Raw genomic sequence first — 57,671 nt, 5'->3', positions numbered from 1 at the left:
CGGTGATTCAGAACTTGGGACTGACCATGGCGTGCGTGCTGCCGCTCGTGGTCGCGGTGTTCGTGATCCGGCAAATGCAATCGCAGGAACCTGATCATGCGGCGGTCGCGGAGATGCTGGTTTTCGAACTGACCTCAGATGAACCACGGTTGTTGCCGGGGCCTATGACTCGGCGTCCAGCTTCGGATCACGACGACGAGGAAACCAATCACGCACTGTTCAGTGGTGACTCGACGGATGACGTCGAGCCACCCCGCTAACCATTTAACTCAACACAAGGAGAACCAATCCATGAGCCACATCGTGGAAATCAAAACAGAAGTCCGAGACGAGGTCGCAATTGGCTCCGCCTGCCAGCGTCTCAAACTGGATCCGCCCACGCGGGGCACGGTCAAGCTGTTTAACAGCGAGGCCACCGGCGTGATTGTCAGCCTTCCCGGCTGGCGATACGCGACGGTGTTCGACACGCGATCCGGCGAGGCTCGCTTCGACACCTACAACGGCCACTGGGGCAAACAGGCTCAACTCGATCGCTTCTTGCAGGCATACGCCGTCGAGAAGGCAAAACGGGAAGCTCACCTGAAGGGCCACACCGTCACGGAGGTGTCGCTCGCTGACGGCTCCATCAAGTTAACCGTCACGGTAGGAGGTGCCACATGAGCCCAACCATCGAAATCGTCGTCTCGCCCACGGGCCAAACGCAGGTTCAGACCAAAGGTTTTACCGGCAGCAAATGCCGTCAGGCCAGTCAGTTCATCGAACAGGCACTTGGTCAACGCACCAGCGAGCAGCTGACTGCTGAATTTCATCAATCGGCAAGTCAGCAGCAATCCAATCAACAACATCACTAAGAAAGGAGATCAACCTTGAAACTCAATACTCGCCTCACGGAGTACGTGAGAGCATGTTTTACGGGCATCTGGATCGAGTCCCACGAACACCAGGATGCCCTCACCGAAATCGCTCAGCTCTGCCGCGACCAACAATGGCAACTGGCGACCTGGGACATTGAATCTGGTTTGAACGTTCCCGATCAACCGCAACAGGACACGATCGGCAACGATCCGTTGACCGCGATCCGGTCGATCAACGCTCTCGCCTCGCCTGACGGCACAGCGATCCTCGTGCTGCAGAACTTTCATCGGTTCTTGCAGTCCGCTGAAGTCGTCCAGGCACTGGCACGTCAGATCGTGGCTGGCAAACAGAACCGCACGATCGTGGTCGTGCTTTCGCCGGTGGTGCAGATCCCGACGGAACTGGAAAAGATGTTCGTGGTGATGGAGCATGACCTGCCCAACCGCCAGGAACTCGATGAGATCGCTCGAGGAATCGCCACCGAAGAGGGAGAATTGCCGAAAGACTCCGAACTTCAAACGGTGATCGACGCGGCGGCTGGCTTGACTCGCATGGAAGCTGAGAACGCTTTCAGCTTGTCACTGGTCCGTCAGGAACGGATCACTGCCGATGCGGTTTGGGAGATGAAGACCCAAACGCTAAAAAAAAGTGGTTTGCTTTCGCTATACCGCGGCGGCGAGGACTTCAGCAGCCTGGGAGGCCTGTCGGCACTGAAGGCTTTCTGTAAACGGGCCATGCTGCAGTCGCACCGAGGCAACTCACGCTATCGCCCGCGGGGCGTTTTACTTCTCTCCCCACCAGGATGCGGCAAGTCGCAATTCTGCAAAGCCCTCGGCAAGGAAGTCGGTCGCCCGGTGTTGAATATCGATGTCGGCAGCCTGATGGGTTCACTCGTCGGGCAGTCGGAGGAACGCACTCGCCAGGCACTGAAAATCATCGACGCAATGGCTCCGTGTGTGGCGATGATCGATGAAGTCGAAAAAGCGTTTGCGGGAATGAACGGCAGTGGCGACTCCGGAGTCGCATCACGGATGTTCGGCACGTTCTTATCGTGGCTCAATGATCACGAGTCGGATGTGTTCGTGGTCTGTACAGCGAACGACGTCTCCAAGCTGCCACCCGAGTTCAGTCGCAGCGAACGTTTCGACGGTGTGTTCTTTCTCGATCTGCCCAGTCGTGAAGAGAAGGATGCGATTTGGAAGCTTTATCGGGATCTCTATGAAATCGACTCCGCACAGGGTGCTCCCGATGACACCAACTGGACTGGGGCGGAAATCAAGTCGTGCTGTCGTCTGGCAGCGTTGCTTGATCTGCCACTGAATCAGGCGGCACAGAACGTGGTGCCGGTGGCGGTGACCGCGGCAGAGTCCGTAGGTCAACTGCGTTCCTGGGCCAGCGGTCGATGTCTGTCGGCCAGTCGCTCTGGCATCTATCAGCAGACTAACGGTTCGCCAAAGGCTCGCCGCCGAGTCAATCGAGAACCGTCGAACAACTGAAGTCCCTTTCTAAAATCCGGCTTTTAAAATCCGGATTTTACCACCTAGCCGGTCGGTGTCCCCACGTGGGATGCCGTCCGGCTGATCTTCAACTGGCTGGGCGTTCGTAAGTCACTGAGCTCGTCCCAGAAGGAGGCTATCAACGCCGCATCGAGAAGTAGATTCGCCCCAAGATTGCGACAGCAATCCTCGAACAACTAGCGACCGCTAGCTGTTCTTTCAACTCGTTTTTTGCCACCCCTGCCGGGAGTCGATCATCGTGATCAGCTTCCGGCTTTTCTTTTGGAGAGTTTTGACATGTCCACTGTCCTCGAAGAGCCGACGTCCCAAAGCGTCACCACCTCCAGTGATCGGCTGCGGTCAACGATGGCTGCGGCCCGACTCAGTTTCAACTGGCTCGGTGTTCGCAAGACCCTGACGTCGGAACAGAAGACTCAGGCTGCCGATTCCTTCGACGCTGAGTCGAAATATCTGTCGGCGTCAAAGAAGCTGATCGATACGACCCACCCCGCGTACAAAGCGGTGACTTCGGTGCGATCGCGAGCGGTGTCGTACTGGAAGACGGTGTCGCTGCCCTATCCCGAACCAGGATTGCGGCTCATCAAACGTGAAACCATCGGTGACTTTGACTCACAGATGGAGGCGTTTCGCAATGAGTTGGCTGTTGCCGTTTCCGAGCTCGATCTGCATTTCGCTGAAATGCGTGAAGCCGCTCGTGACCGACTCGGCGACCTGTTCGATGTGAGTGATTACCCAGTCACGCTGGTCGATGAATTTGCGATCACGCATGACTTTCCGGCTGTCGAGCCGCCCAACTACCTACGGCAGCTCAATCCGGAAGTTTATGAATCGGAATGTCGTCGCGTGCAGTCTCGTTTCGTCGAGGCCGTCGAACTTGCCGAGCAAGCGTTCTTGGAAGAGCTCGCGAAGCTCGTCGAGCACTTGACCGAGCGGATCGCCGGTCAAGAGGACGGCAAACCGAAAGTGTTCCGCGACTCGGCGGTGACGAACTTGAACGAATTCTTCGATCGATTCCGATCACTCAACATCGGTTCGAACGAACAACTCGATCACTTGGTCAGTCAGGCACGAGCGGCAGTCAATGGCGTCGGCCCGCAGGAACTGCGAACGAGCGAGCAACTACGCCAGAGTGTTTCCACTCGAATGGCGTCGGTGCAAGCTGGTCTCGATCAACTGCTGGTTGATCGCCCACGCCGCAATATCCAGCGACGACCCCGATGAGCGGTGACATGGAAATTGTCATCACGCCGCATGGAATGATGCGAACCGTGTATTGCGAAGCGATCGAGCTTCAAAAACTCGGGAGCATCGAGATTCGCCGTGGATCGCACGTCGAACCCACCGACGACGGCCAATGGATGGTCGATCTTTCACCCGTTGACGGTCCGGCGCTCGGTCCGTTCGACATCCGTAGTGAGGCACTCGATGCCGAACTTCAATGGCTCAACGAGCACTGGCTTTTGCCAGCGTCCCGCTAAGCCTTCACCAATCGACTTGATTCTTTCCCAGCCCTCGCGAATTGGCACCATGCCGATCGACGAGGGCTTTTTCGTTGACACCTTCCAACTCAGGAACCATCCACATGTTTCAAGCAGAAATGTACCGCAACATCGCTCGTACCACCGGCGACTCTGTCTCCACCATCAAGCGTCTCGGCTTTCTGATCGCCAATCCCTCGCAGCCGATCAGCGATCCGGAAGCCGAACACCTCGGCCCCCACGTCATCGACTGGGACGAGTTCGAGGCCCACCAAGAGGACTTCGATGCGACCACATCATTCGATTTTGCAGCGTTGTAAACCGGACACCGGTTTCACCACTGCGACCCATGACCGGCGGCACTCTGAACGTGTCGCCGGCCGCTCATTTGTCCCACGCGGAACCCGACGGCGACGACGCCAACACACGCCAGTGACGACCGCACATCCCCATCACAACAAACCCAGGAACCACAAACCATGAAGATTTTGTTCATCAACAACGACGGCGCCGGATTCGCCAACCACATCGACATCGAAGCCGATACGACGGTGCAATCTCTGTTCAATCAACGCATCGGTGAAGGCAGGGAATCGAACTACTTGATTCGCGTCAACCGTCAGCCTGTCTCCAGTGACCAAATTCTGGTCGAAGGAGATCGTGTCTCGATCACACCAACCAAGATCGAAGGTGCCGGATCGTGAATCGCCTTACACCACAAGCCCGCCGCACCGTCAAGCGTGCGTGGCGGATGGCGAGACTCGTCAAGGCGGCCGTTGACCGTCATTGCTCGCAGCAGGAAAAGACGCTTCGAGTCCCATCGGCGGATAAGGTGAAGCGATGGCAACGCTTGATATCAGTCGCTAGATCACGTCAATATCCCGGTGCTGAGCGGTCGCTTGGCAAGCGTTTGCTTGACGCTCTGAGCGATCTTCAACGCGAAGTCGATGACGCCATTTATGTGGCAGCCGCGTCGATGGCTCCACGACGTAGCATTTCGCTAGCTGATGTCACAGCCGACTTGTTGGCGATCGAAGCTGAATTTCCAGCCTGCGATTTTGACTTTACGAAGCAAACCATCGCGGTCACCACTGAACCCATCGAGATCGAGTACACCGACCTCGGTGCGTTCCGAATCGAACTGGAGCTGAAGTATCTGGGACAGTCTTGTCCCTATCGCGTGGTCGCAGTTGATCCCAACCCAGCGACCTGCTGTGATTCGACGACTCATCCGCACGTGCAGTCGGAAACGCTGTGCGAAGGCGAGGGCCACGGGCCGATCAAGTTGGCTCTGACCGAAGGGCGGCTGCATGACTTCTTCACCATCGTGAATCAGATCCTGCACACCTACAACCCACACAGTGCCTACACAACGCTGGGTGACTGGTCGGGCACCGAGTGTCGGGACTGCGGCAGCACCGTTGATGAAGACGACATTTGCTCGTGTGATCAATGTGACGCCCAGATCTGCAGCGGCTGTACGTGCTCATGCGACGGTTGCAGCGAAACTCACTGCAACGACTGCATGACGAAGTGCGAAGGCTGCCAAGACTCATTTTGCGGAAGCTGCATTTCAAGCTGCGACCGATGTAACAAACCCTTTTGCCAAGACTGTCTGACGGAGGACAAATGCGATGATTGTGTTAACGAAGAAGAAGGGGAGTCGACGTCGGATCCCAGCGAGGAATCGTCAGAGCCTGCGGTTCACGCCCTACGCGTGGGCGAAGCTGCTATTCCTGCGTGACCTGGGAAACACCGAGGTCGGAATGTTCGGTATCACCAGTCCCGACGATCTCCTGTTGATCGAGTCGGTCGCGATGGTCCAACAGATCTGCACGCCCGTTACGGTGTCGTTCGATGATTCCGCAGTTGCGGACTATTTCGACGATCAGATCGACGAGGGGCACACGCCGGAAACGTGTGGACGAATTTGGCTGCACACGCATCCCGGCTCGTCACCGCTACCCAGTGGCACGGACGAAGAGACGTTTCAGCGTGCCTTTGGCACTCCGGATTGGGCCGTGATGTTCATCGTCGCACGCGGTGGTGCCACTTACGCTCGGCTGCGAATGAACGTCGGGCCGGGATGCAATAAGCGGCTTGCCGTCGAAATCGACTATAAAACCGAATTCCCCGAGACCGATCAAGATCTTTGGGAATCTGAGTACGAAGCCGCTGTCACGGTTCATGATCCGTTCACTCGGCGTCCGAGGACACAGGCAAGTGATCCCTTTGAGTGGCGGGACGACACCGGCTGGTCGGAAAGCGAATGGGTGGCATCTTGAATACCAACCCAGATCGTTTCGACCGTCAAGCGAGTCTCGTTCCGCGAGATCGTATTCAGGAAGCGAGCGTCACGGTGATCGGCGTCGGAGCGATCGGTCGCCAAGTCGCTCTGCAACTCGCCTCGATCGGCGTCACGAAGTTGCAATTGATTGACTTCGACACCGTCGAGCGGACCAACGTGACCACGCAAGGCTACCGGGCCGATGAGGTCGGGCAAGCCAAGGTGACGGCAACGATGCTGGAGGTCGAACGCATCGATCCATCGATCGAAATCGACTACATCATCGACCGCTTCCGCTCAACGCACCGCGTCGGTGACGTCGTGTTCTGCTGCGTCGACAGCATCGCGACGCGGGCGACGGTGTGGCGATGCCTTCAAAGGCGGATCCAACTGCTGATCGATACCCGGATGAACGGCGAGACGATTCGTTTACTGACGGCTGAGCCCAGCAAATCACGTCACGCCTACGAATCGACGTTGTTCGCCCAGGGTGACGCTCACGCAGGAACCTGCACGGCAAAATCGACAATCTACGCAGCATCCATTGCCGCGGGCTTGTCCGTGCATCAATTAACACGCTGGCTCCGTGATATGCCACTGGACAGCGATTTCACCTTTAACTTACTCGCCAGCGAACTGAACGTCGCTGGCGAATTCACATCTTCCATTCAGGAGAACACGTTTGCATAATGCGATCACACTCGGCATTACGGCCGAAAGCTCAGATGGACAGTCAGGACCAGCAGTCCGAGTGTCCGTGCCCCTGGACGCTCAGGCGAGCAATGACGCAATTCTTGCTGCCGTCCGGCGTTGCCGGATGCTGGCAGAACAATCACTTCCGAACGAGCCGCCGCAGCGGGATCCCTCGCAAACAGCACCGACCGGTCACCAACCATCGGTGAAACGCTTTGCGACAGAAAAACAAATCAACGCGATCGCGGTCATGTCAAAGCGACAAGGCATTACGCTCGACCGCACGCTTCACGATCGGTTTGGTGCATCGGCACTCTCAGCACTGACCATCAGCGAGGCGTCCACGTTGATTGATGAGCTGAAGGGCAAACAACCCGCTTCGAATTAGCATTCAGTCCATCCCGACTCACGAACCCAGCCGGATCGTATCCGGTTGGGCATCGTGAGCTTTTTTTTAGCTATCAGCCAAACGTGTTTGAGCGAAATCGATTGTGTTTTTGAATTGTAAATTCGGTATCCGCTTGCCTACAATGGCAACGGTCCCCGGCGTCTCTCGATGACGCCCAGCGCACGATGTCGAAAACTCGGCGGACTGGTCAGTCAATGTCTCGACATTCTCGCGCAGAACGTATTCGCGATCGGAACACCAGACGTGTACCAATCTCATTTTTATCCATTCAAGTTTTGCTGACTGGTAGATTCCGCAACTCACAACTTTGGCCCAGGAGTTGCTCGCTTGCGTCTGATAGCGGCGACAAATACGGACTCATGCTGGATGCATTCGCTTCTAACGATGTACGGCGTTGCGTCCTTACCCCTCATCAGTTTGCGAACCTGAGATCGAGACGTCGTCGCCCCTGGCCTGGACGTTGACGATCCGTGTCTGAAAATCACATATTCGTCTCCGTCTTCATATGCTCGAAGTAGTGCCTTTTGCGAGACCTCTGTGACATTATCCATACGTTCCCAGTAGGATAATCCATCGAGTGTGCCGTCGTCGGGTGGGTGAAAGTCGACCTCGAAGTGCGAACCCAACTTGCGGTACTCTTTCCAATCCCCCGATCCCTTCTTGAACATCACGTTCATATCTCCCGGCATTATTCAGCGTAGCCCTTGAACTCGGAATCAGAACGGCTGATTCGTGAGAATGATTCTAGCAGATAGGGTTACTGGCTGGCATGCTGACCAGAATCCCAGGCCGGGGAGGTTCAGTGGCGGTGCCAATTGCCGGTCGAGGAAGTGAGCTTGTTTCGAAGCGACGGACCACGAGAACAGCGGTCCCGTATGTTGAGGTGGGGGCAGATCGCGGCTAATGGAAAACTGAAGCGGACGCCAATACTCTGACCACGAGCTTGCTTGGCTTAGATAGGAAAGGCGAAGTATTTTGACAAACCGCTGCGGTACACTTCCGCAGGCGTTTGCCGCTATCAGTCATATCTGAGATACTTCCCGATCCAATCGCCATCATGGGACCGTGAGTCCCAGCAGGTGTCACCACTGTTGGTGAGTAAGGCTGCTGCTGGCTTTGCTGTAGTCTCGTACCAGTGTTCAAGAGGGAAATGGTCTTGCGGTATTAAAGCCCTCCACGCCCCATGTGAATGTAGGTGACTCGCGATCCGGTAGCAAAGTCATTACTTTCGACCATCAAGTACGTGGCTGCCTCTTGATCTCGGCCACCTTGCCGACCAAATAACCGATCTCGTCACCGTCGAGTTCGGCGACAGGGGCAACGCCGTGGATGTTCTTGATGAGACCTTCGGACGCACCCAGAAATGCCTTGAAGGACGAGTCGCCATCGCAACGATCGAGTATGTGTCGGCGGCGAAGTGTGACGGAAGGCCAACTTTCAAACGCGGCCGCGACGAACTACACTTTTGCTACCCCCCTTCCGTCGACCTGCTGGGAAACGAGTAATGCTCCGGATTTCGAACCTTATATTGTCGTCAGCAATCAAGTTTCTGCTCACTAGCACGGTGGCGGCCCAAGTCACCACGGTGCCGATCGAGGTTCAATCCGTCGACGCAAGCGAACGCAAGATCTCAGTCCGCTACAACGGAAAAATTTCCACATTGGCGTTAAGCGGTGACGCAGCGATCATTGTTGAAGGCAAAGCCAGCGTTCTGACCACGGTAATCCCTGGCGACATCGGCACGGTCGAATTCGACAAGAAAATCGCTGCTGTCACACGATTGGACGTTAAACGCAGTGAGATGGCCCCCGCGGAAAGCCTGAATGCGGGCTGGGAAGAGGTGGACCAGCGGCTAATTTTCTTGATGGTCCGCTTGGTCGATGTGGAGGCAAACCTCGACGCAATCGACAAGGAGATCGGGACTAGCAAATCTCGTGCAGGTGTCGCAAAAGGGCAGGCCGGCAGAGCTCAGTCCGGAAACGACCGAATGGATCAAAGAGGTGGCGGACCGGTTCGCTGGGACAAGTTCTACGGAACGACCGCAGAGAAGTTCTTCTATCATCCCACGGAAAACCACACTTACCACACTCAAACCGTGTTGAGTCATCAGTCACCCGCTCAAAGCAACCAAGGCGAGGGAGGAGTTCCCTCCTACCAAGGTCTCCCTGTTCATCAACGACCACCGCAATTTGACTACATGTATCGAGCCAATCAGAATGCACAGCGGAGAGCCCAAGCAGAGGCAGCCAGTTTCAAGGGCAATGCGGTGGCGCTGGCCGGTCGCCGGCACGAATTGGAATTGGAGCAAAGCAAATTGTGGTGTGAGATTGCGTTTCGAGCGGTCGCCAGGAATGACTTGGATCGAAAGGCTCTCTACCGATTCGCTCCGTCAGGTTCGGGAAAAGAAGACCTGCTCGCTGCCACTAACTTTGTTGTCACTGCTTTGTCTGTCGTCGAAAACGGACAGAAAGATCAGTCCAAGACGTTTAGGCAAATCAAGACACTAATTTCCGACGCTCGATATGAACTCGGTGATCGTTGGCTGAAACTTGGTATCAAAAGCCGGGACGAGTCGACCGACGAGTGGCGATTCGTTGCATTGGCCAGAAAGCTGGAAGACGTATCGGCAAATCTCGGTGACAGTTACACGGTGTCGGTCGAAAGAGAAAATGCGGGTGATTGGGAACGACGGGACTTATACCGTGGCCTATTGCAGAAGGCGCTTTTACAGTATGCCGAGACGGTTTTGGCACTCGACGAAATGGCATCGGCGATGGCAGAATCGAGGGGATTTGAGCCAAACATGGAGCTTCCTCTGGTAATAGTCAGAGCAGAACCAAGGGGGGCCGCATCAGCAATGCCCGCATCAATGGACGATACGGCCATTAAGGCGATTCATATGACAAACGAGAATTCGTTCGATGGCTGGGTTGACGCTATCGAAAACATCGACGTCAATGCAGACAGTATGTTCGGTAATTGGGTCAAGCAAGGCAAGTCGCTAACTGTGGCTGCACCTAATTGGACGAAGACGGAACATAAAAGAAGGACTAGGATTCTACTTCCAGTCATCGTTGACGGAGACTACAACCTGGAAGTTGAATTCACTCGCCATGTCGGTGCCGATTCCGTCAACATTATCTTTCCTGTTGGCCACAAACACTGCATGCTTTTGTTTAGTGCGTACAGCGGTAAGTATAGCGGAGTCAACCGCTTAGACGGCCATGATGTGAACGAGAGCCCACTGACGCACGAACCTGGAACACTGGTCAACGGCAGGCGATATCGTACGACCGTGAGCGTTCGTCTTAAAGAGGACAATGCGGAAATCGAAATTTTCGTTCAGGGTCAACTTTTTTTGCGATGGTCAGGCAGGCAGTCGGCGATTGATCTTGAGCAACCTTGGAGCTTTCCTGACAAACGACACCCGGCCCTTGGAGCAAATGGTGCGACAGTGACGTTCCACCAAGTCCGTTTTCAGGCTTTGACAGATGATGCTAGCTGGGTCCGATCGAAAGCATCCAAGTAATTTCGATATCGAAGACACACTTGTCACGGGTCGCTGAAAAGGGACCACTGATGGGCGTTTGAAGGTCCTCCACCTTTTCAGAGGGATGGCCGAACTATCGTATCTCGTTTTGCACCTTGCGAATCAGAGAGCGGGAGACCGTGGGCATTGTTCTAATCACTCACCTTTTCTCTTTATTCCACCCCCAGCGCCTTGAAGGCAGCATCCCTTGGGTCGGAGTAGAAGCTGGTTTGGAACTTGGCGAATAGTTCGCCGGGGATGGTGGGGATGTCGCTGACGCTGGCCATGGGGAGCAGGACTCGCTTGGCTCCGGCGTCGTGGGCTACTTGGAGGGACTCGGCTAGGCTCTCGACCGGGATGATGTTTCCGCCGAGACTCATGCTACCTAAGATTACCATCTGGCTCTGGATCGGTTTGCCCAATACTGCTGAGCAGAGGGCGATGAATGTGGTCAGGGTCATTGCCGTGGTGGGGCCGGTGTTTTGCAGTTCGATGATATGCAGGTGGTAGTCGTGGTCGCTGACTTTTACCGAGGCACTGACGCTGCTGGCGTTGGCCTTGAAGTAATCGAAGCCGACCTTGATCGCCTCTTTGGCTTTCATGTTGGAGCCGAGCCCCGACATCTTCAGCGAACCGTTGCCTGCGGTGACCTGGGTTTCGAGACGGTACAGACCGAGGTGCGAATCGTTCCCGCCCGTGGCAACAGTGTGCATCACGCCGGGGTTGAGTGGTCCGTCGGGGATCAGTGATCCGCCGCCTTGCTCACGCACCGAGATGAATTTCTCTTCGGCGGTCTCCATGTCGATGTAGCTGAAGTGAACGTCGTAGAACTCCATGCCACCGATCTTTTTGAGTTGCTCTTTGACTCGGCGGCGAGCCTCAAGGGCGTATTCCAGGCAACGGCGGACGGCTTCCTTGTCGTATTCCTCGTTGGGATACAGGAGCTTTAGCAACCCGGAAACCGTGTGCTTGACCGCGATCGAGTCTCGCTGGTTCAGGTCTCGCCCGAGCTTGAAGTATTTGTTGATCGCATCACCGAAGTTGCGTTTGCGCATCTCACGCACCCACTCGGCGAAGTAGTCCACGATCATGCCGTACTGGTTCGTGAAGAACTCAGGCCGCATCTTGGGGATCTCCCAACCGGGGATGTACGCATGGAAGCGGTCAAAGAACGCTGAGTCGATCATCGCGTCTGGAAACGGTGCCAGCAGATGGCTGGTTTTCACGAGCGTATCGACGGGCTGGTTGATGTTGCCGACGAAGACCATCGAGGCGTAGGCATTGATGGAATCACGACCACGGGCGAATGAGCCGCTGGCCATGTAGTCCTTCATGATCTGGACGCCGTCCTTGTCCTTGAACGAGATCCCTGCCACCTCGTCGAAGGCGACCACATCCCACAATCCAACCAGACCGACCTGCCGTCGTGCCAAGTTGTAAAACAGGTTGGCGACCGTTGTTTGACCACCCGAGACCAAGATGCTGTTGGGGCTGATCTCTTTGTAGATGTGGCTCTTGCCTGTTCCTCGTGGCCCGAGTTCGCAGACGTTGAAGTTGTTCTCGACCAGCGGCACCATCCGGCAGAGCAGGTGCATCTTGACCCGTGGCTCGAAGTGCGTCGGCTCGTAGCCGCAAGATCGCAGCAGTGCATCGATCCATTGTTCCTCCGTGAAGTACTTTCTTCCAGCGAACAACTCATCCATGTCCATGTTGGGCATCTGGATGGGCTTCAGTTCTTGGATTAGGAACGGCGATCCCTTTTGGCCCTCCTCGAAAAAATATTGCATCGTGATGATGCACCAGATGCCGCCAGCCAGCAGTTTCTCGTACTTCTTGACCGTACCGGTGGGGATTTCGACACCCTTGGTGCCGAGGTTCGACAGCAGGGCCTCGTACACGTCACGCTTCTCGTTCAGCGTCACGGTCACTTTGTCGATGATCTTCAAGCTGCCACGCTCACGGATCGTGGATTTCACCTTCTCCGCTTCGTCAGGGCGGACGTAGTTGTCGGCCAGCACCTTTTTGACCGTGTTCAGGCCATCTTCGATGACTTCAGGATCGTTCGAGGCGCAGTAATTCCCCAGCAAGTATTCCAGCACATAGACCGGGACGTTTGCCCCTTCCTTGACCAGTTTGGTCAGGTCTTTGCGAACAACCTTACCCGAGAAATGCCGGTTGAGCAGCTCGTCGAGGTCCGTATCGGTCTCGTTGATCTCGTTCATGCCAATTCGTGTCACGGTGCGTTAGTGTCAGATTGCGATACCGACTCTTCACGAACGTGATAGTCAACGATCGCCTCTGGGGCGATTCGCTCAATCTGTCCATTGCGAAAGACGATCACTGGTGTGTTTGTTCGGCTCGCCAAATCAACAACCGACTGCATCGCAGCTATTGCAGCGGCGTTTGCCTTGTCGAAGAGGGTGTCCTCTTTGGGCTCTCCACGGATCATTACATCAACCTCAATAAATTTCGCATTTGTTCTTCAATGTGTTGCCACAGCGTTGGGTCACTGATGGATCTCGAACGATCTTCCTGCCGAGCGACTTCGCGTGGCGGGAATTGAGAACCGTCGAGCAGCAGCCAGTCGTCAACGATGGGGCTGTAAAGGCTCCGGAAATTGGCGAGCCCCCGATTGTATCGCTGCCGAATCGTCGGAACTGGAATGTCGTGCCCGCCCTGTTGAACTCGGTTAGCAACTCGCTCGATTGCCAAATCTTCAGATGGCAGCCAGAGAAAGAACAAGGATACTCGGTAGCCGCTCGCCCGCCACTCCGGGATGCGTCTCGCATAGCTTCTTGCCGCCAGTGTCGTTTCAAACGAAAACGTCTGGCGATTGGCCAGCAGTTCTCCCATTCGCTCAAGCATCAATTCTGACGCTCGCATATTTTGTGTTGCTGGCGAAAACGGTGACAGGCCAACAGCAATCAAGTCGGCATTCAAAAACTCTTGACAATCGGCATAGTGCGGTAAAAACCGAGTAGCAAACGTCGTCTTCCCCGCACCATTAGGTCCGGCGATGATGTAGATATTTTGGTCCGTTTGATGGGCCATGCGTTAGCGTCCTTAGCTTGGTATCGACAGGCTCGAAGCCTATCCCACGTTTCTTTCAGAAGTCGAAGTCATCTGCGATCGCTCTGTCGATGGTCACGTCTTGGCTGTGGATTTCAAATTCGGTGTTCGCGTCCTTCAGAACCAACCGATAACGTCGAGTCTTGTCGAATTGCTGGTCCTGGAGCGTCAGCATGACCGACTGCTGGCGATCATCAAGGCTAGTGGACTCACTCGTGAAGCTCACCGTCTCGATGCTGGAGACCGGATCGTCGCCGTCGTAGATGGCGATCTTAACCGTCAGGGGCTTGGCACGTTCGCTCACTGGTTCCATCTGAACCAGTTTGAAACGGTGGGCGTGCGTCGTGATCTTGTGGTTGTTCCCCAGGACCGACACTGCCACCTGCTTCGTCTTGGTCTTCTCCAGGGCATTCTTGCTCTTGGCCTGACGAACCGTGATCACCGGCACGATCACCTCTTGTGGCATCGCCCCGCCGTGGATGAAACGAGCCCCTCCCACGAAATGGAAGCGGTTGGAGCCCTTGGGGATCCAGAACTCCATCCCGCCGTCACATTTGGCCGTGATCTCGGTTTTACCGTGCCAAGCATCTTCATGGTCAGGCAAGTCATGCCCGATCAGGTAGCGTTTCTTCGCTTTCACCGTTCCAGAGGGTTTCTCGGTCAGCTTGCTCTTGTCCGTTTCCTCTGGGGCCGATTCCGAGAACAGGAAACCGTGGTCGGCGGTCACGACCACGTAGTTTCCGTTCAGGCTGTTGATAATATAGCGGACCACATCGGCAAGCTCACGGATTGCATCGCCCGTCGCGTGGAAGGTATCGCCCTCGGTCGCCGGATTTTCCCCGCGAGTATCGATCTCGTTGTGATAGACATAGACGACCTTTTTGCCGTCGATCAGCTCTCGCCCCTCCTCTTTGCTCAGCTTCAGCAGATCGTCCGCCTGAACTGCCATGCCTTCCCTCTTGGCCAGGATCTTGTTGCGGTTGTCGCTGCCCGAGGTAGAGATCCCATCGGCTAGCACATCGCCCTTGTTCGTGTACTCCAGCTGAGTGTGAGGCAGCAGGCTGGCCATCCCCAGTGCCGTGTAGGACGGCAAGACCGAAAGTTGCGTCGACAACTCCGCCTGGAAGCGATACTCACCGTTGAGCACCTTGGTCAGCTCTTTGCCCGCCTCGTAACGAAAGGCGTCACTGATCACGACAAACGACCGCCTGTTCTCCGCTTCCCGTTGGCGCGGTGCCACGTACGTTTCATAGAAACGGTACTGATTGGGGACATCTGCGATCTGCCACTTGTCGAGCAATCCCGTGGCATTCCCACCGGGATCCACGAACTTGGCCCACTTCAATCCCAGCTGCACCAGGTACCAATTGTTGTAGGCCGCCTCCACTTCCTTCCGAAGCATTTTCAGGATGTCCCAACCATGGGACTCGGCAACATCGGCGTTGCGGCAGAAATGCCGGTAAAGCTGATCGAACTTGTAGAGCTCGTTCGTGTACAGGCTGTACATCTCCTCGGCGGTGTTGCCCGTGAACCCATTGGCATGCTGATTGCGAAGTCCAAAGAACTCAGCGGCCACAGCCACGGCTTCATACGCAGCGAAACGGGACTTGCGTTGCTGCTCGGGCACCGAGAGTGAAGCGATCCAGTGCTCATCCTGTCGCCGGCTCACCAGCCTACGAATGTCATCCGCTTTCAAATGATCTTTTGTTGCCGACAGTCGATCTAGCAATCCGAGCAAGATAGCCCGGTCGACATTGCGAAACGTCACCGCTCCAGCCAGCGTCTCCGGCTCGATACCACTCAACTGATCATCGATATGCGTCGTCGCGGCGATCGCATCCGACAGGGTGTTGAAGCTGGTTGCCTGCTTGCTGCTGTCACGCCACTGCCCCAAGCAAACGACCGCGTTGTGTGTCCCACTACGGCCTAGCTGTTGCTTCTGGATCGCTGGTGGAGCGTCGATCCCAAGTTGGTGGCCGAAGTCGGACAGCATCAAGCGCATCAGCAGCTTCTGTTGCGACGGTGCCTCATCGTCGTAACCAAAGGATGCCGCGACCAACTTCCAAAAGGAACCGTCCAAGTCAAACTTTTCGATTTGGGTCCATGCCGGCGGCGGGACTTCCAAGTCCAGCTCGTCCTGTTCAGTCATGGAGTGGAACAGCGTCCGGACGATATTGAACAGTTCGGGTTGGTCCGCCTTGGTGACCACCGCCAACATTTTGCGATCGAGGTCCAACTCGTTGTCGTCAGCATTGACCAGTTGCCTGAGTTTGCTGAGCCGCCCCTTGCTGTCAAAGAACTTCCGTCGCAGAGCAAGGTGTCCACGCAGGCTTTGCCGAGCGAGACCGAGCTCATCCAGGATGATCGAAGAGCGGTCAGCTCGAAAGCTACGGCTGTACAGCCGGATGTCCAGCAAGATGTCATCCTCAAACTCCGGTTCTTCCTCCGGCGCGTATAGCAGGAATTTTGAGTCGGGTTCTTCCCGTTCGACGCGTAGCTTGGTCTCGAGGCCGCCAACCTGATCCAGTTGCACGAGCTGAACGCCGTCGAGCTCAAGGTTGTCGACGACGCGAGCAAACTCCTGCTGCGGATCATTCCAGAACACGATCCGAGTGTGTTCCTCGTCGTAGATCTTGCTCAGGGCTTCGTTGAGTTGTTTGGTGTCCACTAAATGATTTTTCCCTTCTGCCAAACCGTGTGTAGCTGTTTTGTTGTTTGGTCTAGCTCAACGCTTCCGTATTCAAGGGATGGCAGCAGTGCGGGAGCAAATGGATAATGAGCGTTCGGGTTCAGTAAGATAGCAGGCTCAGACATGGGTGAGCCGAAGGCGGTCAACATAGCGCCGGAGATGGGTTCCCTAGCTGGGATAATGTCCGAATCACCATTCGGCTTCAAAAAAACAGCAGCCCTCAACTCGGTGGTGAGGTAGGTGTCTCCCGCCTCGCCTGATTGGGTATTCATGTCCCAAGCGATCATCGTCTCGCCAGTCAGAAGCATGTCGCGAAACGGCTTGTGTCCTAGCTGTGTTGCTGCGTGTCCATGCCAAGTCCCGATGGCTACGAGCAAGGGAGCATCGACAGTCGCGGCCTGACGAACCTTCGCGATACACTTCTGATAGACACCGAGGTTGATTGGTCGGTAGTTACCAGAAAAGCGTCCCGTTTTCGGGACGCCTGTTAGCTTCTCGGCTGTGCTAATCCGGATACAGGTTACTTCCACGTAGAACTTGTGACCGCCAGCAAAGCATCGGAAATCCGGGGCTGAAGTGCCATGGTCGAGATCCTCGTTCGGTTCGACTACTACGCCAAGTGATTCGAGTCGTCGGCGAACTGATGCTTCTGCCATCGCCGCCTCGTTATCCGCAGCGTATAGCCTTTCCCAGTTCGATAGATAGCGTCCATCAGATCGAGACAGCCACTGGCGGTGCTCGTCTGCCAACGCTTTCATTTCAGCACTCGGCGGTTGCGTTAATCCGGTCACGTCTTGATCCCTACTTTGGGTTTCTCGCCGGTGATCGCCTTCACCTCGGCCAGCAGGTCGCCGAATTTGCCGTAGTTGACCTTGACGCCGTCATCGAGGTCGAGTTCGATACGTTGGTCGGCGTGGTGGCGGAGTTTGTCGTCGAAGGTTCTTAGTTCGTCGCGTTGTTTGATCAGCTTGTCGCGTTCTCGTTCGAGGGTCTTGCGGTGGCTGGTGCTGGAGGCGGCGGGGATGTCGGATTCGAGTTGTTCGATGCGGGAGTTGATCTTCCCCTGGAGCGGGACGACGTACTCGGTTCGCATGCGGGCGAGCGTGCCGCCGTTGTAGCGGTGCAGGTAGACCAGGCACTGGAAGGCTTTTTGCTTGCCGCTGCTGAACAGCCAGTAGATGGGACGCTTCTTGTAGGTTTGCAGGTGGTCCTTGAAGAACTTGTCGCACAGGTAGCGGCGGATCGTGTCGCGGCTCGACTCGTTCTTTTTCGGGCCGAGGTTGTCGGCAAGGAAAGTGAGGTTGGCTTCGAGGTGGGAGGCGTCCCAGGCTTTCGAAATGAACTCGACGAGCCGGTTGCAGGCGTCGTCTTCGAACCAGTCCACATCGGTCAATGGGACGATGCCGTCGTCGTCGGCCGGGAAGGTGGTGTACTTCGAAGCGTCGAAGCCCTCGTTGCGGCTGTGGGCGTAGATGAGGCCCATCGCGTCCAGGCTGTAGCGGCCCATCATGCAGCCGATGGCGTAGGAGACCAGCTCCTCCATGGTGTCCTGGCGGAAGCGCGCCTCCAGTTCGTCGCCAAAGCCATCCTCAATCGACCACCCATCACTGCTCACCTTCACGCCGTTACTGCCCACTGCCCACTGCCCACCGCCCACTTTCAAACCGTAGCGGTAGGCAGGGTTCACTGTAAGTGTGATCTGCTCAATGGGGACGTCGGAGGTGAGCTCTTCATTCAAGCCGTACGCGTGAATGAAGAGTCGGTTGTTCTCCTCCTCGAGGCGTTTCATCTCGGCGATCGTGTTGCGGTTCTGGGTGATCCAGGCGGTGTAGCTGGATTCGAGGGTGGGCGTGGAATCGGTTGAGGCCGTCAGGATGGGAAGGGATTGGAAGTCCCAAGAGCGTTCGTAGGCGTCCCAGTCTTCCATGCAAATCTCTTGAAGATCTTTGCTGATGTCTCCCACCCGCCCTAAAGCAGTTTGCTCCAATTCAACGCACGGCATTGCCGCAACCACACCGCAACTGTAGTGAAGGCCTTGTAGATATATGTCCATAAAATATTGGAAGACACTTGAATTAAGATAGCTAAGGACAAACGGCAGTTCATCCGAAGATCTGCATATCAGTGCTGGCCCAGCGTTCTCGAAAATGAAGCCACCGTGACAGCCTCGAGCAGAGAACTTTCCAGTTGCTACATCGGACCAGCTTATGCCTACCTTAAAGAAGCTCTCGATGTTCTGAGGTCGCGACAAGAGAGCTCCGGTGTCAGACCTGTAATCTCTGATCTCCCGACCGTCATCTGACCAGTCAACGATGTATTCATGGTTTCCATACCAACGCCGTACGCTTCCACCTTTTGTGCAAGGGTGCCACTTGCTATCACAGGCGCTCTCAGACGCATGTGTAAAGTGAACGGAGTCGAATGGTGCCTCATGCCAAAGACGCAAAAACAGGTCATTGTTGCCGGTGTACAATCCTCGTTTTGTTTCACCGACCCCCGAAATGCGTTCGCAACTTGTAAGCAAGTCAATTGTTGAGGGATGCACCCAGTAACAAATTGCTTTGCCAAATACTCTCGAAAATGCATCAAGCCCCAGATGCGCGTAACGACGGTCTCCAGCGAGAAATCGTTCGCGTTTCGCTTCCTCGGCTCCTTCCGTAAGCCTCATAAATACGGGTCGAAGCTCCTTTAGCTCGCTTCGTCGCACAGAAAACGCAACAGCCTGAACGACCTCTCCAGATATGCTGCCAAATGCTCTAGCACCCAAATGCGCTGCAGTTTCGATTGCGTTCGACTCGATCAACAGCGACCTGACTTGTTCAAAAGACGACAAAAACAACCAGCCGTGCATCGTAATCATGGAAAACACTTTGTTTTCTTTCGTTAGCCAAAGGCAGCGCTGTATGAAGGCCACGCAAAGATCAGCTTCAAATCCCTTAAAATCATCTTTTAAGAGCGACTTGAGCTTCCCATTCATACCTCCTTTGCCCATATACGGTGGATTGGTTACTACCGCGTCATACTGCGCCGCCAGCAACTCGGCCTGCTGCACCAGCGGCCCCAAGCGTTTGAGCGCCTCCGACACAAAGAGGTCTTGGCTGGTCGCCTCGCTCAGCTGCTTCAGCGCCGGTAGCTTCTCCGCCAGCCCCTCTGGCACCTGAATCAACGACCCAAAGGTCGTCGCGTGCTCGAACAGCCGCTTCAGCTCCGTGAGGTCCCCCGTCTTCAGCCCGTAGTCAGCGAGCTCCACCCCCTTCGCCAGCCCCTCCCCATCGAACCCCGCGCTATCCACCAGCGCCATCACATTGAGCTTCACTCCCCTCTCAAACAGCCGCCGGTCATCCGCCCGCCCCTTCATCATCAGCGCAAAGCCCGCCAGTTGTGCCGCTCGCTCGTCGATGTCGAGCCCGTAGAGGTTCTTCTCGAGGATCAGCTGAGGAACGTCTCGTTGTCGATAGCCCCGCTCCAGGTAGATGGCCTTGAAGAGCTCATAGGCCTCCACCAGGATGTGCCCGGAGCCACTGGCCGGGTCGATGAGGGTCAGCTCCTCGGGGGCGAGCTGGCTGGGCGTGATGGCCGCGAGTTGCGAGTTGACTTCGTCGTTCTGCTCGGCGGGCTCGATGTAGTATTCCATCTGCCCTTTGAGCGACGAGTCGGGATATGTTGCCAGCCACTGCGCCCCCAGCGAGTTCTGGACCATGTACTTCACGATCCAGTTGGGCGTGAAGAGCTGGGTCGCCGCCGGAATGTCTTCCGACTTCACCACCTTTCCGATGACCTGGTCCTTCCTCTCCGAGATGTAGAACTGGTACAACCAGCCGATGATCTCGATCTCTTGCCAGGACTCCTCGGGGATCTCGTTGACCAACGTGCGGACCAGCGAATCGGTATGCAGCAGGTTGTCGGGCAACAGCAATTCGTCCGCACCACCGATTGGGGCGAACAGGAATGGCAACGCTTGATGAAGCGCGGAGCACTGAGCCAGCAATAGTTGCTGGTACAGCTCTTCATCCTTGCCACCATCCAGCTTCAGATCGACGATCTTGTCCGGATCCAATCCTGGCAGTTCCAAACGCTCGGCGTTCTCGATGATCTCCGGCGTGGACTTGCCATCGGGATGACTGAGCACGCGGTAGCCATGATCCAGATACCCATGCAGTTCCATGTAGCGGATGGCGATCAACCGATTGAACCAGGTGTAGGCAACCGCCTCGACGAACTGATCGAACCCCTGCGCACGAACCCGCTCTGCCAGCGTGTCGCGTTGGACCGCCACGGATGCCGGGAAGGCCCGATCGCCAATGATCGCGACATCGCCTTCCTTTCGGACAGGCAGGATCTCGTTCGGCAACAGGCCGTAAACCGCCGCCTTGTTCGTGACCGACTCGATGAACTGCTTCCGGGCCTCAGGGGCGTAACTTTTGAGTTTCAATGTTTCCATGATTATTCAGCCGCCTCCTTCGATACGCCTAGCAAGTCCACAATCTTATGTCGCAGCGCCGCAGCCCGGACGTCGTAAAACTCTCGAAACTCCCGCAATGTGGGTGGCACCGTTCCGAGCACGTGGATCTTGCAGTAGTGTGAGCGATCCGTATCATCGGTGAACGCCGTTTCCATCCAGTTGGCTGGCGTGACGGCTTTTTTCTCTAGGTTTTCCGGGCCATCCAAGAGCTGGAGATTCGGCAGGCTGTTCCCCATCTCCTTGAGCTCATCCCACTCTTCCTCAGGCAGCCTGACATACTTGAATCGTGTCTTCGTGAAGCGTGATTTGGGGAAGACATGATCGATGTGGAAGTGATGGTTGGTCACGTCGACGAACGGGAACAGCAGCGTCAGCAAGGCGAAGACTCGCTTGTCGCCGTATTGCATCTCCGCCAGCGTATCGATCTCTTCTTCGCTAAACTGGAGCGACTTACCTCGCTTAGCCATGACCTCTTGGAGTTTCGCGACCGGAAACGCGTCGTCGCCCTCCTTCTTGATCGTCTCGCGAAGTGCGGTGAGCAGTGTGTCCAGGCCGCTTCCCCAGATTCCTGACGTCTTCAGCAGGCTTCGGATCAGCCACGTGCGGATCGCTTGCCGGTCGTCGCGGTATGTACTGCTGGACACGTACTTCCCATCCAGATTGCGGTGCCCAATGTAGTAGGCAATCGGCAACAGCGCACTGTCGGCACGAAGCGTCTTCTCGTTGAACCCGAAGCTGGCCAGCAATTGGACCGCCACCTTCAGGGACCGCTTCACGTCCGGCCAACGCTTTTCGAGAATCGCCATGTTGGCATGGTTAAAATTCTCGACCTTGAACCCGACACTGCCAATGTCCGCAAGCATTAGTCCGGCCTTCAGCACGAGATCTTTGGAGAAGTTGAAGCCTTCCCCGGTGTTGTTGAGTTCGTCAACGAGCGTGTGGATTTCTTTGCGTGCATCGCCCTGCCACTGCGCAACCGCGACCGACAACAACAGGTCAGAGTAGGAAAGTTTGGTGCCGCCGCTGTTCATCCGGATGAAGATGTTCAGGACCTTTTCTAAATTCTGGCTGGGTTCTTCGTAATACGAGATCAGGTGTTTGTCGTGAACGACTCGGTAAAACTCGTGGAGGGTCGTGTATGCCGGAAGCGTGCTTTCGTGTGGCAATCGATTTTGGAGCCACTCCAGCATGGCCGGGCCGGCTTGCATCCCCAGGATCTCGCTCACCTTAAACCAGCATTCGCCGGGCCCGGCTTCGCTGACGCGTTTCTCGGTCAAAAACTCGAAACGATAACGTTCACCGGTTTCATCGTCCTCGACCGACTCAGCGAGCAGATCCAGGTAGAGATGGCGAACGGGATAAGCATCAGGGCTGGTCTTCCACTTGTACGGAATCCGCCATGCCATCGAGCCACTCAGTCCGATGTTCAGTGCGGTTAGTCGCTGCTGCCCGTCGAGGACAGCGGTGAGCTCGGTTTCGTGGAAAATAGGAAGCTGTGGGCAGTGGGGATTGTCTCGCTCATGGTAGTCACGCACGAAGCTGTAGAACTTGTACTTGCTGCAGTTCTGCTTGTTGACCTTCCAGAACAAGAACGTCCCGAAGGGATATCCTTGCATCAGGCTGTCGAACAGCCGAGCGATCTGCTCAGGTTTCCATACAAACTCCCGTTGGATCGCGGGAAGGACGAACTTGTTCTGGTGAACTGAGTCGAGGACTTCTTTGATCGTGCCGCCAATTTGATACATGCTGCTGCTCTGGGAGTTCGCGAGTTCTGCTGTTTCGTTATCTGATTTCGATGCGTTCGTTATTGCTGATCGCCGTTTCCAGCTGCGTCCTCATTGCCTTGAGGAACTGCTCGACATCGTCCATATCTTCTATGTAAGTTTTGCTGACCAGTGCTTTGGGATGGATCACCCGTGGCGGTTTGAACTTGGGGATGTCATCCTCGCTGTCACCGCCAGCCTGCTCTTTCTCAGCAACCTGCGTTGCTTTCGCGGCCTCTCGCTGAGCGACGAACTGGCCGATCTTCGAGATTGCTGAATCCTTCAGGCTGATCGCGTCGGCTTCGGCCTGGGTGATGTGCGCCAGGCTGTTTTGCCCGGTCACTTGGGTCTTGAGCGACTCGAGAGGCCTGAGACAGGATGAGGATAGGGTCGAGTCACCGCTGACGGCTTCGAGTTCCTGCTGGATCGCCCCGATTTGAGCATCAATCTGTTGGAGCGATCGCGATCGTTGCTCGGCGATCAGTTTGTCGTTGACCTTCTCAATGGTGCTGACCAGCGGGTCGACCTCGTGGACCATGCCGTATGGATTGGCAGCTTTGCGGATTGCTTGGATGCGATCCAGCGCCCGCCGGGCTTCGTCGTCTTGCCGAAGCTGGCTTTGGTTGAGGCTGAACCGCTGTTCGGCTTTAAGGAGTTTCTCCCACGTTGGCTTCTGGCTCTCGTAGAAGTGCTCCAAGTCATGGAAGTCGTCGGAAAGTTCAAGCAGGCTGCTCTTGGTCTCGTTGAACCGTTCCAGAAACTTGTTGCTTTCTTCTACCGCCAGCAGTGGCTTGATGGTCGCTAGGCAGTCATTGATAGTCTGCTCACCGGGATAGTCGCCGCTGGAGGCGAACTCGGCGTAGCGTTTCAGGCTGGCCTGCTGCTCCGAGAGTTTGCTTCGAAGGAAATCGAAGAGGCCTTCTTCGGTTTCCGGGCCCATCTGATGAAACACCTCCTTGCCGATTTCCCGGGCCTTCTTCACGTCTTCGACTTTGGCGGTCACTTTCTGGACGATTGTGATCTTTCGCCAGTTCTTGGATTCCGACAGTGCCGAATAGAGATCGTCATGCTTGATCGCGTCACCGCCCCGCATGAACAGAATTTCTCCGCTCGCATAGAGTCGGGTCAGCAGCAAGGCGGTTTCCTGCTCTGGCCAGCCATACGGCCGATCTGAAAATCGCCCGAAGCACGTGTCGTACAGAATGATCTCGCGATCCCTTTTGGACGCTAGGTTGAGATAGCTCCGAACCTCATCGAGGGCTTGCGGGTTGTTCTCGGGCAACGCCATTTGCAACGCTTGCTGAGTGGTGTCGTCACTCTTCAGGATCGCGTGGATTTCTTTGTTGGGGTTGTCGTTGAGGTGCTTGAGGTAGCTGAGTTTGGTGAAGGTGTTCTCCACCAGGTATTCCAGTGCCTCTTCCATCGCCGTGATGGGGGCGTTGGCATTGATTTCCAGCTTTTCGCCGGCGACGAAGTAGCTCGCGTCCACGAGCATGTCACTGAGCATGTTGGCCAGCAACGTGCGTCGCTGCTGGTTCTCGGTCGCCAAATCCTTGTGGATGCGACGGGTCGTCGGTGGAGAGGTGCTGTCGTCTTTGGTGCGGATGTATTTCTCGGTCCGCAGATACGTCCTAAGCTCCCGGCCCAGTGCTTTTTCGTCGTCGAGCCGCACGATCGCTTGGCCTTCGTCGGCACTGCTGTTGAGGATGCACTTTTGGTCGCTACTTTGTTCGAAGTCGTCGTCCAGGGGACTGATCAGTGAGAGCGTCATCGCTCCCTCGGTATTCCTGCCGACGGGATGATGGTCGCAGACGCGGTTGAACGGGATGTCCTTCTTGGTGGCGGCGTAGCGGTGCTTCCGTTGGTCCTTGAGGATATCTTGAAAGATGATGTCGCCGAGCAGTTTTGCCTCATCGGCACTCGAGGTGATTTCCTTCTTGATCTCCTGGTTGATATCTCGTTCTTCGTTGGTCAGAAAGTAATACAGATCGCCGCTGCGGTTGACCAGTGAGTCTCGCTCCAACCGGGTCAAGCTTTCTTCGATCTTTCGCTTCAGGGCCAGTCGGTCAGCATCGATTTCGTCCAGGCACAGTGTGACCAGATTGTCAACGTTGCCTTTCATCTCATCGACGTAGCGAATTAGGAACAAGACCTGTAGGACGTGGATATCGAACGGCTCGAGGCTGTCATTCTCCTTCGCGTGATCGATCGTGCGTTTGACCGTCGTGTCAAGGAAACTCTCAATGGACGGATAGAACATGTAGACGGGTACCAAGACACCAACGTTCTGGTCGGCAACCGTGTTTGCAGCATGCTGAAACGCGTCGAGCAGGGACCGTTCGCCCTGCGCGAGGTGCAATCCGGTCGCCCCGGCTTTGCGAATCGACTCGAAGATTCGTTGCAGCAGCTTGAATTGGTAGGGGGCGAATGGATAGGTCTGGACAAAGTCATCCGCCTCTTTGAACTGCTTGTAGGTCGTACCTACTTCACGGAACGAAAGTTGGTTTTTGAGGATGTCACCCTTTTCGGTGTAGAGCTGGACCAAGTTCGGAACCACCGAGTCGTACTTGCGTAACAGACGCTCTTGGATGACTTCATCGACGTTGGCGCTGGACAAGGACAGGCGTGTCTTGAATCGCCCCTGAATTTTCGAGAAATCGTTTTCCTTGCTGGTCGTCATCTCGCCCAGAACGGCATCGATGTCTTCCTGGGATGTGACCACGACCCAAGCGCGTCCTTGGCAAACCGTGCCCAGTTGTTCGGTGATGGTCTGCAGGTTCAGCATCAATGCCGTATCCGATCCAATGAACTGCCCGACTTCATCCACCAAGAAGATGACGCGGTGCTTGGGGCCTCGTTTGTCGAGGTACTCTCTGGTCCATTTGGAGAAGTTCTCGATCGTCAGGCTGAAGTTGTTTTCACCGGTGTCGACCCACCTCGCGCATGATTCTTCGCTTTGTCCAAGTGTCTTGGATAACGCTTCGATAACCTCGTCGCGATTGAACTCGTAGGCGTCCCGCTCGTCCTTCCACTGTGTGTCCGTCAGTTCGTGGTAGGTTTCCTGGAACTCTTCGAACTTGCCCTTCTCGTCCAGATAACGCTCCATGTGGGCGATGTGAGCGTGATCAGGACTGTAGCCAAGTTTCTCGTTCAATACCTTCAGGAACACTGCCAGGATCGCGTCGCGACCGCTGCTGCTATCTGCCTTGCTGTCGATGTTGAAGAGAATGACATCGGTGTCCGACGTGACGGCGCGTTTGATGTCACCCAAAATTGTGGCGTCAGCGATCTTGTCATCGAAGAAGTCCACCGCCCGCTTAGTTTGCCCTTGGTGGGCGTGTTCTTCGTTGTCTAGCAGGTGTGATAGCACCTTGATGAAGTGCGACTTTCCGGATCCAAAGAAGCCGGAGACCCACACGCCAATCTTGCCCGAGATGTTCGGGTCATTGGGGGAATCAATCGACTCGCAATAGGTCTCGAAGAACTTGCGTAGGTGACGGTCGAGTTCCTGCGTGACGACGAACTCGTCGAGTTCTTGCCAAACGGATTCGTCGTCCATTTGGTCGGCTTTGACGACGCCATTGATGGGGCGATCGATATTTCGCTTGAAGAGCTCAGCAATCTTCGTCTTTTTCATGGTGTCACTCAGAGTCGTGGCTGATCGGTGTTGAATTGTCAGGATGATGTGCAACGCGTGATTTCAGGCGTTGCGTCAATCAATCAACCGGAAGGCTCGGTAATATCGGGCTTTGCGTTTGCGGTCGGTCGACGATGAATCAAAGGCCAAGCTGGCCTTGCCAAACAACTTGAGCGTGATCTTGTCGTACACGCCGGGATAGAACATCACGAGAGGCGTCAGCCCCATGTGTCGATGAAGGTTGTTCAACAGCTCGTGGGTGCGAATGATCGGGTACGACGAACCGACACCGGAGACCAGCACCAGGCCGGGCTCTCCAGTCATGACCTCGTTGTAGAAATGGTCCGCCAGTTTTTCGGCGCTGGCGATGGACTTGATCGACTTGACGGCCTTGGCGCTGCCCAGCGTGCGTTCTTTCTCCAGTGACTTCTCGAAATACCCACGCCCCTTGATGTAGTCAATCAGGAAGTCGTAGAGGTTGACGTGGACGACCTTCAGATCGGGTGCCTGCTTGGGCAGCTTGTTGTCCAGGAACGCCAGGTGCTCCCTGATCCGCAATTCGTCTTCTGCCGGGTAGTCGAAGACGTAAAACGGGATCTCGTTGCCGATCCCTTGGCCGCCCAGGAAATCAGACGAGGTGATCTTCGGCAGGATCGCATTGAGCCGCTCGGTTAATCGATCACTCATGGAGCCACCTGGATGCAACGCAGAACGCTGCCCTCGTCATTGTTAGTCAGGTAACGCACGACCTCGTCGGCGATATGGACGGTCTGAAGCCGCAGCGATTTGGTGCTGTCGATGTATCCGGCCTGTTGCAGAATTTGAAATACCGAGGACCGCAGCCTCTTGATTGTCGATTCGCTCCAATCGGGTAGTTCGGCGTCACGGTTCTGGCAGTCGGCGATAAAGTCGTCCCAAAGCTGGTAGGTGAGCTTGTCGGCGAAGATGCGGTACTGCTCTTTGACGACCAGTTCGAGAAAGTCGGCCAGCAACTCGCTGTGCTTGACCGCTGCGGCAAGACAGGCGTGGGTGGCAGCTGTGGAATTGCCGTCCCTGACGAGTTTCCAAAGGTCGGGTGTCATCGTCTCCAGTCGATTGCGAATCATCCGCGACAGCCGACGAGCCGTGGCCGGTGATCGAGCTTGCAACAGATTGTCACGGCCCATCGCAGACTTCCAGGCAGCATCATCGGCCTGCTTCAACAGCAAGTCGGCAATGACTCGGCTCTCGGCAACTTTCAGGGAGCCAGCAGTGATGTCTGCTCGATAACGCAATGGGGCCTCGCAAATCACTTTTCAGCGTGCTTTTTTCGGTCGTCTGGGTGTCGGGTCATAAGGTTCCTGCACTTGCCTCAACAAGGCATCCAGGTCCTCCCGCTTGAACAATCGGTAGCCATTCATGGGATGACGATGAATGACGATCTTCCCGTCGCGTTCCCAGTTCCTGAGGGTATTTGGGGACACGCCCAGATACTCCGCGGCCTCGGATATACGCAGGTATTCACTGAGCTTGGTCACTTGACGATGTCCTGGATCGGTCCGATGTTTACACAGCTTTGCGCAACCTTACCAAACTTCATGGGCGGGGGGTATCAGCCCGGTAAAGACTTTTTGCGGGCAGAAAGGAAGTGGAATTGCCTATGGAAAGTTGACAGTGGACCGGTCTTAACAGGAAGGTAAATAGTGCATTCTGACGATCAGAATGCATCAGCTAAAAGTTGCTCTTCATTGCGTCGCACGAAGTAAACGGCCAGTTCGACCGCTCCTGTCTTGGCGAAGTAGCCTGCTTGCCGTCGTAATTTTTCGTGGAAGTCCCGAAACTCTGGGTTCGTGCGAACCTCGCTGAACTTGACCACCGCTTCATGGGTCGGCTGAGCATACCGATGGTTCATGCTCAGAATCCCACACTCCCTCACCGCCCAATTCTGCCGAGACTGGATGGATGCCGATGGGGGCCGGTCCTTATGGTTCCCCCAAGCAAGCTTCCATCGTTGCCGTGGATAAGCTTGGTAATAACAGGGAACCGGTGGTTCTTCGTCCTCCCATTGATCGAATTGTTCGTTAGTAACCGCCTGACAGACCATCTCCACCGCTCACGCACGTCCTTTCCTCCTGCCACCGTGATTAAAAGAGTGTCGTGGGCCAGATTTTTTCGGTTGGTCTGATGCAGATTTCTTCCGAGAAGCCGGTTTCCGTCGTGATGTGTGTTTCTTTGTAGGCCCATTTCCACGACTACGCTGGCCATCAGGCTTGCTTCCAAGGGAAGGGTCAGGCAAAGAAGTTCATAAAGAACCTTTGCCGTCGAAAAGACGAAGATCGAGGCCCGTCGCAACGGCTACTCAGTGATCGAGAAGACACTCGCAGATGGTAGCGTCAAACTATCCCTGAGCATGGGGAGCTACTCGTCGTGGATCTACCAGGAACGTTGTTGTGAGAGATTTGCACGATCGATTGAATTCAATTCGACGCCGCGACGCCAAGTTGAATGGCTCGGCTAAGTCGTTCATTGGTCCTCGCCATCACGGGTGATTCGCAATGGAGAATCGGTAAGCAACGCAGCATGAGCTTCATGACATGTCAGTAGGATGACCTGCTTTTGTTCGGCAAAATCTCGGAGGACATCCGCCGTTTTTCTCTGTCGATCTGCGTCGAGATCCACCATTGGGTCATCTAGAATTAAGAAGCCATCCAGATCTTCAAGAAAGTGAGCAGCCATTGAGAGCCGGATGGAAAATCCCATGCTCGCCTTGGTACCCATCGATAACAGTTCATGCGGAATCACTATGCCCGACGAGCGGGTCACTCCTCCGCCGTCGAAGCTGAGGTCCGTGTATTGGTCGCTTGTGACCTGCTGAATCGTCTGTGACAGACGTTGCATCCATGGATCAAGAGTTCCGGAATCCAGTCGATCCTTCATCTTCTCGAACACCTCTTTCAGCCGCACCAGAGATTCGAACCGCCGCTTTTCCAGTGAATAGTTCGACTCTGCCTCTGTAATAAAGTCCGTTAGCTCCTTGGTGGTGTGATCGGGTTCCGTGGCATTCAGCGTGGATTGCTGATTTCTGGCATTTGGCAGTTCTTCTTCTTTGATTTCCGTCAAGCGAATGCGTCTTAGGTTGAATTCCACCTCCAAGACTTCAGCATTTTCAATGCCTTCCGGAAGTGGCGGCAGCTTTTTCAGATCCTGTTCGCAATCCTGCTTTTGCTTCCGAGCGTCAAGAAGGCGATCCAACACCGCGTCTTGATTCTCGAATTCTTCTTCCCAGATCTTGATGTCGGCACGCTTCGCCTCACCGTCGGCTTGTTGCTGGTTATGTTTCTCCCGGTTGGTCAGAATGGCGTTGTTGATCTCCTCAGTCTTACGTTCGGGAGCAGAAACGTCGTCACCACAGGAACTTGCAAGTTCCGCCAGCGTCTGTCCGCTCAGAATGGTTTCCAACGCGGTTTCGGCACGCTCCAGATTCGTCTTCGCAATCGAATAATCAGTTTCCCGTTTCTTCGCGTCATCCGCGGACGCAACACCAACGGTTGAAAGCAGCTCGCTTATGCTGACCTGTGCCGACTCATGTTTGTCCTTAATGGCAGAAAACCGACCGTCCCCAGACTCCACCTCGAACTTAAACTCATCGGTCGTCAGGGTAACAATGCCGTCTGCCTCCGTATGCAGCGGCTGGGCTCTGGTCACCATCTCTTCGCGAGAATCCTTCAGACCCGCCTTAATACTCACTTTGGTATCTGATTCAGGAACAAACCTAACCTGGAGTTTGCCAGCTGCCATGGACGCCGCGTGGCGATCTCTATCGGCGATTGCCGCCTTTAGATCATGAAACAACTGAGTAGAAAGACCTTTGAACGCAGCGAAGTTTTTCTTCTCTTCCCCGAGCTTCTCCTCGGCTTGTTTCGCTAACTTCAGCTTCTCGCGTTTGCTTGCAGATTCCTGGTACGCCTGTGCCTGACTCAGCTCTTTTCGCAGACCGCCATGTTCATCCTCCGATGTCGTGAGGGATTTCTCCAGTCGGCTTAGCTCAGATTCGTGCAGGGGCCATTTCGATTGGATTTCCCTAAGACGTTTCTCGTTCGTCTTCGCCGATTCCAGTTTCAACTCAAGCCCCTGACGCTCCTTCAAGGCGTTAACGATTGGTTCGTACTTGTTTACATAGCTCTGCAGTTTATCTCGCTCGCAAATCAGTTCCGAAACCTGCTGATTGATGGCATCGAGATTTCGTTCGTGAGCCTCAACCACCGAAAGCTCATTTCTTAGCCGCTCGTGCTCGTACCAAGCATCTAACAAGGTTCCAACTCCCCGCTTCCACGGATTCTCTATTCCTTTTTCCTTGCCTTTATCTTTCTCTGGTCGCTCTGCCGCCGAATCCCATCGCGAACTCACCGCATTGAGCTGGTCATTAATTGCACGTTCGAGTTTCTCGATAGAGACCCCGTCTGTATCAAATGCAGAACTCCTGAGAATTTGAGCCAGGTCAGAGGTTTCCTCACCATCCGTGTCGAAGTCTTTCAGTGTTGAAGAGATGGCTGATTGAGATGCGACCAATATGTTCTGCCAAGTGCCGCGTTTTAATCGCAGCAGACTGGCAACTTGTTGATCCACATCATCAGCACTGCGGACGACCTGCCCAGATGGAAGCGTGAGCTCGCAACGACGTTCTCCTCCCCACGATTTTGTGATCCGATACGACGCACCGCCGACCAGGCACTCCAGCGAAACACCAAACGTATCCCCGCCTCCTCGTGGAACGTATCGTTCCAGGCTATTTTCCCAGTGGCGTTTCTTGTAAGTGGTCGATTCGAACAAAGCACACAAAATACCATTGACCATCGTGCTTTTTCCAGCTTCATTCGGGCCGAGCACGACGTTCATTCCTGAGACAAATTCGTAGGTTCGGTCGGCAAGTCCCGCGAACGGATGGAGTCGAACTTTTTGCAACTGCATCAGCGGGCCTCCCTGACGAGGTCATATGCCATCTGCAGAGCAAACTGATCGCTCTCGTCATGGGCAAGTTCACTTAGCAACTGATGAGGAAACGATCCCTCGGTAAACTCCGCATCGAGGTCTTCTTGGCGAACCACCCGAAGCACCTCATCCGCATTGAATTCTAGGTAGGAGACTAATTCGCCCAGCTCAGATTCGAGCGTTTTGAGTTGTTCCAATGCCTCGTTGTCCAGTCGTCCCTGAAGCTTCAATTTGACTAGATGATCACCCTCTGACAGTTCTTCAAACTCCTTCTTCAATTGGGCCAGCTTGAGCTCGGAATCGGTTCCGGTCTTGTGCATGACATGGAACCGAAAACGGCCTGTTCGTACGGAGCGGTACTCACAGGTCCCGTCTTCACCAACGTCGATCACTAGCGCGTGCCCCGCATGGCGACAGTCGAATCCATCAGGCTCTGGCGTCGAGGGATAGAACACACGTGCATCGCTTCCCTCATCACGATCGGGGAACCGAATGTGTGTATGTCCCAACAGCCAGACATCAACATCCATCTTGGACAGTTCAGTCTGCTGCATCGGATAGTAGTCGCCATTGAAGTCCGGAGAGAGACCGGCAAGGCTGCCGTGAGCAACGCCAATCTTGAGCTTACTTTCCGGCAGATCGGCCGTCACTTCCTTTATCCAGCCGACGGCGTTTTCCTTCGAGTGCTTCGCGGTGCAGACACCGGGCAGCAACACCACCGGCATTCCGAAGGGCTCGAGATCATACGGAACGCAACGGTCAAGAATCAGATGCCCTTCGCCCAGGCTATCTTTGAAATCAGGCCAGATTGGATCGTCAGCCTCGGATTTATAGTCGTGATTTCCCGGTAGAACCGCGACCAGGCCATCGAAACGCCGCAACGCTTCAGCCGTTTGCCTAATCACCTTCTTCGAGACGCGTAAATGGTCGAACAAGTCGCCTGCGATTACAAACAATTGGCAGCGCTCCTGATTCGCTAGATCAGCCATTTTCGCCACGACAGCGACACGTTCGTCCACAAGAGACCCCTGCAACGACTCGGGATAGCCACGTGTAAATTTGAGTCCGACGTGCACGTCGGCAGTATGGAAAATTCGAACCACTATTGCGATCTCTTTGGTGTGTCAGTCAATAAATGTTAATGCGCGTGATAGTAATTCATCGCTTAAGAAACGGTAATCGCGCTTTCCTGCAGGATGTCGTCCTCGACTAGCGACGGGACATTCTTCATACGACTCCAGAACCTGATCTTCCCACAGTTTGTAGTCCCCAACTTCATTGCTCGACTCGCTTATTTCCTTTCCGCAACGCGTTGACTTGAAAGTGCGAGCAGCCTACGATTTCGGCATCAACCCGGCAAGCAGGGGGGGCAAGAAAAAACCGTGATGAACTTCGGCGAAACGGTTCGGCAACCACGCCATGCTTAGCAGTTGACGCTTCGTGATTTGGCGGTCCGTGTGGGCGTTGGATTTACCTTCATCGCGAAAATCGAGAACCACAAACTCGAAGAAGGTCATGGGCCTTCGGAGAAGTTGATCCACAAACTAGCCGTTGAGCTCGATGCCAACGAGGACGAGCTTCTCCTACTCGCCGAAATAGTTCCGGAACCAATACGCAAACGAGTCTACGAACGACCAGCGGAGTTCCGCCGCCTTGCAAACTTGATGATCGCACGCTCTGGAAGCTGTTAGAATTGATAGATGACTAATCATCGCCACTTTCGGAATCCATTACCTAGCTTCGGAAATCGCCAATCATGAGACAGTCGCCTATCAAGCTGACAACTGACAACGCATTGCCTTTGGTTTGTCCAACAGACCTGCTGTCTATCGACTACCCGCTGAATCAGAGCTATCAAGGATCGTTTATTGGACATGATCCGACACATGGCAACTTCGAGCTAACAGAGCCGTTTCCATTGATTCGTTTTAAGAATCGTGAATACAAGTTGGTGCGAGTCCATATCCACAAGAAATCGGAACACTTTGTCGACACGGACCATCCCAGTGATTACGAGATACATTTTGTCCATGTGCCGGTCGCCGGAACGCTAGACGATCCAAAAGTGGTGCTTGGAATACTGTACCGAGAATCAGAAACGGGGCCGTCGCAAAGGGGGCTGAATGAGTTCATCAAGGGACTTCCGACTAGGGTGCAACTGAGAGAGTTTTCGCAGTCCACGCAGCACGCCACGCATCCCATCACTCCGAGTAAATTCTTTCCGCTATTGCCTGATGGGACCACGCCAGATCTGCAGAACTGGTTTCATTACGAGGGATCGCTAACGAGTTTTCCCTTTTCAGAAGACGTGAGTTGGTTCGTGATGCAGAACGAAGCATTGGTCTTGTCTTCCGAGACAGATGACTTAGAGCAGTACGCTGAACAAGATCCTCGTGACCTTCAACCGCTGAAAAGCAGGATTGTTGTACGCAGCTTTTCTTGAAGTTGGCATAGCATGAAAATCCTCTTCCTCCACGGCTGGCACAGCGTAGTCGGCGGCGTCAAACCAGCCTTCCTGAGAGACGCTGGCCACAATGTCATCACCCCCACACTCGACGATGACGATTTCGATCTCGCAGTTGGCACTGCCCAAGCGGAGTACGACCAGTATCAACCCGATGTGGTTATTGGCTCCAGTCGTGGTGGTGCAGTCGCCGCGAACATCAAGAGCGGAGACACACCGTTGGTCCTACTTTGCCCAGCGTTTAAAAATTGGGGCACGGCAACAACCGTGAAGCCTAATACGGCGATCTTCCATTCACGCCACGACGATGTGATTCCGTTTGTTGACTCAGTGGAACTTGTTAGCAACAGCGGTCTATCACCGGACACGCTCATTGAAATCGGGAACGATCATCGACTCGCTGATCCAGAGTCGCTTCAGTTGATGCTGAATGCTTGCGAGGAATTGGGTTGGACGGAGAGCGAACGAAAACTTTTGCGGGGTGAATGGAGAGGACTTTGCTACACCGCTGCCAAGCGATGGGTGGCGGACGCAAAGAAACCAGATTGGCAGCTCGTTCACGGCACGGTTTTCAGCGGAGCGATGGAAAGGAGAATTGAACACGCTTGGTGTGAACGTCATGACATGGTGGTTGATCTGACGATGCCTGTCGGTTCCCGAGTCTTCAGCAGAGCGACCTTCTACGATACCATTCAACCAAATGTCACTAGCAGTTACTCACCCGACGATGCGTTGTTTCTGTCCATCAGAACAAGACATGACGGTCCTTGGAGTGAAGCCGAGCGGCAAGGATATGCAAAAGTGAAGAACCTAGTCCAAGAACGCCACGTTCCGCATTGCTCGTGATTCGTTTTCCGTGTTCATCACGACTTGATGCCAGCCTTGAAGCGTGATCGTAGCATGGTCGGGATGACGAACTCGTCCTTTGACGTAGACGCCAGGATTTCGTCGCATTGTTCGCCATCCCCAGTTCTTTGCATTGCCATTGCTGGACAAAATACTTCGGTACTGGGTGTCCGTGACACCGTTGGGGTGACGTTTGCAAACGTAAACAGTTTCGCCACCGCTTCGGTAGCAGAACTCTAGCCAGTGCGGCTTGCCTCCGTTGCCTCGACTCAGTGGTTCATTTCGCAGAACCAATGATTCATCGACGAACGTCGTGGCAGATGGCAGGAAGAACCATTCGCCCTGGCGAATGAAAGCTGCATTCTTGCGACTATTTCGGGACTTGCCAGACATCCGCTTACTTGCGACCGCACTGCGTACTTCCTTCGGTTGCAATGCTTCCTTGGCCTGACGCACGGTTCCAACGGGAGCGGACTCGGGAATACCGGCGACGAACCAGTGTCGCTCATCGTGCCCGCAAAGATACTTGTTCTTCGCGCCATCCTCTCGAACAAGCAAAAGCAAGTGTCGATCCGAAGGCTGAACGTCAAGGACTTCAATCTCGGGATCTGCACCAGCCTGGGGCATGATCTCGAAGAATTCGCCTTGTCGGTCCGAGCCAATATCGAGTGTTAACAGTGATGAGCTTGCTCGCCTTCGTTGCCGAGGAGGATCAACGACCTTGAGGCGGGCTCCCATTCGTTGGAACTTCTTATTGAGTAATTGTGCATCCATGGCAAGAATGACAGGCTCGGCGGTTGGAGGTTCGCATCGATTTGCGTTCCTGATACAACTTCGCTGTGGGAATAGCACACACTGACGCTCCCGACACTGAACATCGCAAAACGACCGAGGCATTCCCGTGACCGACAAACCAACCAGCGAGCGTCACATGGCGATCAAAGTCGTGATGATGCCGAGAGACACCAATCCACACGGCACCATCTTCGGCGGCGTGATTCTGAGCTATATCGACCAAGCGGGAGCCGTTGGTGCGTACCACGAAATCAGGAAAGCTGGCTGCGGACGAAAGCCAATAGTCACGGTGGGACTGAAGAGCGTAGCATTTCACCGGCCCGTTTTTGTGGGTGACGTAAGTCTCTGACCGCATTCGTCGATTCTGGCTCAAAACAACATTGCCTGCTGGTCGGTCGCGACGGACGATTCCGGTGATTCCTCATTTTTCAGCTCGAGTACGTGTGCTTCAATCTCACCGACAAAGGGGAACCATCTCGGCATCAGGTTCTCGCTAGCAGATAACTGCCAGGCGTCAGCTTGTTGGATTCGCTGTAGCAGCGAACGGAGCTTCGCGCGGTAGCGGCGTTCCTGCATGATCGCCTCCTCTTCATCCACCGGCTGAACATATTCGATCACCAATTCGAATGGACAGCCGCACTGCAGTTCACGTCGGCGACTGGCGACGTCTGCCGATCTCCCGACCTTTACGAACTTTGCGCCGAAGCATTCACACGTGATGAAGTAAATCCCCGAATTTTCCAAACCGACGCCTCCGAGTTCTCGACATGATCCAGGCCCATTCTAGTTGCGGATTGGTTTCGGGTGTGAATCGCGAGTGATTCTCTTGCCGCGTGAAGTCGCCTCGATCTCGAGCTGGATGGCTTTAGTGTGACAAAGTCTCGAAAATCTTGGCGACAAGTGCACAGATCCATTTTCAAGCAGTTGGAGGTCGCCTTCTATCCTCCGGTGGCTGACTTCGGATTTTGCTCCGGCCGATGAAACCGGAGCGTCTTCGGTTGGGGCCGGTTCGGCGCATCGGTGTACAGATTCCGAAGACACCGAAGCGGATTTGGGCCAATCGAAGATCGCCTCGGTCGATGCAACCGCTGTAAGTCGCAAGCTATCCAAAGTCGCGTCGGTGTGGCACTTACGGACCGAATGATCAGAATCCGATCGTGTCGACAACTGGCACATTTTGTTGGACACTCATTGGATTGAACGCCTTCATGTTGAGGAACATCTAGATGGTCGATCACGAACGAATCGCCAACATCGGATCGAAGATTAGGGAACTTGAGCTACGGAAAGGCGACAAACGTCTTTTCCATTGCTGCCACGATGACCATGGCGACAAACTTGTGGTTAGGGAGCAGCCGCCGAAGGGATTTGAAAAGAACAATGAGTCATACGAGCCGCGTTTGTGTGTTGCTCGCAGCATCCCGCAATGTTTTGCGGCGATGTGCAAGGGCCGGAAAGATACAGTATTCGTATACGAAGTCGACCAACCAGCACTTGCTACTACGTGCAGCGGAACAACCGACGCGCCTCTCACCAGCGAGTACTGGCTACCCCCAGGGGCAACTCTGGCCAAGGTTGCGACGATTGAGGCCGACAGAGTGACGGAAATCCACCGGCGAACATGGCAACTACTGGAATCGTTTTTGAAGCCATCCGGCATCCATTCCCGAGTTGCGTCCATTGTTGCAGCGTGCGAGGTTTTGGATGATCAGCTTGTTACAACCAGTCTAGAATTGCTACTACGAGCTGAGATAGGGCTCGAGGTTCCACCCGAAAACACGCGGTCATGAGGGTCTCAGGCCAGTGGGATCTCGCAAGTCGACAGGAACGCGATCTGGCGATGGAGGAGGTTCAGCGGCTGCTTTCCGAACCAGGATTAGAAATCGATTCGGTCTCATCCATACGCAAGCCCGGTGCAATCAATCCGCCCCCGATCGCCTTCCCTTGATCGTGACGACAGGCTCGACTCACGAGAACACTGTCACGACTAGGGGTGTGTCGTGTGGTCAGTCACGATCTATCGCGTCGAGCCCAGCCACATAGCCGCTGTGAAAGACGTTCCGAAACGCGGCCTAGACGAACTCATCGTCTTCGCCGTTCTCGCCACCGAGCCCCTTGCCGACTACTCGGGCCTCGATCTGCTTCAATTCGCGGAGGAAGAACGCGAAGGCTTCCCGCGTAACACGAGATTGGATAGCTTGCCTTCGCTCTCGCCAGATCCGCTCGTCTTCCTCGCGGTCGTGCCGATCGTCCTCATCTTCGTATCCGGTCATTTTGCCTTGCCTTCGGTGGATGTCTCCCACGGGCGACTCTGTTCGCACATTCGCTCGATCGCCTCACGGAAATGCCGCACGCTGAGCATCAACCAACCCATTGCCCAAGTCTGCAGCAACCGGCGGTAAAGTCGAATGGTCGCGCGATCGCTAATTCCGGCCATCATGTGAAGATCCATCAACAGATTTGCTCGTGGACGCAGCGATAAATTCGGCAATGTCCGCTGGGCTTCCGGCCTCTTGCCACTCGGTGAGAACACGTTGGTACTCGTCTCCGTTAACCACGTCGCATTTGCCTTCGCGACTCAGATCAAGCCAGGCAAGGCGGAATTCATCGATTTCATTTTTCATCGGATGTCTCTCAGAGAAAGTAACGGGAACTGTAAATTGTCGTCGCTTCGGATCACTCGATCAACAGCAGTGCCTGGTCAATCTCTCGTGGCCGCTGATTCACCCCAGTACACCCGGCGCGGCCTGAAATTGAGTCCCAACGCGTTCACGTTGCTGCCCGCCTAAGTCCGCAGGAGTACCTTTGACGCTGTGAGCGTTGATCGCGGGAACCCGCTTTTCCTCCGTGTTGGCTTTCGTGCTTCGTCGTCGGCCGATGTCGTCCATGCGTTCACCGCCGGGGGACTCCTCTGCAGTTGCGAGCCGCTCGAGCCTAGCTGCGGTGAGTTTTCGTAAGGTTTTCTCGGCCGTGAGTCCCAACGTCGTAAATCACTGCTGCGTTACCGCATCTTCCCGACAGCCCAGCACACGAAACCGACCAAGAACGCCCCTCCGCTCTCAACCACGGATCCGCTTATCAGGAAGAACAGCGACTTGAATACGAAAATGATCGCAGCGATGACTTGAAGCGAAGGTCGCTTGTCTGGATGCTGCCGTTCGCTTGACTCGTCGACCTCAGTGGCTGGCTCATACGGATTGATCATGTCTCGCCTTCGCTGACCGGCGTGGCGACCAGCTCAATCAGCTCGAGGTCATGGCGAACCAACCTGACGAAGCGATCGAGCATCACCTCGGCGGCTTGCTTGGCGTCGATGTGTTCCGACGTGCTGCCTCTCGGTGCTCGTGAACAACGCACCGTGGGGAAGCTCCCTTCTCCGCCGCCAGGCAGATTGAAGATCGGTGCAAATTCCGGATTTTAAACAACGATTGCAGGCGACCGCCTGCTGAGACGGACGTGCCCCAGACCGCGGAACAGTGACGGATCGAGTCCTGGATCCCGTCATGCGTTACTGGGCACGCCTTCAGCTGTTGAATCGCCGCGGGTCGCCGGAATCAATGCCCTGCATGGCCGGGATCGGGGCAATAGCAAAAGCCTGCGACACCGTTGCGGATCGCAGACTTTCATTGGCTATCAGGGACTGCCGCTCAGACCGTTCGACTGCAAGCATCTGCCCGGTCCAAGGTGTGCTGGCAGCCATCGGGATTGAGCGGATTGCCTCGACAATTAAACTGATCGCCATGTCGTGATCGGTCGCGATGAGTCGAAAGATCACCGAGCCGCTGCACATCCAACTGCTGGCTGCCGGCGAAAGCGTGTCCTCATAGCCCCTCTACCTTCCAGGCAAACGCGTTACCTGGATTCCAAGCTCCAATCGTGGTCCCGGTTGTCAAGCCAAACCGTACGAGAGCAAGCGCAACGCGGTAGTGAATGACCTCAACAACAGCGTAAAGATCAACGCTTGAATCACACGCTCGAATGACGACGCTTTCAGGTGCCCGGTCAAGCCATAGAAGGCCCAGGCGGTTTGCCCTGTCCGAGCCCGTAACGATGAGCGAACTTTTCGATGGCTGCTTTGTGAGCACCGTAGCGACTTTTGGCCCACAGCGGATGAGTTGCATCGAGTGGTCGATCGTCAAGAATTTGATCGTGGACGGCGCACGTCGCGAACGCGATGAAACGGCCGGCTCTCGCTGAGCGTGTGGCTCCGATCAGCTTCAGTGTGCCCACGACGTTTTCTGGACGAAGTTAATGATGTCGCCGTCGTCTCCACCAAAACCGGCCCCGGGGACGGTAAAACGCGGCATGGACAACCGCGTCGCAGCCTCTGACGAGCGTCCTAGTGCTCTCAGTTTCACCCAGGTCACGTTCGATCCACTCGACTTCATCCATGTTGTCAAAACCGCTTGTGTCGCTCGACGAGCGGTGCCAGCAGCGTAATGGGTGACCAAAGCGTCCGGGGCGTGTTCCACCGGTATCGGATTACTTCGCTCTAACAGGGTGAAGCGGTCCGCGAGAACGGTCAGACCTGTCACGAACGTAGCTGGAGCCTCGCAACTTGGAACATCGGTCAAGATTGCAGGTCGGTGTTCAAGCGGTCGAGGAACCGATCAACGCTCCCCTTGCTGTAATCAACACGGCGGGTGCGATGGCCGATGAGTAACACACTTTCATCCCGGTGCTACAGAACCTTCATCGCTTCCTGCAGTCGACCGAGATCATTGAAGCGGTTGCACGGTAAGTTATTGGTGGAAAAGAAATCTTTCGCACCACTTGGGACGACTTGGCACGTCCTCCAGAAAGCAGTTGCCAGAGGAAAGGCTCGAAAGACCGACAACAACACCGTGCCTCGTTGCGGCACTGACGAAAAAGTTTGCTATAGAAACGGTCTACCACATTGATAATGAATTGGCCTATTCCTATCTATATTGTAGAATAGCGATTGGTCAAAACTATTTGGCTATACCTGTCGATCTTTATTCGTCTCAGCAACCTATCGTATATATATTCTGGAAATCGAATGTCAGACGCAACCATCAAAGTCAAACTTTCGCTTGCCCAGCGAAAAGTCATTTGTTTACTGATGACCACACTCTATCTCCGCCTCATGCTTATCACGCCCAGCCCGAGGGTGATTATGTTTTCCCTTAGAGAGTTGGTGGAGATTCACCGGAGAGCTTGCGAAGCAAGGGACCAACTAGAAAGTGGCAGTCTCCGCAAAATCCTGGCCCGTATCGGGGACATTGTTGGCGAAGCGATCAAAAAGGCAAAAGCAATCGACTCGCCATCAGTTTAATGTCTTCAAATGAACGGACGAGCAGCGGTATTCAACTGGTGGTTGCTTTGACGCTTCTGTTTCTGCCACCAGAGATTGGTCATTGAGGACGTATGCCCAACTAGCTCCTGAGTATCATCGTAACCGTTCACCAGAGCCATTGTAGACGCGGGTTTTAGGCTATTGGGTTTACTTTGCTTCCCAATGGAGAACCCCATGAATCGAGCCGAAACCGCGAAGCTTTGGACAGAGCGTCTGCAACGATTCGAACAAGCTTAGACGACGGTCGCTCAGTTCTGTGATTCCGAAGGTGTTTCGCAGTCTTCGTTCTACTACTGGAAACGCAAGCTGCGGCCGGCACAAGATCCGAAAGCCTCCGCCGTGGCGAAGTTCGTGCCCGTCTCGTTCAAGGACACATCGGATCGCCCCGCACCCGCAGCTGATCACGTGATCGCGACGATTGAACTTCCCGGTTGCATCCGCATTCGTGTCGAAGTGCCAGCTGATTCTCAGCCGAAGCCGCCTCGCAAGAGCGACCGCAAGTTCCCTGACCACTTGCCGCGCATCGAGCGGATCGTTGACCTTCCCGAAGATCGACGCGAGGGCTTGAAGCTGATCGGCTATGACGAGATCGAAACGCTCGAGTGGATCCGGCCCGAGCTTCGTGTACGCGTCAATAAGTACGCCAAATACGTTCAGCCGGTTGAAAAGAATCGTGTCGACGATGAGCCGTCCATCATCAGCCCCGAGCGTCCTACCGGACTGGTCGCTGGCGATCGCTTCGATCGGTGTCGAAGTCATTGCCTGGAAACGCTGCTATCACCTGCCGTTTTACCGCCATCAAGTCCGGTCGCCGGCAGCGACTGGACGCCAAGTCGTAGCACGCTGGCGAATATCGAAAGCTCCGTCGAGTTCGCACTTCGCCCACTGGCTGAACGCCTGCGGCCGTTTCTCAAGACAGATGCTTGTGTGGACTGTGATGACACAGGCGTAGTGCTGATCACGCCCCAGGCGATTCCCGGCTTGTCGAATCATCCACGCCCTGAGCGAATCGGCGAGGTGCTTGAAAAAGCGATCGCATCGGGCAAGCCCAGCATCCAAGCGAACTTCTGGGGCTACTACGCATCGCGTCTTCCGGTGGTCGCGTTCGACTTCACGGTCAGTCGTCACCGTGACGGCCCCGGTGATGTGCTGGCGGATTACGAAGGAACGCTGCTCGGCGACTGCTGGTCAGGTTTACAAAAGATCGATGTTCGCAGCGACTCGCGAATCACGTTTGCAGCGTGCTGGGCGCATGCGCGTCGCAAGATCGACGAGCGCCGCATTGCGTTCCCAATCCAAGTGGCGAAGCTGAAATCGCTGATTCGGATGCTTTATGGCATCGAAGATCAAATCAAAGACCTCAATGACGCAGTGCGATTGTCATGGCGGCAGTGCCTCTCGCGTCACGTGCCTGGCTTGATCGACGAACACTTGCGAAGCGAAACAATGAGTTCGCCAAAGGTCCTTCCCAAAAGCAATCTTGGCTAGGCGGCAGCGTACGTGCGTCGACACGGTGCGGCACTGAAGCGGTTCACCGCAGACGCTTGGGATCAGGTCACCACCTCAAACGACTGTGAGCAGTTGATGAAGCGAGTGGCTACAGGCCGCAAGAACTGGCTATTCAAAGGCTCGTTATCGGCGGGTGAACGAGCGGCGAACTTGATGACAATCATCGGGACAGCGATCCGCAGTGACTTGGGTGTTCACGCGTATTTGGATGATGTGATGCGCCGAACCCTTGCTGGTGAAACCAACTGGTCAGTGCTGAGTCCACCTGCCGGGAGAGACTCGAACCCGGAATCCATCCGCGACTACCGGCACGACGAACGCCGACAAGCGGCCGACCGCAAGCGAGTCCGACATGCCCGCCGTCGACGCCTCAACAAATAGCCGTCACCCCACCGGGCAGAATGGTGCGGGTGGACAATTACCGTATCATCAGCATCACGACCGCAGCATTTGCTCCACCGATCGCCGCCAATCAGTTCATCGGAGCCAAATCGAACGCCCGTCGAAACGAATCACGGAGCCGGTTGTGCCTGGGCTGATCTTCAGGACTGGAAGCTGATTCGCTTTGATCGTCGTCAACATCCTGCGTGACCGCTTTCATCGCTTCGACCATCCGCTTTGTAAAGTTGACCGACTTCATTGAGGCAAGGGCGTTCAGGGACTTCATGTGGCGGTTGAACGCCGACTCGATCTTCTTCAGTCGGTGCTCGCTGATCTGGACGTTGTCTGCGGGTCTCTTGGCTTCACGGCCTTCGTGGAAGTAAAGCTGCAGCCACGTCGCGAGCGATTGGTCGACCAGCATCTTTTCCACTACCGTACCGTTCGTCTCCGCCATGAGCTCGCGCTTGTGCTCGGCCATCTGAACATCTGGCGCCATGCCTGAAAAATCTCGGGGGTTCGGGGGCTGGCCCCTGACCAGCATGGGCGAAGGAATCAAAAACTTCAAGATTTTTGATCTGCGCTATTGCCAAAAACAACACCGTCGCTATCCCGATCGCTTTGTTCTGTCTAATTGGGCACTTCGTACCGAGATTCTAGTAGCGATGTTTCGATTTGCTGTTTCGCATGCTCGTCCCCGTCGGCTGGGTAGATGGCAGTAATCTGTGCACAGCCTGTGGTTGTACCGAAGGCCACTGTACAAAACTGTTGCGGGTATCTCGCATTTAGCCGATTGCCGTGGACAAGCAGCGTCGGTCGCCCTGCTACGTCACGAATTACCTTTTCAGTCAGTTCCATGCCAGATGGCAGCATACGATCAGCTACGAAGTCATCGACAACGGATTGGAGTGTCGTTCCCGGAGCGTGGGCTAGCGTCACACTCGTGCGCGTCGTCTTGTTGTGCCAAATTCGATGTTCGTCATTCCAGTCGAATCCATCAGGTGCAACGAAAACGAATCGCGGTTCGTTCGTGTCGACATCGACTCCGACGACCGTTTGCGGTAACTGTTCGATGGAAACATGACGATCTGAACAGCCGAGTGCGAGGGTAGTCAGGGCGATGAATGCAGTGGTTCTGATAGAATCTAATAATTGCAGAACGTTGGCCATCTGTGGGAACGGCGGAGCGACGTGCACCTGCCAAGACGTGAACACCGTCCTCCATTGCATGGCATTGTCACCCACTTTCGTTTTGCTCGTTACAAGATCGCGTGACGAAATCATGGTAGTCAATGTACTTCTGGTTCGCGGTGTCAAAATATTCCGGCCATTGGTCGGGATCCTCTTAAAGCTTGCGGGCGAGTGTAAAGAACTTGTCAGCGGCTGTGCATTCGAGTGCCGCTAAAATTTCGCTGCCTCCACGAACGCGGTCGAACTCACGTTCGGCAGTCGCCATTGCGTCTCGTGCATCGATCACGAGACGTTACCCAGTCACAAACGTTGCGCAAACGGTTGATGAGCAGTAGCGTGCCAATTCGGTATTTCAGACTTCAGTTCCCTCTCAAGCAAATGTGCAAGTCACGTCGGGTGACGGAGCGGTTCAGAGGAGACGCGCGTACGAATCGACACTTCGAAATCGTCAACTCGCGACCTCTAGTGTAACCGATGGTTACCCGCCAATTGGAAGCGACGATTTATTCAGCAGCCCAATCTTTGCCGCAGTCTCATCGTCAGCATACCAGTAAATCTTACCTCGTTCGATAAACACATTCAGCTCATCGGTCCAGAACGGGAAAGCACTGCAGAGATCAATACGGTATTTGGCTGGCATCGCGACAACGTCAGCATGAAGATCCGAGATCAGTTCGAGAGTCACGTAATCGACGCCCTTGGTCTCAATGCAGGGAAAGTAGTCAGCGGGCGCATACCGATTGACATAGTACGGGCATTCGCGATCGATCCCCAATTTTCCGTAGTGTTCAAGCGTCGAAATTACGTTTGCGATACATGCATCGTACTCATCGGTGTCGTCCATGATGAGGCCGTTGAGTTCTGATCCGTGGAGACCTCCAACCTCAAGGTATCGATCACGTTGGTCATGAGTGATGCGTACTAACGGTACTTGCATTTGATTGTCGGTGCATCCGCAAACCGTCGCGAAGCCAAGAGCGAGCAGCAGCGTGATATGAGTTTTCATTCGGGCAACGGTAGACATCACGGGATCGGGCCGTGAAAATTTGAACTGGAAAAACGCGTGACTCGCGACTCCCGTGCAATTCTTTGGTTCGCGGCTCTTTAGTGGCGGGTCGCATTGTTAAAGTATCATCGCCAAAAGCGATCGAGCAAGCGTGAGATCACTCCGGGAGGGGATAGTTCATCTTCGTATCTCGGCCACAGTGAACGAAAGGTTAGACGATCCGTTTCTCTCTGGCAATATAAATCAAACCCCCCAGAAAAGCAGTTTTCTGCAATGGTCTGAGTTCGCACATGTCGGACCGCAAAAAGAACGTCGTTCCAAAGGTTGGGATCGTGCAGTGCCGCATCCGACTCATCGTCAGTCGGACGCAAGGTATATTCGCACCAAAACATGTCCCTCCAAGCCGGGTCCGTCAGTTCGGCTAGGGTCGCTCTGTCGACCTCAATGACGTAGAGCGGACCGGGTCTAAGTTCAGGCCACATTGGGTCACCTCGGTCGGCGAAAGAATCCATGGAAGTCCTAGGTTTGGTGCGTGGGAGCCATTCGCAAAAAACTGGCGACTCGAACCTGTGATATGAGCAGTTTGCGGCTGCCTGACACATTCACTCCACCCAACAAACACCAGGACAGACGTGACATGAACATTCTCGCACTCGATCTCGGCAAATTCAACTCGGTTTGTTGCTTCTTCGACAGCAAAACTCGATAAACAAAGTTCCTCACTGCCCCCACCAAACGCGATCAGATCGCCAGCATCGTCTAGGACTGACAAAGGCGATGTCCTGAATCTCGCTCGGGTGTCCGCGAGGAGTGAACTATAGCCTGTTCCCATGCCATCGTACGAGAAGCCACATGGCTATTTTGAGATGCTACCCATTCTCGTCCGCGTTGCTGACAAACGGCACGCCGCATAGGCAGTGCAAGAAGCACGGCGAGCACTGCGTCACCCTCACCAATTGATCACGCGTCAGTCAGTGCCTCGCAGAGCAGACGTTGGTTGATGCCTCGCAGGGCTGGCGTCGGTTGTCATGGATCGGGCGCTGGACCATGCGCCGCAGGGCACACTTGGCAGTTCACCCACGCTCGGCGTTAGCACAGCTTCGTCTCGCAATGCTACTGATTACCGGGAGGCGGCGAACGTCGCAACCATCCCCAAAACGCCCACCATCGCGGTTCCGAGTGCAGCGGATTGTTACCCGTTGTGTGCGACTTCATTGAGGGAGACGAGCCTACCAGATCCTCGATACGAGCGAGCAGGTCGTTGTCACCGATCCGTTCGGCCAGCGCATACGCCCAGCTGATGCCCTCTTGGCATTCATCGTTAGCGTTTTGGAGGTCACCAGTGGCGGCACGTAGAGACCGTGCAGCGACGTCGGCGACATCACGAACCGACTTGACCTGATCCGCTGAAAGTCGTCCAAACGGCGTGTTGCGGTCGGATTCGTCCAGAGACAAGCCCTGCGAATACAACTCAGCTTTGCCAGTCAATCTTGTAGCAGCGTTCGCCGAATCTCGGAGCTCAGTGTCGGGCAACTCATTGGAAGCAGCAGTATTCGCCTGTTTGATTGATTGATCAATTGATGCCAACGTTGACGGGTCAGCAAAAGTGGCAATAGCAGAACGCATCTCTGCTGCTGCACCAGCCAGCAATCGGACACATTCTTGATGTGAGAGTTGAAGCATTTTTTGTCGGTTAACGTCGGTGATGTGCGGGTGGCACGGAACGATTTACCACTGCGAAAATGGCGAGCAACCCGACTCCATCACCATCGCATTATTATCCCCGGTTTTCGTTGAGCGATGCGAGTTCGGCGAGTGTGGTCCACCAAGAACGATGCTCGTAGTACATGTCCCATTGAGGATTGCCGAAGCCGGTAGGATAGCAAGCGAATCGCAAAACGGTCAAATCCTTGAAGTGCCGCCAAGGAAGTAGATTGAGGTTTACATTCCGCCGTACAGCGATGGGGCCAGCTTGGATTTCTATGTCCGCGGCAATTCGAGCACCAATGTAGTAGCGCCCGAGTCGTTCGCTTGGCGCCACGACCGTCAGCCGATTGTCTGCAAAGTTGTCACGTTGTGAAATGAAGCTATCCCATTTCGGGTTTCGCTCCAGTTCCCATTGTGAACCGCCGGTAGCGGTTAGCGTCACAGAGGAGTCAGCGTCGCTGAAGGCAGTAGAAGCCGTAACGATGCCGCGATCCATCATGGAAGAGAGCGTCGCATGAAGCTGTCCACGAGTTAGCCCGTGGGAGTATCCCACGTTCATGTGCAGTGGGTAAACGTCGTCTGAAAGGCACCGTGTCATCACGGTATGCTCCCAGAGGAAGTCGCAAAGTAGCAACTCTGGATCCGACAGATCTGTCCGGCCGGACCGTCGTGGAGGTGTTTCCATTCAGTATGTGGGATAACGTTAACGATCACGTGGTCGCAGCGAACGACTCACCACTCCCAAAAACTCAACTCGGCGACGCAGGTGCAGCGTCTGGTGTTCAGGATTCTTCGCACTTTAGAAACTCGTTATGATGCGGCGTGTCGATCGTATCGTAAAGCACCATCCGGTTCAACAGCGATCATGCGAATTGCCTTTGCACGCACCATGCATCTCTGCCCGTCTTCGTCTTCCATGATTACCATCCCATCGCTTGCAACGTGGCCAGCAAAACAGGATTCCAGCCGCGAAGAACGAAAGCGTGGCGGTGATTAGTGGACACAGGTTGAGGGACACAGCACTCTCGCGGATAGTTTGACTCCATTCATGCAGGAGAACGGCGACTAGCCTGACAAAATGCTGTGTCTCCAGGCTCTGGTGTCCCCAGGCTCTGTCTATGAACCTCGGCGTCGTCCGGCAGCGCCCCCTCAGGATTCTTCTATGATGTGGGAAGAAGCCCGGCCCTTCACTGGACGACCCTCTCGCCACTCCACTACGTACTCACGTCGATGCGGGGCGAACGCCTGCGGTTGTTCTTCGGTTAGAATGGTCTTCTGAGGTGATGATGCGGTTGCGGGCCTTTTTTTGCGACGCGGACCCTCGCGGGCCGGAACTCTTGCCTGCTTCGGTGCATCTAATCGACGAGTTGGTATAGATTGGTTGTGACGATCGAGAGAGAAAAATGCTTGTGGGACGGATGACATCGATCAGTGCGCTTGCCCTTTTGTTGGGGTGCATCGTTTCAGCCTGTGCCGCAGGAGAACCGCGGCTGTGGTCCGACCGCACGGGCAAATTCAGTGTTCACGCTGAAATGGTTCATCTGGAGAACGGTAAGGTCCGGCTGCGAAAGTTGGATGGTTCCGTTATCGACGTGCCGCTGGACCAACTCAGTCCCTCCGACCAGCAGCACGCGTCCACGAATCGAACAGTGTCCCGCTCGGGTCCCGGCTCTAGCAATGTGGTAGCGTCGAGGCGGGGTGATTCTGGTGGCGGGCAGGCGGCCGCGAACTTAGATCAGATCGCGGACTCAGTGGTCATGATTTCGACAAGTGACATGACGGGCGGTTCGGGATTCGGAAGCGGGTTTGTAGTTGGTCCAGGGCTGATTGCAACCAATCATCACGTGGTCGAGCAAGCCATGAAGGCCGAGGTTCGTTTTCGTGATGGCACGACCGTCAAAGTGGATGGATGTGTCGCCATTGATGAGGGGCGAGACATCGTGATCCTGAAAGTGAAATCGATTCCGCGGGGAGTCCAGCCGCTGCGAAGTTCTCGAGCTCCCAAGATCATCTTGGGCATGCCAGTTGTCGCGATCGGCCACCCACAAGGATTCAGTCACACGATCAGTCGCGGAAGTGTCAATGCACTGCGACGAACGGAGGAGCTGCCTGCCACGGTCCAGAGGGATCTTCAGGCGAACCGGAATACGACTTGGGTTCAAACCGATGCGGTCATATCCAATGGAAGTAGCGGCGGACCGATTCTGGACTCAGACGGGCGTGTCATCGGCATTGCGACTTGGATCATTCCCGGCGAGCAATTGGGATTTGCCGTTCATGTCTCTCACTTAGACGAGCTTCAGGAGCAAGCGAGCACGACCAAACAGATCGTGCCCTTTCCGCTGAATTCACCCGCTGATCATCCTATGCTGCCCCTGGAAGAAGAGGTCGCCTTGGTGATCAACCAGCTTTCTCGCTGGATGGAAGAGGTCATGGTTCGCGATCTGGACGAAGTGAGCTTCGACGAAATTCATCCAGCCAAGGAGTTTGTGCCACGATTGGTAAAGTTAGCCGCTTCGAAGCCCAAAACCCGGACCGCGTTCCAAGCGTTGTACGCGGCATTGCAGTTGGGTGCTTCCGGCCCAGAATGGGTGGCGCCCCAGGTGGTGGAAGTGATCAAGCAGTTGCAACGTGATCACTTTCGAGACAAAGGGTTGAAATACGTCGCATTCGCCTTGATTCCGGTTGATAGTGACGTGTCGCGAGATTTTTTGAAGGCGATGGTCCAGCATGGTGCCGATGAGGATACCAAGTCGTGTGCGGCTTTGGCGTTAGCCATTCAACTGAAAAATGGTAGCACCGGTACGATGGCCGACGATCAGCGACAGCTCGTCAGTCGACTGTTAAAGTTTGCAATCCAAAGCGGTACGACGACCGAGATCCAAGGCGAATCAGTTTTAAATATTGCCAAGTCGATGCATCACGCTATCGAGCATTTGAGTGTTGGTGTGTCACCTCCGCTGTTGAAGGGACAGTCCAGCGAGGGTCATTCACTCACGCTGGCGACCAAGCCAGGCGTTGCTTCGTTGGTCCTGTTTTCTGCCTCATGGTGTGGTCCCAGTGAGCGTCTGTATCCGCATCTTCGCAATTACCTTCGCCAGTATGGCGATGAGAAACTGCAGATCATTGGCGTCTATGGTGATGATATGGCAACGGTGAAGCAACTTCGTCAAACAGGAAAGGTGACTTGGCCGTCCATTCCTGAGCCATCGTCGAACGCCATCTTCGAAACGTGGCAAGTGAACTCGCTGCCGACAGTTTACTTGATCGATGAGCAAGGCATTATCCGTTTTGTCTCGGTTGGCTATCCAGGACAAAAGCTTGATCAAGAAGTGGCTAAATTGCTTGGCCCATCCGTGGCACCCGAACCCAGGCAAGAGATTGATTCACAACGGCCACCTCGCACGATCGTGATGCCCCCTCGGGCTGCGACAGCGCAACCCCGTTCGAACCAAGAGTTCAACGTGGGCTTGGTCAGAAATCCAAGTCCCGTGGATCTTTCAAACGCCGTCAATTGTGGATTGGCTGCTGGCAATCCTCTGGTCCCCGCCGATCACCTTGGTGGGGTCCCACGTGGCGACGTGATGATGGCCGGCATTCCTTTTCAGATCACCGATGAGTATGTGCAATTGAAAGGTAAGAAACTCCGTGAAGAGTACCCCCTGTCGGTTCAAGTGCCCGTCGGACGCAACTTTGACTATTTGTTCCTGTTGGATGGATGCAAGCAGTCTCAGACCGGAGGGCGATCAACTGTTGCGACGGTCACATTCATTTACGAAGATGGTTCAAAAAAGCGTCAGGAGCTGAACTACGGGACACATCTAACGGACTATTGGGTGCGTGGGAAGCCAACGGATTTGCCGAAAGCTGATCTCGCCTGGACTGGAACCAACGACGCGATCCAAGACAAACCTGCTTTCACGCTGTCGTTGTTCGTCACCCGAGTGGTCAATCCCTACCCAGAACGGAAGGTCGAGGAGATGATCTACGAATCGAGTTATGCCGGGCTGATCGCTCCGTTCGCGGTTGCCATGACCGTCGCGGACTACGAGTGACTGGAACTGACAAGTCGGGTGTTTTGAAATGCCGATCCACTCATACCATCCGACAGCCATGGCGATGACGAAGCCAGAGGGACATAGCACTCTCGGAGGAGCCAAAGGGACATAGAGGAGCCAAGGACATAGCAATCTCGCGGCTGGTTTGGCTCCATCCGTGTAGGGCGATAGAGTGACGTTAGCGGCTGGCGGCAAAGTTCCTGAGAATGCGAGGCGAATGATGTCCCGAATGGCAGGCTGTGAAATTTTTGATCCCGATGAGGTGGCCATCGCCCATGTGTACACTCGCGTGTGCCGGAGGTGCTTTCTGTTGGGAGACGATCCGTTCTCCGGTAAAAACTTCGACCACAGAAAGGTCTGGATCGAGGAGCATTTGCGACAATTCGCTTCCTTTTTTGGGATCGACTTGCTTGGCTTTTCGATTTTGTCAGACCATTTTCATCTCATCTTGCGTTCGCGCCCCGACGTCGTCGCAACGTGGAGTGATGAGGAAGTGGCGCGGCGGTGGTTGATGCTGTGCCCCCACCGCCGCACAGCTGATGGTTTACCAATGACACCGACTGATCCCGAGATCAAGTCCATCGCCGGGTGTCCTATCAAACGCACGGAAATCCGCCAGCGACTGAGTAGTTTCAGTTGGTGGATGCGGTTGCTGTGCCAACGGGTAGCGACGCGGGCAAATCGCGATCGACGAGCAGACCGATTCGGTGGGCCCGTGTGAAAGTGCATCGAGAAAACGTTGTAGCGAGAAAGGGTTCTAGGCCACGCGGAGGGCGGACTACTTGGAGCTACTAGACTAGACGGCCCGGCAAAGTGTCCCTGGTAAGCATCGCACCGCTGCGGGTGTGCCGCCCGTTCTGGTGCGGCTCGGTCTGGACAGAGCGACTTGGTGTGAACTGGTTGATGACTTGGACGCTTGTGCTGTAGCGACGCGGGGCGTCCTGAGTGTGTGGACTCGATGCGCTGCCACCGAACCCACCGCCGCTACCATCTCCGCCGCCGGGCTCGCGAGCTGCTGACGACACGCGGCTAGCGAATCTCGCCGCTTTTCGTGTGCACCAAACCGGTTCTAGGAACCGATGAAGATGGAGTACGCACCGACATCGCTTTGCCGCGTCAACGCCCAGGCTCAGCCTGACACTGGCCGGCCCCAATACCAGAGAAGTCAGCTCAAATTGCGATCGGGCGCATGCGGGGGAACGGCGGCTAACCTGACAAGATGCTGTGTCCGTGTCCCCGTTGCTGCGATGCTCTGGCTACTTGCTTTGCTCGAGCATCTCTAAACCGCAGTCCGATTGTTCTGCGACGACTGGTCGACTAGGGTGAGAGCAAAACAGTGTTCAATACCGTGAAGGCTTCGTCATCATCAAGCGACTATGTTTCCTTATTGTCTCGTTCACCGCGGCCTCATTCGTAGGCACCTGTCCAGCGGCAGAGCCAGCCACAGCCTTCGCAGAATCACCGCCGCGGTACTACGCGCCGGTTGAACGCACCAAGGCCCAACGCCTCACATTCGATGTCGCTGTCTACGGCAGCACCCCGGGTGGAATCACCGCCGCAATTCAGGCGGCGCGGATGGGCAAGGAAGTCGCACTCATTTCGTTCGGCCCCCATGTCGGCGGCCTGACCACGGGTGGTCTGACAGCGACCGATATTGGCACGAACACATCCGTCGGCGGGTTGGCTCGCGAGTTCTACGACCGAATGGGAAAGATAACTGATTTCAGCTCTCATGAGGCCGAGATTAAGTTTCTTGAGATGCTCAAAGAAGCTGGCGTTACGGTACTGCTTCGCCGACCGTTAGAGTCCGCTGCGCTCAGCGACAAGCGGATCCAATCGATCTCGTTAATGACCGGCGAGACGATCGTGGCGAAGATGTTTGTCGATGCGACCTACGAAGGAGACTTGTACGCAGCCGCAGGCGTCTCCTATCGAGTCGGCCGCGAGCCAAGGTCCGCCTTTGACGAATCGCTCGCAGGACAATGGCAGACGGAATCATGGAAAGGCGTGTACCAGTTCTGCGATCTGCCTATCAGCCCGTTCGTCCATTCGGGTGACCAGAACTCGGGCCTCCTCCCAGAGATTGCGATCGAGCCCGCCGGCAAGCCTGGTCAAGGCGACTACAAGGTCCAGGCTTACAACTTCCGCATGATCTTGACAAACAAGGACGGCAAGATCCCCTTCCCCCAACCCAAACGCTACGACGCCAGTCGGTATGCACTGTTGGCACGCTTTTTGAACTTCGATGCCAATATCAAATGGACACTGAACTACACCACCGAGCCAATGACCGACGGTCCGGTGCAGATGCGTCGTGGCGACTCCAATAACGCCGGCAGCCTCTCCAGCGACTATGTCGGCGGCAACTATCAGTGGCCCGATGGCACCTACGTCCCTGGCTCGTTCGATGAACTGCCCGAGCCTCGCCGAGGATTGCCGATGCCCATGGCCGCGCTGTACGAGTTGCGTGAAAAGATCTTTCAAGATCACATCGACTACCAGGTTGGCATGATGCATTTCCTGGCCAATGACCCAAGTATCCCCAAGCCGCTGCAGCAACGCGTCAATACGTTCGGACTGGATCCCAATGAGTTCAAGAGCTCAGGTCGCTGGCCCCACGAACTCTATGTCCGCGAAGGCAGGCGGATGGTCTCGGACTACATCATGAACCAAGACAACTGCGAGGGAAAACGCATCGCGGAGGACTCGGTCGGCCTCGCTTCATACGCGATGGATTCACACTTCTGCCAACGCGTGGTTGTCGTGCGCGACGGCAAAACTACCGTCCGCAATGAAGGCGGATTCGGCAAGCCATGTCCCAAGCCCTTTCCCGTCGCGTACCGTTCGATCGTGCCAAGCAGGCGTGAGTGCGAAAACCTGTTAGTGCCCGTCACTCTGTCATCCACCCACGCCGCCTATGGCTCAATCCGCATGGAACCGGTTTTTATGATCCTCGGCCAAAGCGCAGGTGTCGCCGCTTCCATGGCGATCGATGCAGAGGCAACGGTGCAAGACATTCAATACGACAAGCTGCGAGAGCAACTACTAGCGATTAGCCAGAAGTTGCAGAACTAGTTCCTTAGGATGGCGAAGATAGCCGCCAGCCAGGGACACAGCCAATACTGTTCGGCACGGCGTTGGGGTGCTTAGCAGAAGTGGTGGGCAGCGGCGATTGGCACGAAATTTGCGCACGCAATAGACTACCAAGCCCACTGCCCATTTGACATGTGTCGCTGCACCTGCACACGTAATGCCGTAAATAGCCAAGCCGACGCCCGCTGCCAAAGATGTCCAAGGACTGAAGTACCTCAAAGTGCTCCAGCCCCTGCTGCAGTCGTTGCATGAGGTCGGCACACAGCTGCATACCGCTGGTAAGCGCCAACTGCACACGGATCACTACTGCATGTTGATCCTGATGTGGATGTTCTCATCCAACCTGACCAGTCTCCGCGGGATCCCGCAGGCATCGACCCTACAAAGGGTTCAACGCAAATTCAAAATCCCCCGGGCCGCTCTGGGAACCCTCAGCGAAGCTCCCACCGTCTTTGATCCCGAAAAGCTCAAGCACATCGCCCTGGAACTCGGGCAGCAAATCCCAAGGATCGCCCGGGCTGAGGCGGACAATCCACAGGCGAAGATCGACAAAACGCTCACCGCCGTCGACGGATCGGTCGTCAAACTGCTGACGCAGATCGCCGAACCTGCTTGACGCTTCGCTGAGATTGTTTTTTTCAAAAACAAAGCAGCCAAGTGGACCGGTGACGCAGCCGATCACATAGCCCCTCCGGCGATGCCGGTCCATTGGGATGGTTTTCGTATTTGAGCGATCAGCGAAAACTTCTCTACCCGCATTAAAATCGCCGCCCCCAAACGCCGTGCCGAACAGTATTGCCCCCGTCCCGTTTTCTTTCTCGCACCGATGTTGCTTTGCCGCGTCAACGCCCAGGCTCAACCTGACACTGGCCGGCCCCAATACCAGAGAAGTCAGCTCAAATTGCGATCGGGCGCATGCGGGGGAACGGCGGCTAGCCTGACAAAATGCTGTGTCCCCAGGCTCTCTTCCCCAGGCTCTCTTCCCAGGCTCTCTTCACGCTGCAGACTTTCAGCTCGGAGAGCTGAGCGACAATCACCGCGAAATGGCACAAACCTGGCGATTACCGATGTATGATGGACACTCTTGCCCGTCAGAGGTTTCGATGTCGGCCAAGGGTGGCCAACCTACGATTACTTCGACATCCAGCGGGTTCGACGGTTCACGAGAACCGCACACAAACGCGCCAGCGGCTGATATGGTTTTACGCACGTACCTAGGTGCAGGTGCTTACCTCTTAAAGAAATATGGCTAAATGAAATCACGCACGTCTCAAGCAGCTTGTTTACTAGTCGCCTCTCTACTGCCAATGATCCTGGCGAGCGGACGGCATGCCGAAGGCGATGACGATCCGGCACCGCAATCGTTTGAGCTGCGAGTCGTCGATTTGGAAGGAGTTGCCGTTCCCGGCGCCGCTATATATATCAGGTCGCGACCCAAGGTCAGTGCGACCGCAATCGTGGTGGGCAAGTTCGCGAAGGCGAACTCCTATGGGATCGAAGCCACCGCAGACTCCAATGGAATTCTGCGATTGGAAGCGAATTCGCTTCCTCGAGATTTTTCGCTCTCAATCTTAGCTGAGGGGTTCGCACCTTTTTGGGCTGAGTTCGACCAAGATCGCGAATCGCTTCCTGAATCGTTAACTGCGTCGATCGAGCCTGCCTGGACGGTCGGAGGCGTCATTCTGGATGCCGGTAGACACCCTGTGTCGGACGCCGTGGTTGGCCCGAGTTTCCAATACCGCAAGCCACCAGGGAACACGAGAGCCCTTCATGTCGGCACCTCCGTCAAAACCGACGAATTCGGGCGGTGGCAATACGGTCACGTTCCCGTTTCCAAACTGGATGTGCACGTGACGGTCAACCATCCTGACTACCAGCCATTCCGGATGGCTCTACCGAGGAGTGAATTTGAATCGAAACCCGACCATCCATCCCCGGGAACAATCACCTTGACTCAAGGGTATACGTTGGCTGGGTTCGTTCGTGATCCCGCCGGCAACCCAATCAAAGACGCGACCGTCCGAACAAAATTTCTCAATGAAATACGCGAAACGAAGTCAGATGAGTACGGTCGGTATCAGCTCACTGGCTGCGACGAACGGCACTGCCGGGTCGTCGTGTTCGCCAAGGGGCGTGCGCTGGAGATGAAAGACGTTGGTATCGGTCCAGAGATGGAACCCGTCGACTTTGTATTGCCGAAAGGCGGGCATGTTAAAGTGCGAGTCGTCGATGCGGATGGAAATGGACTGCCCAACGCGAGTATCTTTTTGCAACGATGGCGAGGGCGCGTTGACTATTTCGAGTTCGATCATGTGGACTGCCACACAGACGAACATGGGGTATGGGAATGGAACGAAGCACCGCTCGATACCTTCGAAGCCGACATCGGTCCACGCGGTGGTATGACCATGGTCAGGCAACCCATCATCGCCCGCGAAGCCGAATATGTTTTTCAACCGCCTCCGCTGTTGGTCATTACCGGCCGGGTTCTCGATGCCGAATCTGGCGAACCGATTACCGATTACCGGGTGACTCCTGGGCATCGCAATGACAACCCGAGAATCGGTTTTGACTGGTATCGAGGCGAGTCGTATACGTCCAAAACATCGAACTACCGCGTGCAGTTCGATCGGTCCGGAGTTGGATATCTCGTTCGCATCGAAGCCGCAGGATACCGCGTGACTCAGTCGCGTGACTTTAATTCGGACGAAGGCGATGTTACCTACGATTTCCGGTTGGAGAGAGCCGCCAGTTTGACCGGGCAGATTGTCGACGCAAAGGGCCAGACTGCGGGCGGCGCGAAGCTCGCGATCGCTGACGAGCACGCTCAGATCTCGATCGATAACGGCGAAATGGATGATTCATCCACCTATGCAACCAGGTTGGATGCCGACGCCGATGGCAAATTCAGCCTGCCGGCGCGAGACGACCCGTTTCATATCGTGGTCGTTCATGAGCATGGCCATGCGTTCGTATTCTCGGAATCGATCGAGCCCGGTGACAAGATTGAGCTGACACCCTGGTCGTCCATCAAAGGCACGTTCCGCATCGGAGCGAAACCAGCAGCAAACACGCGACTGAATATTTCCGGCGGCACTTTTCGTCCGGCGAATGGAAATTCCGTGCGAGTTTACGCCGACGCTGATGCCATCACGGATGAACAGGGAAACTACCGACATGATAGAATCTTTGATGGTCGAGGGCTAGTCGATCGTGAGATCATTGTGATGGTGGAGGATGGTGCGTCGGAAGTTGCGTCGACACCACGGGTGCCGTTCACAGTAGCCCCTGGAGAGAGAGTGACCGTCAACCTAGGCGGCACCGGTCGATCGGTGACGGGCCATTTGCAGTGCCCCAATGACAATGGCAAACCGATCGCTTGGAACCTCGCGACAATGATGGTCAGGAAGCGCCTCGTGGTCCCCGTTCCGCCTGTCGATCGGCAAGCGATGATGCAGATACCGGGGCAATGGGAAGCGTGGCTGCGCACTCCTCTCGGCATCAACTACCTCGTCAGTGTCCAAGTCTACGAGCGCCAACAAGCCGAGGCAGTCGGCTATTTTGCCACCGTCGGCAGAGACGGATCGTTCCGGATCGACGACATGCCGGAGGGCCAGTACGAGCTCGACGTCATGATGCAACCCGGGCATCGCGGTTCCATCCGTGGCTACAAGTTTTCAATTCCGCTGATGGAAAGCGAACGAGTCCAGGAACCGGTGGATCTGGGCGTGATTACGTTGGAGTGAGCATTGATTCTTGAACGAAAATGATGCACCTAGCACGACCGAGCTAGACCTTAATCAAGCGAAGCTTGATTTTCCCTTGTAACTGTTCACGGTTTTAAAACTGATATTCGCGGATTCGGCGATGTCGGTTAGAATTCTACGCCATGAGCACTGGGAACGGATGTCCGGAATGTGAACGCTGGGAGCAACGCTTCAATGAGTTGGA

The 57,671-nt window shown here is 55.2% G+C and carries 54 protein-coding genes and 2 pseudogenes (1 of these 56 running past the window's edge); 25 read left to right on the top strand and 31 right to left on the bottom strand.

Going from position 1 to position 57,671, the window contains the following annotated elements; all coding sequences use genetic code 11:
• The 13 genes from Poly21_RS24730 to Poly21_RS24670 all read left to right on the top strand — a co-directional run.
• A protein-coding gene (locus Poly21_RS24730) for a hypothetical protein (RefSeq protein ID WP_146409764.1) crosses the window boundary here: on the top strand, window positions 1-260 show its final stretch. The gene continues 376 nt to the left of window position 1, outside the view; only the last 260 of its 636 coding nucleotides appear in the window; its start codon lies beyond the left edge, outside the window; it ends in the stop codon at window positions 258-260.
• Between the two features lie 31 nt (window positions 261-291).
• A complete protein-coding gene (locus Poly21_RS24725; RefSeq protein WP_146409763.1) occupies window positions 292-660 on the top strand; it encodes a DUF1257 domain-containing protein in 369 nt (122 codons plus the stop codon).
• Window positions 657-851 (top strand): DUF2997 domain-containing protein, encoded by a 195-nt coding sequence (locus Poly21_RS24720; protein WP_146409762.1) that lies wholly within the window; start codon window positions 657-659, stop codon window positions 849-851. Before Poly21_RS24725 ends, Poly21_RS24720 begins: the two co-directional genes overlap by 4 nt.
• Window positions 852-866: 15 nt before the next feature.
• Complete coding sequence (locus Poly21_RS24715; protein WP_146409761.1) at window positions 867-2,351, top strand: Ycf46 family AAA ATPase; 1,485 nt, start codon at window positions 867-869, stop codon at window positions 2,349-2,351.
• 297 nt (window positions 2,352-2,648) lie between these two features.
• Entirely contained in the window at window positions 2,649-3,593 is a 945-nt protein-coding gene (locus tag Poly21_RS24710; protein ID WP_146409760.1) for a hypothetical protein, read from the top strand.
• Window positions 3,594-3,601: 8 nt separating this feature from the next.
• Window positions 3,602-3,850, top strand: coding sequence for a hypothetical protein (locus Poly21_RS24705; protein ID WP_146409759.1), 249 nt, complete (start codon window positions 3,602-3,604; stop codon window positions 3,848-3,850).
• A gap of 104 nt (window positions 3,851-3,954) precedes the next feature.
• A complete protein-coding gene (locus Poly21_RS24700) occupies window positions 3,955-4,170 on the top strand; it encodes a hypothetical protein (protein ID WP_146409758.1) in 216 nt (71 codons plus the stop codon).
• A gap of 159 nt (window positions 4,171-4,329) precedes the next feature.
• Window positions 4,330-4,554 carry a molybdopterin converting factor gene (locus Poly21_RS24695; protein WP_146409757.1) on the top strand — a complete coding sequence of 75 codons (225 nt, stop codon included), beginning with the start codon at window positions 4,330-4,332 and terminating at the stop codon, window positions 4,552-4,554.
• A complete protein-coding gene (locus Poly21_RS24690; RefSeq protein WP_146409756.1) occupies window positions 4,551-5,594 on the top strand; it encodes a hypothetical protein in 1,044 nt (347 codons plus the stop codon). Before Poly21_RS24695 ends, Poly21_RS24690 begins: the two co-directional genes overlap by 4 nt.
• 22 nt (window positions 5,595-5,616) lie before the next feature.
• Window positions 5,617-6,135, top strand: coding sequence for a hypothetical protein (locus Poly21_RS24685; RefSeq protein ID WP_302120541.1), 519 nt, complete (start codon window positions 5,617-5,619; stop codon window positions 6,133-6,135).
• On the top strand, window positions 6,132-6,827 hold the full coding sequence (locus Poly21_RS24680) for a ThiF family adenylyltransferase (RefSeq protein WP_302120539.1): 696 nt from the start codon (window positions 6,132-6,134) through the stop codon (window positions 6,825-6,827). The genes Poly21_RS24685 and Poly21_RS24680 overlap by 4 nt, the downstream gene beginning before the upstream one ends.
• On the top strand, window positions 6,820-7,218 hold the full coding sequence (locus Poly21_RS24675; RefSeq protein WP_302120537.1) for a hypothetical protein: 399 nt from the start codon (window positions 6,820-6,822) through the stop codon (window positions 7,216-7,218). The genes Poly21_RS24680 and Poly21_RS24675 overlap by 8 nt, the downstream gene beginning before the upstream one ends.
• Window positions 7,219-8,743: 1,525 nt before the next feature.
• On the top strand, window positions 8,744-10,768 hold the full coding sequence (locus Poly21_RS24670) for a hypothetical protein (protein ID WP_146409752.1): 2,025 nt from the start codon (window positions 8,744-8,746) through the stop codon (window positions 10,766-10,768).
• 173 nt (window positions 10,769-10,941) lie between these two features.
• Here Poly21_RS24670 and brxL read toward each other — a convergent pair whose 3' ends face one another.
• The 15 genes from brxL to Poly21_RS27945 all read right to left on the bottom strand — a co-directional run bounded on the left by brxL (window position 10,942) and on the right by Poly21_RS27945 (window position 32,873).
• Window positions 10,942-12,990, bottom strand: coding sequence for a protease Lon-related BREX system protein BrxL (gene brxL / locus Poly21_RS24665; protein ID WP_146409751.1), 2,049 nt, complete (start codon window positions 12,988-12,990; stop codon window positions 10,942-10,944).
• Between the two features lie 11 nt (window positions 12,991-13,001).
• A complete protein-coding gene (locus Poly21_RS24660) occupies window positions 13,002-13,217 on the bottom strand; it encodes a hypothetical protein (RefSeq protein WP_146409750.1) in 216 nt (71 codons plus the stop codon).
• Window positions 13,217-13,819 carry an ATPase gene (locus Poly21_RS24655; RefSeq protein WP_146409749.1) on the bottom strand — a complete coding sequence of 201 codons (603 nt, stop codon included), beginning with the start codon at window positions 13,817-13,819 and terminating at the stop codon, window positions 13,217-13,219. Before Poly21_RS24655 ends, Poly21_RS24660 begins: the two co-directional genes overlap by 1 nt.
• Before the next feature lie 55 nt (window positions 13,820-13,874).
• The gene (gene pglZ, locus Poly21_RS24650) at window positions 13,875-16,505 is read right to left on the bottom strand and encodes a BREX-1 system phosphatase PglZ type A (protein WP_146409748.1); all 2,631 of its coding nucleotides are present in this window, start codon (window positions 16,503-16,505) and stop codon (window positions 13,875-13,877) included.
• Complete coding sequence (locus Poly21_RS24645; protein ID WP_302120534.1) at window positions 16,505-17,317, bottom strand: hypothetical protein; 813 nt, start codon at window positions 17,315-17,317, stop codon at window positions 16,505-16,507. Before Poly21_RS24645 ends, pglZ begins: the two co-directional genes overlap by 1 nt.
• Complete coding sequence (gene pglX / locus Poly21_RS24640) at window positions 17,314-20,967, bottom strand: BREX-1 system adenine-specific DNA-methyltransferase PglX (protein WP_146409746.1); 3,654 nt, start codon at window positions 20,965-20,967, stop codon at window positions 17,314-17,316. The genes Poly21_RS24645 and pglX overlap by 4 nt, the downstream gene beginning before the upstream one ends.
• A gap of 2 nt (window positions 20,968-20,969) precedes the next feature.
• Window positions 20,970-22,733, bottom strand: coding sequence for a DUF262 domain-containing protein (locus Poly21_RS24635; protein ID WP_146409745.1), 1,764 nt, complete (start codon window positions 22,731-22,733; stop codon window positions 20,970-20,972).
• 37 nt (window positions 22,734-22,770) lie between these two features.
• Window positions 22,771-26,388, bottom strand: a complete 3,618-nt coding sequence (gene brxC, locus Poly21_RS24630; protein ID WP_146409744.1) for a BREX system P-loop protein BrxC — start codon at window positions 26,386-26,388, stop codon at window positions 22,771-22,773.
• A 75-nt stretch (window positions 26,389-26,463) separates the two neighbouring features.
• Window positions 26,464-27,075 carry a DUF1788 domain-containing protein gene (locus tag Poly21_RS24625; RefSeq protein ID WP_146409743.1) on the bottom strand — a complete coding sequence of 204 codons (612 nt, stop codon included), beginning with the start codon at window positions 27,073-27,075 and terminating at the stop codon, window positions 26,464-26,466.
• Complete coding sequence (locus tag Poly21_RS24620) at window positions 27,072-27,662, bottom strand: DUF1819 family protein (RefSeq protein ID WP_146409742.1); 591 nt, start codon at window positions 27,660-27,662, stop codon at window positions 27,072-27,074. Before Poly21_RS24620 ends, Poly21_RS24625 begins: the two co-directional genes overlap by 4 nt.
• A gap of 21 nt (window positions 27,663-27,683) precedes the next feature.
• Entirely contained in the window at window positions 27,684-27,905 is a 222-nt protein-coding gene (locus tag Poly21_RS24615; protein ID WP_146409741.1) for a MerR family transcriptional regulator, read from the bottom strand.
• A 179-nt stretch (window positions 27,906-28,084) separates the two neighbouring features.
• Window positions 28,085-28,279, bottom strand: a complete 195-nt coding sequence (locus tag Poly21_RS24610) for a hypothetical protein (RefSeq protein WP_146409740.1) — start codon at window positions 28,277-28,279, stop codon at window positions 28,085-28,087.
• A gap of 611 nt (window positions 28,280-28,890) precedes the next feature.
• Window positions 28,891-31,335, bottom strand: coding sequence for an ATP-binding protein (locus tag Poly21_RS24605; RefSeq protein ID WP_146409739.1), 2,445 nt, complete (start codon window positions 31,333-31,335; stop codon window positions 28,891-28,893).
• Complete coding sequence (locus Poly21_RS24600; protein ID WP_302120530.1) at window positions 31,335-32,459, bottom strand: metallophosphoesterase family protein; 1,125 nt, start codon at window positions 32,457-32,459, stop codon at window positions 31,335-31,337. The genes Poly21_RS24605 and Poly21_RS24600 overlap by 1 nt, the downstream gene beginning before the upstream one ends.
• A 231-nt stretch (window positions 32,460-32,690) precedes the next feature.
• The gene (locus Poly21_RS27945) at window positions 32,691-32,873 is read right to left on the bottom strand and encodes a hypothetical protein (protein ID WP_302120528.1); all 183 of its coding nucleotides are present in this window, start codon (window positions 32,871-32,873) and stop codon (window positions 32,691-32,693) included.
• Between the two features lie 239 nt (window positions 32,874-33,112).
• Between Poly21_RS27945 and Poly21_RS24590 the strand changes: the two genes are divergently transcribed.
• Window positions 33,113-33,799: a carbonic anhydrase family protein gene (locus Poly21_RS24590; RefSeq protein WP_146409736.1), complete on the top strand. Its 687-nt coding sequence runs from the start codon at window positions 33,113-33,115 to the stop codon at window positions 33,797-33,799.
• A 12-nt stretch (window positions 33,800-33,811) separates the two neighbouring features.
• On the top strand, window positions 33,812-34,666 hold the full coding sequence (locus Poly21_RS27940; RefSeq protein ID WP_302120526.1) for an alpha/beta fold hydrolase: 855 nt from the start codon (window positions 33,812-33,814) through the stop codon (window positions 34,664-34,666).
• Here the strand turns inward: Poly21_RS27940 and Poly21_RS24580 are convergent.
• Window positions 34,631-35,440: a hypothetical protein gene (locus Poly21_RS24580; protein WP_146409735.1), complete on the bottom strand. Its 810-nt coding sequence runs from the start codon at window positions 35,438-35,440 to the stop codon at window positions 34,631-34,633. The two genes, Poly21_RS27940 and Poly21_RS24580, sit on opposite strands and share 36 nt — an antisense overlap.
• Window positions 35,441-35,567: 127 nt before the next feature.
• On the opposite strand from Poly21_RS24580, the gene Poly21_RS24575 reads away from it, so the two are divergent.
• Window positions 35,568-35,810 (top strand): acyl-CoA thioesterase, encoded by a 243-nt coding sequence (locus Poly21_RS24575; protein WP_302120524.1) that lies wholly within the window; start codon window positions 35,568-35,570, stop codon window positions 35,808-35,810.
• A gap of 20 nt (window positions 35,811-35,830) precedes the next feature.
• Here Poly21_RS24575 and Poly21_RS24570 read toward each other — a convergent pair whose 3' ends face one another.
• The 10 genes from Poly21_RS24570 to Poly21_RS24545 form a co-directional block, all read right to left on the bottom strand.
• Window positions 35,831-36,205 (bottom strand): GIY-YIG nuclease family protein, encoded by a 375-nt coding sequence (locus tag Poly21_RS24570; protein WP_302120522.1) that lies wholly within the window; start codon window positions 36,203-36,205, stop codon window positions 35,831-35,833.
• A gap of 1,328 nt (window positions 36,206-37,533) precedes the next feature.
• A complete protein-coding gene (locus Poly21_RS24565) occupies window positions 37,534-37,734 on the bottom strand; it encodes a hypothetical protein (RefSeq protein ID WP_146409733.1) in 201 nt (66 codons plus the stop codon).
• Window positions 37,731-37,901: a hypothetical protein gene (locus Poly21_RS27935; RefSeq protein ID WP_302120519.1), complete on the bottom strand. Its 171-nt coding sequence runs from the start codon at window positions 37,899-37,901 to the stop codon at window positions 37,731-37,733. Before Poly21_RS27935 ends, Poly21_RS24565 begins: the two co-directional genes overlap by 4 nt.
• Window positions 37,885-38,085 (bottom strand): hypothetical protein, encoded by a 201-nt coding sequence (locus Poly21_RS24560; RefSeq protein ID WP_146409732.1) that lies wholly within the window; start codon window positions 38,083-38,085, stop codon window positions 37,885-37,887. The genes Poly21_RS27935 and Poly21_RS24560 overlap by 17 nt, the downstream gene beginning before the upstream one ends.
• 99 nt (window positions 38,086-38,184) lie before the next feature.
• Complete coding sequence (locus tag Poly21_RS27930; protein WP_302120517.1) at window positions 38,185-38,442, bottom strand: hypothetical protein; 258 nt, start codon at window positions 38,440-38,442, stop codon at window positions 38,185-38,187.
• 20 nt (window positions 38,443-38,462) lie between these two features.
• Window positions 38,463-38,666, bottom strand: a complete 204-nt coding sequence (locus tag Poly21_RS24555) for a hypothetical protein (protein ID WP_146409731.1) — start codon at window positions 38,664-38,666, stop codon at window positions 38,463-38,465.
• Window positions 38,663-38,818 carry a hypothetical protein gene (locus Poly21_RS27925; RefSeq protein WP_302120516.1) on the bottom strand — a complete coding sequence of 52 codons (156 nt, stop codon included), beginning with the start codon at window positions 38,816-38,818 and terminating at the stop codon, window positions 38,663-38,665. The genes Poly21_RS24555 and Poly21_RS27925 overlap by 4 nt, the downstream gene beginning before the upstream one ends.
• A gap of 166 nt (window positions 38,819-38,984) precedes the next feature.
• Entirely contained in the window at window positions 38,985-39,236 is a 252-nt protein-coding gene (locus tag Poly21_RS27920) for a hypothetical protein (protein WP_302120515.1), read from the bottom strand.
• Between the two features lie 227 nt (window positions 39,237-39,463).
• Window positions 39,464-39,691 (bottom strand): NAD-dependent epimerase/dehydratase family protein, encoded by a 228-nt coding sequence (locus Poly21_RS28375; RefSeq protein ID WP_146409730.1) that lies wholly within the window; start codon window positions 39,689-39,691, stop codon window positions 39,464-39,466.
• The gene (locus Poly21_RS24545) at window positions 39,679-40,035 is read right to left on the bottom strand and encodes a hypothetical protein (RefSeq protein ID WP_302120513.1); all 357 of its coding nucleotides are present in this window, start codon (window positions 40,033-40,035) and stop codon (window positions 39,679-39,681) included. The genes Poly21_RS28375 and Poly21_RS24545 overlap by 13 nt, the downstream gene beginning before the upstream one ends.
• A 995-nt stretch (window positions 40,036-41,030) precedes the next feature.
• On the opposite strand from Poly21_RS24545, the pseudogene tnpA reads away from it, so the two are divergent.
• The 3 genes and pseudogenes from tnpA to Poly21_RS28505 form a co-directional block, all read left to right on the top strand.
• A pseudogene (gene tnpA, locus Poly21_RS28510) lies at window positions 41,031-41,216 on the top strand (IS66 family insertion sequence element accessory protein TnpA); the annotation flags it as partial.
• A gap of 15 nt (window positions 41,217-41,231) precedes the next feature.
• The gene (locus Poly21_RS28370; RefSeq protein ID WP_436967525.1) at window positions 41,232-42,266 is read left to right on the top strand and encodes an IS66 family transposase; all 1,035 of its coding nucleotides are present in this window, start codon (window positions 41,232-41,234) and stop codon (window positions 42,264-42,266) included.
• Window positions 42,267-42,278: 12 nt separating this feature from the next.
• The gene (locus tag Poly21_RS28505) at window positions 42,279-42,668 is read left to right on the top strand and encodes a hypothetical protein (protein ID WP_146409727.1); all 390 of its coding nucleotides are present in this window, start codon (window positions 42,279-42,281) and stop codon (window positions 42,666-42,668) included.
• A gap of 91 nt (window positions 42,669-42,759) precedes the next feature.
• On the opposite strand, the gene Poly21_RS24530 is transcribed toward Poly21_RS28505, so the two are convergent.
• From Poly21_RS24530 to Poly21_RS24510, 5 genes are all read right to left on the bottom strand, one after another.
• Window positions 42,760-43,146 carry a hypothetical protein gene (locus tag Poly21_RS24530; protein ID WP_146409726.1) on the bottom strand — a complete coding sequence of 129 codons (387 nt, stop codon included), beginning with the start codon at window positions 43,144-43,146 and terminating at the stop codon, window positions 42,760-42,762.
• A 149-nt stretch (window positions 43,147-43,295) separates the two neighbouring features.
• Window positions 43,296-43,949: a hypothetical protein gene (locus Poly21_RS24525; protein WP_146409725.1), complete on the bottom strand. Its 654-nt coding sequence runs from the start codon at window positions 43,947-43,949 to the stop codon at window positions 43,296-43,298.
• 385 nt (window positions 43,950-44,334) lie between these two features.
• Window positions 44,335-44,862: a hypothetical protein gene (locus Poly21_RS24520; RefSeq protein WP_302120510.1), complete on the bottom strand. Its 528-nt coding sequence runs from the start codon at window positions 44,860-44,862 to the stop codon at window positions 44,335-44,337.
• Between the two features lie 1,113 nt (window positions 44,863-45,975).
• Window positions 45,976-46,545: a hypothetical protein gene (locus Poly21_RS24515; RefSeq protein WP_146409723.1), complete on the bottom strand. Its 570-nt coding sequence runs from the start codon at window positions 46,543-46,545 to the stop codon at window positions 45,976-45,978.
• A gap of 94 nt (window positions 46,546-46,639) precedes the next feature.
• Window positions 46,640-47,167 carry a hypothetical protein gene (locus Poly21_RS24510; RefSeq protein ID WP_146409722.1) on the bottom strand — a complete coding sequence of 176 codons (528 nt, stop codon included), beginning with the start codon at window positions 47,165-47,167 and terminating at the stop codon, window positions 46,640-46,642.
• Window positions 47,168-47,972: 805 nt separating this feature from the next.
• Here Poly21_RS24510 and Poly21_RS28365 point away from each other — a divergent pair.
• From Poly21_RS28365 to Poly21_RS24485, 6 genes and pseudogenes are all read left to right on the top strand, one after another.
• A pseudogene (locus tag Poly21_RS28365) lies at window positions 47,973-48,191 on the top strand (SHD1 domain-containing protein); the annotation flags it as partial.
• 135 nt (window positions 48,192-48,326) lie between these two features.
• The gene (locus tag Poly21_RS24505) at window positions 48,327-50,624 is read left to right on the top strand and encodes a trypsin-like peptidase domain-containing protein (RefSeq protein WP_302120507.1); all 2,298 of its coding nucleotides are present in this window, start codon (window positions 48,327-48,329) and stop codon (window positions 50,622-50,624) included.
• Window positions 50,625-50,844: 220 nt separating this feature from the next.
• Complete coding sequence (locus Poly21_RS27910; protein ID WP_302120505.1) at window positions 50,845-51,348, top strand: hypothetical protein; 504 nt, start codon at window positions 50,845-50,847, stop codon at window positions 51,346-51,348.
• Between the two features lie 641 nt (window positions 51,349-51,989).
• Window positions 51,990-53,702 (top strand): FAD-dependent oxidoreductase, encoded by a 1,713-nt coding sequence (locus Poly21_RS24495; RefSeq protein ID WP_146409720.1) that lies wholly within the window; start codon window positions 51,990-51,992, stop codon window positions 53,700-53,702.
• A gap of 238 nt (window positions 53,703-53,940) precedes the next feature.
• A complete protein-coding gene (locus Poly21_RS24490; protein ID WP_146409719.1) occupies window positions 53,941-54,336 on the top strand; it encodes a hypothetical protein in 396 nt (131 codons plus the stop codon).
• 637 nt (window positions 54,337-54,973) lie between these two features.
• Window positions 54,974-57,466, top strand: coding sequence for a carboxypeptidase-like regulatory domain-containing protein (locus Poly21_RS24485; protein WP_146409718.1), 2,493 nt, complete (start codon window positions 54,974-54,976; stop codon window positions 57,464-57,466).
• The last annotated feature ends 205 nt before the right edge of the window (window positions 57,467-57,671 follow it).

The organism is Allorhodopirellula heiligendammensis, assembly GCF_007860105.1.
GTDB classification, from domain to species: Bacteria; Planctomycetota; Planctomycetia; order Pirellulales; family Pirellulaceae; genus Rhodopirellula; species Rhodopirellula heiligendammensis.
This window is presented reverse-complemented; position numbering and strand designations above follow the sequence as displayed.

Coding starts and splice junctions, on each gene's coding strand:
- Poly21_RS24655 (WP_146409749.1), bottom strand. CDS start 13,819: ATGGCCCATCAAACGGACCAAAATATCTACATCATCGCCGGACCTAAT.
- Poly21_RS24695 (WP_146409757.1), top strand. CDS start 4,330: ATGAAGATTTTGTTCATCAACAACGACGGCGCCGGATTCGCCAACCAC.
- Poly21_RS24590 (WP_146409736.1), top strand. CDS start 33,113: ATGAGACAGTCGCCTATCAAGCTGACAACTGACAACGCATTGCCTTTG.
- Poly21_RS24685 (WP_302120541.1), top strand. CDS start 5,617: ATGTTCGGTATCACCAGTCCCGACGATCTCCTGTTGATCGAGTCGGTC.
- Poly21_RS24530 (WP_146409726.1), bottom strand. CDS start 43,146: ATGGCCGAGCACAAGCGCGAGCTCATGGCGGAGACGAACGGTACGGTA.
- brxC (WP_146409744.1), bottom strand. CDS start 26,388: ATGAAAAAGACGAAGATTGCTGAGCTCTTCAAGCGAAATATCGATCGC.
- Poly21_RS27910 (WP_302120505.1), top strand. CDS start 50,845: ATGATGTCCCGAATGGCAGGCTGTGAAATTTTTGATCCCGATGAGGTG.
- Poly21_RS24610 (WP_146409740.1), bottom strand. CDS start 28,279: ATGAACCATCGGTATGCTCAGCCGACCCATGAAGCGGTGGTCAAGTTC.
- Poly21_RS24710 (WP_146409760.1), top strand. CDS start 2,649: ATGTCCACTGTCCTCGAAGAGCCGACGTCCCAAAGCGTCACCACCTCC.
- Poly21_RS24555 (WP_146409731.1), bottom strand. CDS start 38,666: ATGATCAATCCGTATGAGCCAGCCACTGAGGTCGACGAGTCAAGCGAA.
- Poly21_RS24525 (WP_146409725.1), bottom strand. CDS start 43,949: ATGATTTCGTCACGCGATCTTGTAACGAGCAAAACGAAAGTGGGTGAC.
- Poly21_RS24515 (WP_146409723.1), bottom strand. CDS start 46,545: ATGCTTCAACTCTCACATCAAGAATGTGTCCGATTGCTGGCTGGTGCA.
- Poly21_RS27945 (WP_302120528.1), bottom strand. CDS start 32,873: ATGACCTTCTTCGAGTTTGTGGTTCTCGATTTTCGCGATGAAGGTAAA.
- brxL (WP_146409751.1), bottom strand. CDS start 12,990: ATGAACGAGATCAACGAGACCGATACGGACCTCGACGAGCTGCTCAAC.
- Poly21_RS24660 (WP_146409750.1), bottom strand. CDS start 13,217: ATGATCCGTGGAGAGCCCAAAGAGGACACCCTCTTCGACAAGGCAAAC.
- Poly21_RS24605 (WP_146409739.1), bottom strand. CDS start 31,335: ATGCAGTTGCAAAAAGTTCGACTCCATCCGTTCGCGGGACTTGCCGAC.
- Poly21_RS24705 (WP_146409759.1), top strand. CDS start 3,602: ATGGAAATTGTCATCACGCCGCATGGAATGATGCGAACCGTGTATTGC.
- Poly21_RS24520 (WP_302120510.1), bottom strand. CDS start 44,862: ATGAAAACTCATATCACGCTGCTGCTCGCTCTTGGCTTCGCGACGGTT.
- Poly21_RS24670 (WP_146409752.1), top strand. CDS start 8,744: ATGCTCCGGATTTCGAACCTTATATTGTCGTCAGCAATCAAGTTTCTG.
- Poly21_RS24510 (WP_146409722.1), bottom strand. CDS start 47,167: ATGACACGGTGCCTTTCAGACGACGTTTACCCACTGCACATGAACGTG.
- Poly21_RS24625 (WP_146409743.1), bottom strand. CDS start 27,075: ATGAGTGATCGATTAACCGAGCGGCTCAATGCGATCCTGCCGAAGATC.
- Poly21_RS24580 (WP_146409735.1), bottom strand. CDS start 35,440: ATGGATGCACAATTACTCAATAAGAAGTTCCAACGAATGGGAGCCCGC.
- Poly21_RS24700 (WP_146409758.1), top strand. CDS start 3,955: ATGTTTCAAGCAGAAATGTACCGCAACATCGCTCGTACCACCGGCGAC.
- Poly21_RS24725 (WP_146409763.1), top strand. CDS start 292: ATGAGCCACATCGTGGAAATCAAAACAGAAGTCCGAGACGAGGTCGCA.
- Poly21_RS24720 (WP_146409762.1), top strand. CDS start 657: ATGAGCCCAACCATCGAAATCGTCGTCTCGCCCACGGGCCAAACGCAG.
- Poly21_RS27935 (WP_302120519.1), bottom strand. CDS start 37,901: ATGATGGCCGGAATTAGCGATCGCGCGACCATTCGACTTTACCGCCGG.
- pglX (WP_146409746.1), bottom strand. CDS start 20,967: ATGGAAACATTGAAACTCAAAAGTTACGCCCCTGAGGCCCGGAAGCAG.
- Poly21_RS24505 (WP_302120507.1), top strand. CDS start 48,327: ATGATTTCGACAAGTGACATGACGGGCGGTTCGGGATTCGGAAGCGGG.
- Poly21_RS24565 (WP_146409733.1), bottom strand. CDS start 37,734: ATGACCGGATACGAAGATGAGGACGATCGGCACGACCGCGAGGAAGAC.
- Poly21_RS27940 (WP_302120526.1), top strand. CDS start 33,812: ATGAAAATCCTCTTCCTCCACGGCTGGCACAGCGTAGTCGGCGGCGTC.
- Poly21_RS24635 (WP_146409745.1), bottom strand. CDS start 22,733: ATGTATCAAATTGGCGGCACGATCAAAGAAGTCCTCGACTCAGTTCAC.
- Poly21_RS24560 (WP_146409732.1), bottom strand. CDS start 38,085: ATGAAAAATGAAATCGATGAATTCCGCCTTGCCTGGCTTGATCTGAGT.
- Poly21_RS24485 (WP_146409718.1), top strand. CDS start 54,974: ATGAAATCACGCACGTCTCAAGCAGCTTGTTTACTAGTCGCCTCTCTA.